Consider the following 57,317-nt stretch of genomic DNA (forward strand, 5'->3'; position numbering starts at 1 on the left):
TTCCTCCTCGGTGAGTGCCAGCGCCAGCGCACCATCGAGGAAGGACACATGGTTGAGCGCAATGATCGGTGCGCGACCGGCCTTCTTCAGATTGTCGAGGCCTTCGACTTCCAGCCGCAGGAAGGCGCGGAAGAGGATGGAGACGAAATCGCGGAATGCGTTGGTCGGCAGCGTGCGCAGCATAACCCAGGCCGCAACGGCATTGGCAAGGGCAAGGCCAGCAAAGAGCACCGGTGTCGACATGCCAAATGCCTGCAGGATCGCGACAAGGCCGCCGCCAACGGTGATGAAGGCTGCAGACAGCACGTTCGACGCACCGATGACGCGCGAACGCTGGTCCTCTTGCGCCCAGGCCTGAAGCGCTGCGAGCGTCGGTACGGCGAGGAATGCCCCGGCAATCGCCATGCCGGCAAGATCGATGGCGATCCGTACCGTGTAGGGACCGGCGAAGAAGGCAGGGAGCGTCTCCGTCGGGGCGACCGCACCGGCATGCCCCACGCACCAGGCGAGATCGAGGCCGAAGAGCGCCATGATCAGCGTGCCGGCTGGTGCCGGCAGCAGCACGATACGGCCCGCAGACATCCAGGCCGCGATTGCGGAGCCGACACCGATGGCCACGGCAAAGACAGCGAGATAGGCGGTAATTGCGGTTTCGTCGCCGCCGAGATGGTTCTTCACCATCGGCGGCAGCAGCGACAGCACGATAGCGCCTGCCAGCCAGAACCAGGCGGCCATCAGCGCCGTGCGCCAAAGCCGCCTGTCGCCGCGCAGCGAAGCAACGAGCCGGCCGGTGGAGCGCAAGACGTTGCGATCGACGACAAGGTCCGGCGCCTTGGCGCCAAGACGCGGAATGTAGCGGCTCGAAAGCCAGCAGGCGAGCGCCAGGCCGAGCATCATGGGACCAAACAGCCAGGGATTGACGCCGTCGGCTGCGGCAATCCCTGCGATGACAGTGCCGCTGAGAATGGCGATGAACGTCGCACCCTCGATCCAGGCGTTGGCGCGCGGTAGTTCCTTGCGCTCCAGGTGGTCGGGAAGGATACCGTATTTGACCGGCCCGAAGAGCGCGGAGATGGCGCCGAACAGGAAGAGCGCAACCAGCAGCACCGCGATGGAGGAGAATGCGATCCCGACAACCGCAACGCCTGCGGCAGCAAGCTCCCAGCGCTTCAGTCGCTCGGCAACGATCGCCTTGTCGAACTTGTCGGCGAGTTCACCGCCGAGTGCGGAAAAGACTAGGAACGGCGCCATGAAGACGGCGCCGGCCAGCGTGACCAGCGATCCCGCATCATCGGCCGCCACGGTTGCGAGGATGAGGAAGACGAGCGTATTCTTAAGAAAATTGTCGTTGAACGCGGATAGAAACTGCGTCCAGAAGAGCGGCGCAAAGCGCCGGGATGTCATGAGATTGGTTTTCACGGAACGTCTCCCTTTTTTGAGCGTTCTAGATGAAAATAGTTACGCACTCGTCCACAGGTTGTTCGCCATGGCGACAAGGCTGATGAGCGGTTAGACTTCGTCGGCCTTAATGCCGAGCAGCAATTTCTCGGTCTTGGCATCATCGATCCTGCGGATGAGCTTTTCTGCCTCCAGATTGTCGCGCAGCGTCTTGGTGACGTTCACGGTTGTCTGCAACAGCATCAGGATGCCCATGGCCAGGTACCCTTTACCCCAGAGGTCGATCGGCATCATGTAAAGGCCAATCACCACCATGAAAGCGGCCACCCCGAAGCTAACATAAGAGAAGGAGGTCCAGGCCGGGGAGTGTTTCATCAGGCTGTCGTTCATCGTCGTTGTCCTTTGAGAAACAGAGGTTCTAAAGCGTAAGGTTCATCTTGGCGCGCAAGCGCTCGAGCACGTCGTCGGCGCTTGTCACGAGAGGGCGTCCGCAACCGGCCGCAGCCAGTTTCTGCGCAAGTGCTGCCGGATCCGGCCGCTCTTCCAGCTCGATCAGCGCCTCGGCGGTCAATTCGGCCTCGCGCTGAAGCGTTTCGAGCCGCGTGAGCGTTGCCTCGGCGTCGCTGAGTGTCGCGAGATCATTGCCGGGCACCTCTTTGGAAAGGCGCTGCGTCCGGTCACGTGCGGCGGCCAGGCGTTCGCCGCGGCGCAGCGCCTCCAGGCGCGTTTCGCTCTGCCGCACCGCTTGCCTCAGCCGATCTATTCCGTCTGCAAATTCCGCCTGAACCTGGCGCGCATTCTGCAGTTCGGTTTCCAGCCGCGCGATCGAGGCTGCGGCTTCCGCGGCCAGATCCTCTCGCCCCTTTTCAAGGGCTGCAATGGCGCGGATTTCGAGCTCCTCGATGTGAGCGGAAAGCCTCTCGGCGTTTTCCTTTTCCAGGCGATTTTGCGCTATGGCCAAAGCGACGGCCCGTCGCGCGCTTTCGACACCGCGGGCAGCGTCGCGTATCTGCTGAGCAAGAATGGGCAGCGCATGCCGATCGGCGAAGGCCTCCTCCGCCATATGAGCGCGACCGCGCAAGAGCGTTACGATTTGTTTGAACATCTCCTCACCTCCATGTATGAACAATGTTCAATAATGTTCTCTCACAAAAATGAACGTTGTTCAATATTGAAAATGAACATCGTTCAACAAAATGAGGTGGCCAGTGGCCGGAAAGCGTGAAGCGAAGAAGGAAGATCTGAGATCGAGGCTTATTGCCGCCGGCACGGAGCTGATCCGGGAGCAAGGATTAAAGAACCTGCGCGCCCGCGATATAGCCGAGCGTGCAGGTGCAGCACTCGGCGGGCTCTACACCGTCTTCGATGATCTCGACGGACTGATCCTGCATATCAACTCGGGTACATTGAAGCGCCTGGAAGCCGCCCTCAACGCTGCGGTCCAACCGGCGGCAGATGTTCAGGAGGCCTTCCTGAGCCTGTCGCTCGCCTATCTCCGTTTTGCGCTCGCAGAGCGAAATCTATGGTCGGCGCTATTTGAACACAGAATGCCCGAGGGTGCCCCGGTCCCCGAGTGGCATCTTGCCGAACACGGCTTTCTGATCGGTCTCATCGCAGCACCGCTTGCGCAGCAGTTTCCGGAGGCTGCTCAGGAGGACGTGGCAGTTCGTGCCCGCACGTTCTTCGCGGCCGTTCATGGGGTAATCTCTCTCAGCCTGGAAGGACGGTTCATCGGAATAACGCCCGAAGTGCTCGAGCGCGAGATTACAGCACTCGCCGGACTTCTTGCCAGGCGACCGAACTGACGCGCTCATTGCCGGATTGCGGGTTTCAGCGCGAGAGATCGCGAACTGGGGCTTAGGTGGTCGTCAAAGGACAACAGGAAAGCGGAAGAGGCTAACCAGGCGATATTGAAGTGGCCCGGCAGATCGGTGAAGGTCCATTTCGTAGCGGGTAGCCCGCACCTGGTGCGGGCTACCCATTTGTCGCTGTCCAACTGGTTGCGTCCGAGCCCGGCTATTGCTGTGCCGGAGCGGTGTCTTGGAGTTTTGCCTGAACCTTCTTGGCGACTGCCGGATCGCTCTGTGCAGCTGTAAGGATTGCCGAATACTCTTCGATCGAAATGGCCGGTGAGGCTTGGACGGCCTCGACCATTTTCTTGCTGGCTTCGGTCTCCAGGTCCTTCTTCGCCGTTGCATCCGACGTTGCTTCTATCTTGGCGGAATATTCCTGCCTGACCTTGTCGACCTGAAGATAGGCAACCGCGAAGGCCTCGATTTTCTGGTCGCTGATCGCAGCGTCGGGACCCTTGCTGCCAGTTTGGCCCTGCGTCGGCTGGGTCGTTTCGGCCTGAGCGATCTCAAGGGCGGATGCGGGACTGACGACCATGAAGCTAAAGACTGCCGCCGCGAGCGACGCGACGGGTTTGTAACCGGTGATCATATTCATTCCTCTCTGATGCGCATGACGTGATCAGGAGCGATACTGACTTTCAATCGCCCCTAAGGTCGGCCGGATACCGAATGCGCCGCGACGATGGAACGCTGGAATGGGCTCGATGCGGCCGTATCGGGGCCATTTGCTGACCATTCCACGGCAGCTTTACGGCTCACCCGACGGGTCCGGTCCTATCAAGAACGGCACTCTCTCCCGGTCCTGGGCCGACTACTTTTTCCCTACCCATCACGCCGACGCACGATCCAGAGTGACGTCGAGGAGTACGTTCGCGCCGGCGGTGACATCGCCGGGTGACGCGTATTCGCGCGGATTGTGACTAATCCCGTCGCGGCAGGGCACGAAGATCATCGTGGTCGGGACCCGGCGCGCCAGATTGAACGCGTCGTGGCCGGCGCCGGAAACGATGTCGCGATGGGAGAGTTGGCGCTCTCTTGCGCTTGCTCTGACGGCCGCGATCAAGTCGCGATCGAAAACGATCACCGGTGAGTGCCAGGTCAGACGCCCCTGAACATCGATCGCGCCATGGCGCTGGCGAAGTGTCTCCAGCCCGTCCATCAGCCGTTGGTGCATCCTGTCGAGCACGGCTTCGTCGGGATGCCGCAGATCGACCGTCATGTCTGCATGCCCGGGAACGACGTTGATCGTACCGGGGGACAGATCGATCCGGCCGATCGTGCAGCGCGCATTCTCGTCGACCCCGCCGATCGCCTGCACGAGCTCGATCACATGCATGAGCACCGGTACCGGGTCTTTGCGCAGCGCCATCGGCACCGGGCCGGCATGGGTTTCCTCGCCGCGAACCGATATCTCGTACCAGCGGATACCCTGGCCGCCGGTGACGACGCCGATGGTCTTTGCCTCCGCTTCCAGGATCGGGCCCTGCTCGATATGAAGCTCGATGTAACAATCCGCCTCAGGTAGGCCGGGTACAACCTCGCAATCGTAGCCATGCCGGGCGATCTCGTCGGCCACCGCGATCCCGGCGCCATCACGCGCCGACAGGGCCTTTTCCAGGTCCAGCACGCCGCAGGCAACGCCCGAACCCATCATCGCCGGCTGGAAGCGGCAGCCTTCCTCATTGGTCCAGACACAGAGATCGATCGGCCTGACGGTTTCCGCCGCCGCATCGTCCAGCGCCTCCAAAACTTCAAGCCCGGCAAGCACCCCAAGCACGCCGTCGAAGCGTCCGCCGGTCGGCTGGGTGTCGAGATGACTGCCGATCAGGACCGGTAACGCTTCGGGATTGAGACCGGGACGGCGAATGAAGAGATTGCCGATCCGGTCTTTGCGGATGCCGTATCCACGCGCCCCACACCAGCCAAGAAACAGGGCGCGGCCGGCTTCATCCGCATCCAAGAGCGCCTGCCGGCACGAGCCCCCTTCCGCCGTTGCGCCGACTTCGGCCATCGCCATCAATCGAGCCCACAAACGATCCCCGTCGATCCTGCTTCTCATCTTGTCCTCCGCACGCATGTATTCGTCGCTCACCAAGGTCCGTGGCTATTGGAGGGAGCGCCAGTCACCCATGAGGGGGACTGTGCCCAGTTCTCCCCCGCTCGCTACAACGCATGCCAAGGTCAACCGTGGAGGCAGGTCATGGACACGACACCGGACAGACGATGGCACCGCATTGCGGACGCACTGCGCCCCGAGACGCGACTTTTGATCGACGGGCAGTTTCGCGCCGCCGCAGGCGATGAAACGCTGGCGTCGATCAACCCCGCAACCGGCGCTCTCGTCGCCAATGTCGCCTGCGGCAACGCCGCCGACATCGAGGCAGCCTGCGATATCGCGGCCAAGCGGTTTCGACAGGGTGTCTGGTCGCGCATGCCGCTCCGGCGTCGGACAGACATCCTCATCCGGCTTTCCGAACTGATCGCCGAGAACCGTGACATCCTGGCGGTGCTCGACACGATGGAGATGGGCAAGCCGATCGCCGAAATGTGTGCGATCGACGTGCCCGGCGCGGTGCTGACCATGCGCTACATGGCCGAGAGCATCGACAAGATCGCAGGCTCCGCACCGGTCACCAATCCGGACGCGCTGCACTACATCCTGCGCCAACCGCTCGGCGTCGTCGGCTGCATCACGCCGTGGAACTATCCGCTGATGATGGCCGTCTGGAAGATCGCCCCGGCGCTTGCCGCCGGCAACTGCGTGGTCTTGAAGCCGGCCGAAGACACATCCTTGAGCGCGCTCCTGCTCGGTCGCCTGTTTCTGGAGGCGGGTGGCCCAGGCGGCGTTCTCAACGTCGTGCCGGGACGCGGCGCAGTCGCCGGCCAGGCACTGGCGCGCTCCATGCAGGTGGAAAAGATCGCCTTCACCGGTTCGACGGCGATCGGCCGGCAGATGTATCGTTACGCCGCGGATACGAACCTCAAGGCGGTTTCGGCCGAGCTCGGCGGCAAGTCGCCGCAAATCGTGCTTGCCGATGTCGAGGACCTGTCGACTGTTGCCGCGAAGGTCGCCGACGGCCTGTTCGGCAATCAGGGAGAAGTCTGCTCGGCCGGCTCCCGCATCCTGGTGGAGCGCGGCATTCACGACGAATTCTGTGAGCTCCTCGCAGCACATGCTTCCCGGAAGTATCGGCCAGGCGATCCTCTCGACCCGACGACAACGATGGGGCCGCTCGTCAACAAGGCCCATCAGGGCCGCGTGCTCGACTACATCGACGGCGCGCGCAAGGAAGGCGCGATGCCGGTCATTGGTGGTGACCCCAGCGATTGCTGCCCGGACGCTACATGTTTCGTCGCGCCGACCCTCTTTGCCGGCGTCGACAGCCGCATGACGATAGCGCGGGAAGAAATCTTCGGGCCGGTCGGCGCGATCATTGCCCACAACGGAGCAGAGGACGCCGTCAGGATCGCCAACGACAGCCCCTATGGCCTGGCTGCCGGCGTCTGGACGTCCAGCCTCGGCAAGGCCCATCGCATCGCCCGCGACCTCGAATGCGGCATGGTCTGGATCAACGGTTACATGAACGGCGACATGAGCCAGCCCTGGGGCGGTTGGAAACTCTCCGGCCACGGCCGCGACAAATGTCTGCAGGCGCTCCTCGACAACACCCAGTCCAAATCCGTCTGGGTGACGCTCGACTGAGCGCCGGCGACAGCCGACGGCACACGACACGTGGCTGTCGGCACCAAACGCCCTCAGCATCGATTACCGGAGAGTTCATCTGCATTGATGTGAGGGGCGTGATATTTAGAACATTCGACAGGAAAGGTACGAACCCCATGGCCCCAAACACCAGGAGAACGCTGCAGTCGCTGACCGGCCTGCTTCTCGCAGCTTCGGCACTTTGCAGCGGCGCTGTCGGCGCCGCCGCCGAGACGCTCGTCATCACCGACGCCAAGGTCCGCACCATGAACCCCGCCGCCCCATTGGCCGAGGCAGTGGCAATCGACGACGACGGGGTGATCCTTGCCGTCGGCGACGAGGCGCGTGTGCTTGAGAAAGCCGGAGCGGACGCCCACGTCGTCAAGCTCGGCGGCCGGATGCTCCTGCCCGGCTTCCAGGATGCCCACGTGCATTTGATCGAGGCCGGGGTCAACGCCAGCCTCTGCGAGTTTGAAGCCTTCGCCTCTCTTGAGGAGACCAAGGACACCGTTCGCGATTGCATCAAGCAGAGCGACAACGAATGGGTTGTCGGCTCGGGCGTCAGCATGACCAACCTGCTCGACGAAACCGACGACCCCGTCGGCGTGCTGGACGAGATTTCGATGGACAGGCCGATCCTGATCCTTGACGACATCGGCCACGGCGCCTGGGCAAACAGCGTTGCGCTTGAGGCTGCCGGTTACGACAAGATCAACGGCAACCCGCCGGGCGGTATCATCCTGCGTGACCAGAAGACTGGCGCTCCGAACGGGATCGTGCTTGAAAACGCCCAGCAGAAGCTGCGCAACCTCGCCTTTCCGGATACGCCTGAGAACGTCAAGTTTGCCTATGAAAGCATGCTCCCGACGCTGAAGACGATGGCCGAGAACGGCATCACCACCGTCAGCGACGCCGGCGGTTTCTGGCCTCAGGGGCACCTGAAGGCCTGGGAGATGGCAGAGAAGAACGACACGCTGACGCTGAGAGCCGCCAACGCGCTCTACGTCTATCCCGACCTGCCGTTCGACGCGCAGGTGGAAAAGCTAGCCAGCTACTACAGCAACGATCCGAACCGACTTTTGAAATTCAATCAGGTGAAGATCTATGTGGACGGCATACTCGAGCAGCGCACCGGCGCCCTGCTTGCACCCTATAACAAGGGACCGGGTATCGATCACGGCTTCGACAGTGGCTTCCTCTATTTCGACGAAGAGACGCTCGACCGCTACTCCAAGGTGCTTTCTGAAAAGGGCTTCAAGCTGCACTATCACGTGACCGGCGACCGCGGTGCGCGCCTGGCGCTCGACGCCATCGCGCAGTCCGACCCGGAGCCAGGCCCGCATCGGCTCACGCATATCTACCTGCTGGACAAAGCCGATTACGGCCGCTTCAAGGATGAGGGCGTCGTTGCCGATTTCCAGCTCGCGCCGAGCTCGCTCAGCCAGGAATATGACGCCTTCATCCGTAAGTTCATCGGCGATCGAGCCGACCATATGATGCCGGCCGGAAGCATCGAGAAGACGGGCGCCACGGTTGTCATGAGCAGCGATTTCGATGCCGACGAGCTTTCGCCGCTCGTAAAGATCCAGACCGCCCTTCAGCGCAAGAAGGACGGCGCACCGGATGTCGAAACGGCGGTCAAATGGATGACGATCAACCCGGCGAAGCTGCTCAACCAGGACGACAAGACAGGCACGATCGAGCCCGGAAAGTTTGCGGACCTCGTCGTTATCGACAAGAATATCTTCGAGATCCCAGTCAAGGAAATCGGCAAGGCCGCCGTCGAAGCGACGCTTTTGCAGGGTGAGCCTGTCTATGACGCGGAAGGCCTCTTCTCCGGCAACTGATCGCGAAAAACGCCGTGCGTTCAAGTGAGCGCACGGCGCTATGACCATAATTGCTGGGCCCCGCCTTGCGCGAGTCCTGCGTGAACGCGGCGTCCTTACCCGCCGGCACCTCCGAGCAGGAGCGAGAACAGTTCGCCCTGCGAGGAGATCTTGAGCTTGGAATAGATGCGCTTGCGGTGAACCTTCACCGTCTCCGGGCTGTTGCCCAGAATACGCGCAATGCTCTTGGTCGAATGCCCCTTCAGCATGAGCCGGATGATCTCTCCCTCGCGCGTGCTCACCTTCAACTGCGACAGTGTGGCAAAGACCATATCGGCCGCGGGCTCGCTTGCAGCCGATCCTGACACCGGTTGCGGCCAGTGCTTGCGGCAAAGCTCCGAGACGACCGGCAACAGGCCGTCAAGATGGGCGCGGGCCTGCGGCCCGGGACGGCAGTCCTCCGTCCGCTGGCCGAGCGAAAGCGCGATCGCGGTGCCTTCGGTGCTTGCGACCAGCATGACGATTTCGTCGTAGAGCCCGGTTTCGGCATAGAACATGCGGTAGTATTCGCTCTCGCGAAAATCGTCCGGGGCACAGTCGTCGAGGCTCACCACCCGGTCGCCGGGATCGCTTCGATAGACGCCGTAGAACGGATCCAGCAGATAGGCGAAGCTGAGATAGGGGCCGACGGTGCGGCGGGTCGCCTCGGGATCGAGATCGCTATAGAGCTGCAGCGGCGGCTGGTCGGCGGAAAAGACCGAAACGAACAGGCTGTCGAACCCATAGACGTCGAGGCAGAGTTGCCTGAGCGCATCGGGAAAGGCCGGGCTGCCGATTGCAGCCACGGCCTCGCCTATCAGTGTCATCTGTTCGAACGGAAATCCCGCCATTCCCCGCCTTGTCGTCAAGTTCCCTTCGACGATCAAAGCGGTTCCTGCTGAGTAATGCAATGGATGCCGCCGCCACCGATGGCAATGGCATCAATGCGAACCTCGCGCACGCGCCTGTCCGGAAACAACGAACGGAACATCTGCCTTACGACCGTATCGGATTCGATCCCGTAACACGGCATGATCACCCCGCCGTTGACGAGGTAGGAATTGACGTAGGAGCGGCAGAATTTCGGGTGATCCGACGGCGCATCGACGGCTTCCGGAATGGTAACGATGCGGATCGGCCGCCCCTTGGCGTCTGTCTGGCCCTGCATCGCTTCCAGGTTCAGGCGGATGTAGTGGTTCCACTCTTCCTCCTCCTCGCTACCCCCTTCACCAGGACTTTCCATCAAGACCACGCCCGGCGCGACGAAGACGGCAATGCCATCCACATGACCATCGGTCTCGTCCTCGATCGGATTGCCAGGCAGCCAGATCACCTTTTCACCGCCGAGCATGTCGAGAAGCTCACGCTCGATGTCGTCGCGGCTCCAGCCGGGATTGCGATTGCGGTTCGGGAAGCAGGTTTCGGTGGTGATGATCGTCCCCTCGCCGTCGACGCTGACACCGCCACCTTCGGCGATCAGGTTCGACACGAAACCGGCAACGCCAGCCTTCTCCAGCACGACCCCGGAAAAGGCGGCATCGCCCTTGAACGGATGATACTTGCCGCCCCAGGCGTTGAAAGTGAAGCGCGCTCCGGCGCGCCGGCCGTCCTTAGCCGTCAGGAAGCAGGGACCGGCATCGCGCGCCCAGCTGTCATCGATGTCTGCCTCGACGAGATCGATCGACGGGTCGAGGATGGCGCGCGCCTCGGCCATATCCTCCGGCCGCGCAGCCATCGTCACCGGCTCGAATTCGCGGATCGCGTGGGCGACCGCCGCATAGTCGCGGCGGGTCGCGACGATATCGTCCCAGACCTCATGGCGGCACGGCCACATCATCCAAGTGCGGCGATGCGGCTCCCATTCGGCCGGCATGCGAAACCCGGCTTCGCGAGGTGTCTGGTTCTTCATGATTTCATACCCTTCCTAACCGGTCCCGATGCCTGCGACAGCGGCAGCGCCAGGATTCGGCTTTTACATCGTTGATTGTTTGCGAAAATAAAGTCAGCCGATCGTCGTCTGGCCATCGAGCGTGCGGATTGCGCCGTAGAGATCCGGCCGGCGGTCGCGGTAGATGCCCCAGCTGCGCCGGAAGGAGCGGACCGCATCAAGATCGAAGCGCGCCGTCAGATAGGTCTCGTCGGTGCGGCTCGCCTCGGCAACGATCGCCCCGGTCTGGTCGGCAATGAAGGACGTACCGTAAAACAGCGCCTCGTTGCCGCCGGCCGCCTCGCTTCCGACCCGGTTGGAGGCGATCACCGGGATCATGTTGGCGGCGGCATGGCCCTGCATCGTGCGACGCCAGTGGCCGGAACTGTCGATCTCGACGTTCTGTTCGCTGCCGATCGCCGTCGGGAAGAACAGAAGTTCCGCCCCTTGCAAGGCGAGCGCACGGGCGGTCTCGGGAAACCACTGGTCCCAGCAGATGCCGCAGCCGATCCGTGCGTATTTCGTATCGACAGCCCGAAAGCCGGTATCGCCGGGGCTGAAATAGAACTTCTCCTCATAGCCCGGCGCCTGCGGGATATGGGACTTGCGGTAGTTCCAGAGGATCTCGCCATCGGCATCGATGATCGCGAGCGAGTTGTACTGCGCCGGTCCCGCCTTCTCATAGTAGGAGATCGGCAGAACCACGCCGAGCTCCTTCGCAATTGTCCGGAAATGCCTGACCGCACGGTCCTCGCCGAGGCTAGCCGCCAGATCGAGGTGGTGGATCGTCTGCTCCAGGCAGAAATAGGGTGTCTGGAACAGCTCCTGCAAAAGGATGATCTGAGCACCATCCTCATGGGCAAGCCGCACCAGTTCCTCGGCCTTTTCGATATTCTCGTCGATGTTCCAGCTGCAGGCCATCTGCGTCGCTGCGACCGTGACTTCGCTCATGTCGAATGCTCCTCAAGCGGCGCCGCGGCGAGATGCCATGAAAGCGGCGATCGATTCTGAAAGCGCGGAAACGATCGCGTCGCATTCGGCTTCGGTGACGATCAAAGGTGGCGACACGATGAGCCGATTGCCGACCGGACGAACGATGACGCCGCGGGAAACGCAGCCCTGGAAGATCGTTTCGCTCGCTTTTTCGTGGGCAGGCAGCGGCGCCTTCGTCGCCTTGTCGGCCACAAGATCGATGCCGAGCATCAGCCCGGCGCCGCGCACGTCCCCAACGATGTCGTGGGCAAGCAGCGCCTTTGCCTGACGCTGCAGGTAGGCGCCGGTCTTTGCCGCGTGCGGCAGCAGGCGCTCCCGCTCCATGATGTCAATATTGGCGAGCGCTGCGGCACAGGCGACCGGGTGGCCGAAGTAGGTGAGCCCCATCGAAAAGACGCCGCCTTCGCACTGCGGACGGCTGATGACGTCGTAGATTTCGTCGGAAATCAGCGTCGCGCCGAGCGGGATGTAACCTGAGGTGATGCCCTTGGCCGAAACCAGGATGTCCGGCTGCGTCTGATAGATGGCGTCGGACGCGAACCATTCCCCGAGACGGCCGAAGCCGGTCACCACCTCGTCGGCGATGTAGAGGATATCGTTGCGGCGGCAGACCGCCTGCATGCGGCCGTGGTAGCCCTTCGGCGCCACCAGAACGCCCCCCGCCCCCATGATCGGCTCGGCGATGAAGGCTGCGACGTTCTGCGGTCCGAGCTGCTCGATCCGCATCTCGAATTCCCGCACCAGGAGGTCGCAATAGGCCTCCTCGGACATGCCTTCCGGGCGGGCGTAGCAGTCGGCAGCTGAGATGTGGTGGATGAAATCCTCACCGACCTGAGCAAAGCCGTATTTGGTGCCGTGAATGCCGGTCAGCGCGGCCGCCACGTAGGTTGCACCATGATAGCCGTTGTTGCGCGAGATGATCTTGCGCTTGCCGGGCTTGCCGCGCATTGCGAAGTAGTAATGCACGATGCGGATCGCCGCGTCGTTCGCCGTCGAGCCGCCGCAGGTGTAGTAGACATGGTTGAGGCTGCCGGGCGAAAGCTCCGCGAGCCGCGCGCCAAGCTCGGCTGCGGGCACGTTGCCCGATGCCCCGAAGGGATTGTAGTAGTCCATGTCGAGCACCTGGGCGGCAATTGCATCGGCCATCTCGCGCCGGCCGTGGCCGATGTTGACGCACCAAAGGCCGGCAATCCCGTCGAGCAGCCGTCGCCCGGTGTTGTCAACGACATAGGCGCCCTCGGCCTTCTCGATGATCTGGCTGCCTGTCGCAGCAAAGGTCGAAAAATCGGTATAGGGATGCAGGACGTGATCCCGGTCCTTCTCGAAGGCCGAGCGGTTGTTCGGCCGATCGGAGCCGACGGCTGCAACGGATTGAACGATGGTCATTTTCTTCTCCAGAATGGCATGAGGCGTGGTCTGCGGGATCGGCGTCACCGCAGAAGCTTGGTCCAGACACGGTCGTAAAGTTTGGTGACGGCGGGCGTGCAGGCGGTCAGGAATTCCGGCGCCGGCGCGCTTTCGGGCGGGCTGAGTTCAGGGGCACCGGCAAGTGCCTTGTCGACGAAGGCTTCGGCGCCTTTGATGCCGTTGGCGTAGCGGGCATAGTTGGTGATCATCGCCGCGTTTTCGGGATCCATAATGAAATTGATCCAGAGCTTGGCGTTCTCGATGTCCGGTGCGCCCTTCGGCACAGCGACATTATCCATCCAGCCGGTGTAGCCTTCCTTCGGGTAGATGTATTCGATCGACGGTCGTTCGTCGCGGGCACGCATGGCGTAGCCGTTCCAGCTCATGGAAACGGCCGCTTCGCCGGAAACCAGCAATTCCTTGGTCTCGGAGTTGTAGCTCTTGACGAATTGCTTCTGCGTCGACAGCAGGTCGAGTACCGCCTTCAGGTCCTCGGGGTTGTCGTTGCAGCGCGGCTTGCCGAGGTAGCGCAACGCCATGTTGATGACGTCGTTGACGTCACGCAGCATGTTGATCTTGCCCTTTGCCGCGTCATCCGGTTCGAACAGGATCTTCAGCGAGGTGTCATCGCCCTTGACGATATCGCGGTCGACAGCAAGACCGGTCGAGCCCCAGGCCCAGGGTGCCGAATAGAGGCGTCCCTTGTCCCAGAAGACGTCCCGCCACATCTCGTCGACATGCTGGTAGTTCGGCATCGCCGCGACATTGATCGGCTCGAGCAGCTTCTCGCCGATCAGGATCGTCATGGTATCGTGGCCGGGTACGATGATGTCGTAGCCGCCGGCCCCCGATTTCAGCTTGGCAAGCATGGTCTCCATGGAATCGTAGGTGTCGATATGGACCTTGACCCCGTAGGTTTTCTCGAATTTCTCGACCATCTCGGGCGGCGTGTATTCGCCCCAGGTGTAGATGAAGAGGTCGCCCGCCGCGAAGGCCTGGGCTGGCAGGGTCGAGGTAAGCAGGGCAGTAAAGACGGCGGCCTTTTTCATTAGATGTTCCCTTCATTGTTTTGATTTTCGTTGATTTTCGCGAAGTCAGTGCTTGCGGCCCGCCTGCCCCAGCAATCCCGAAATCAAGACCAGCACGGTCGAGGCGACGAGCATCAGCGTTGAGATGGCGTTGACCTCGGGCGTCATGCCGAGCCTGAGCATGCCGTAGATGTGCAGCGGCAGGGTGGTGGCGCCGGGACCGGCAACAAGGGCGGTGATGATGAAATCATCGAGCGAGATGATGAAGGCGAGCAGCCAGCCGGAGACGAGGCCGGGCAGCAGCAGAGGCAGCGTGATGCGCAGGAAGGCCTTGGCCGGCGAAGCATAGAGATCGGCCGCCGCCGACGGCAGCGTCGCGTCCATGCTTTCGAGCCGTGCCTTGATCGGCAGATAGGAGAAAGGGATGCAGAAGACGATGTGGGCAATCAGGATGGTGGCAAAGCCGAGGCTGATGCCGACGGACACGAAGAAGACGAGCGAGGCGACAGCGGTGACGATTTCCGGCACCATCAATGGGAAGGTGAGAACGACATAGGCGCCCTCTCCGCCGCCCTTCTTGCGGTTGACCGTGGCAATGGCGGCACCGAGCGCAAAGACCGTGGCGACGGTCGCGGCGATGATGGCGATCACCACCGAATTGATGGCGGCTGTCTGGATGTTCTGATTGGCAAAGACCGTTTGATACCAACGGAAGGAGAAACCTGCCCAACGGGTGACGGACCGGCCGTCGTTGAAGGAGTAGATCGCCAGAACGACGATCGGCGCATAGAGGAAGACGACGCAGCCGACGGAGAGAAGACCGAAACCGGGAAAGACACGAAGGTCGCGCAAGCGGGCGGTGGACATGGCGGACCTCCCCTTAGTTCTGCTGTTGCTGCTGGGCGGCGCGCCGCGCCAGCCAGAGAAGGACGATGAGGGTGATGGTGAGCAGGATCATCGACAGCGCGGCACCAAACGGCCAGTTGCGCGCCGCCTGGAATTGCGTACCGATCAGGTTACCGATCATCAGCGTCTTGCCGCCGCCGAGAATATCCGGGGCCAGATAGGAGCCGACCGAGGGAATGAAGACGAGCAGGCTGCCGGCGATCAGCCCCGGTCGCATGACCGGCAGCACGATGCGGAAGAACGCAACCCTGCGGCTCGCATAGAGATCGTAGGCCGCCTCCAGCAGGCGGAAATCGAACCGTTCGAAGGCCGAATAGAGCGGCAGCACCATGAAGGGCAGGAACGAGTAGATCAGCCCGAGCGAGATGGCAAAGCCGTTGTAGCTCAGTGCCAGGGGCTGGCCGATGAACCCAACGTCGATCAAAGCGCTGTTGATTGGGCCATCGTCACGCAACACGAAAAGCAAAGCGATGGTGCGGATCAGGAGGTTTACCCAGTAAGGAATGGTGATCAGGAACAGCCAGATGTTCTTCACCCGGTTGGAGCGGGTGGCGATGTAGTAGGCGGTGGGCACGCTGATCACGAGGCAGAGAAGCGTCGCGACGGTCGCCTGCATGAGCGAGCGGGCGACGATGATCAGATAGTCGGGTGTAAAGGTCAGGCTGTCGTCGAGGAAATCCCGCTCGAACAGGATCTGCTCGTAGGCGGCGGCGGTAAAGGACCACTCGACGCCGCCATAAGCGCCCGGCACGAGAAGCGAATAGGTGAGCATGATCGCAATCGGCGCGACCATGAACACCAGGATGATGCCGAGCGATGGCCACAGAAGGCTGGCATGGGCAAGCCCCGGCGGGATGCGCGAGGAAAGAGCAAGAGGCCGGGCGCTCATGACAGGAGCACCTTGATGGAGCCGGGCTCAAAACCGAGGCTGACGACATCGCCCGGCGCGAAATCCTGGCGGCCGCGCAGACCACCGCGGGGAGACCGCGCCGTCAGCGCGTGCCCGCCGGCGCGCAGGTGATATTCAACCGCATTGCCGAGATAAGTGCGATCGGCAACCGTTGCCGACGCTTGTCCGCCGCATTGGCCGACGCCCAGAACCAGCCGCTCGGGGCGGATCGAGAGCCAGACCTCTTGCCCGTCCTCGACATGCTCAGCGATCGGCGCATGCACCTGGCCAAAACCCTCGATGTCGAGAGCTGCCTCACTGCCAGCGGTCCCTGTAACCTTCGCCTCGATCAGGTTCGACTCGCCGATGAAATCGGCAACGAAGCGGCTTTGTGGCTGTTCATAAATCTCCTCAGGCGTGCCGACCTGCTGCAGGAGACCGTTGCTGATGACGGCGACCCGGTCGCTCATCGCAAGGGCCTCTTCCTGGTCATGGGTGACGAAAATGAAGGTAATGCCGGTTTCGCGCTGGAGGGATTTCAGTTCCAACCGCATCTTCTGCCGGAGCTTCAGGTCGAGCGCCGACAGCGGCTCGTCGAGCAGCAGGAGCTTGGGCTGCGGTGCGAGCGCGCGGGCAAGTGCGACGCGCTGGCGCTGCCCGCCCGACATCGTGTCCGGGCGGCGATCGGCATATTCGCGCATGTGAACAAGATCGAGCATGCGCTCGACGGTGCGATCGACTTCGGCCCTCGGCTTGCCGAGCATTTCAAGGCCGAAGGCAATGTTGCGGCGAACGGTCATATGCGGGAACAGCGCATATTGCTGGAACACGGTGTTGACCGGCCGCGCTTCCGGCGGGAGGCGGCTGACGTCTTCTCCGAAGATGCGGCAGGAGCCTGACGTCAGCATTTCGAAACCGCCGAGGATGCGCAGCAAGGTGGTCTTGCCGCAGCCGGAGGGGCCAAGCAGGGTGAAGAACTCGTTGGCGCGGATGGAAAGACTGACGTCCTTCAGTGCCTCATGGGCCTGCGGCGTGCCGGCATTATAGGTCTTGCGCAGGCTTCGAACCTCGGCGGCGACGCTGTTTGGAAGCTGCACCGGATCGCAACCAGCCATCGGCACGATGTTGCTTTCGGCCCGCGGCCTTGGATCGGGGTGTTTGATGGCGCGCTGCATGGTTCTCCTCCACTTGAGCCGAGGGGAGCGACATACCGCTCGGCATGGAGAAACTATGCGTGGCGCAGACGTGGGGCGTTAGTCCCCCAGAGGGGGTACCACCGATGCCCGCGTCTCCAGATGCCTGGAAACGCGAAAAAGGCGGCCACAAGCCGCCTTTTAGAAAACCGCGTCAATGAGCACTGTCGCTTAAGTCTACGATCGCATTTCACCCCATGAACGACGGTCGCGTTCCTTTCAGCTTCCCGCTTGCGAGTTGCGGAAAAGGATGACCAAGGCGGTTGCGACGATCATGATCACCGAGATGGCGGCCACGGCCGGATCGAGATCCAGACGCAGGTTGTCCCATATGCGCTTGGGCAGTGTGATGACGTTGACGCCGCTGACGAACAGGGTGACGGAACTCTCCTCCCAGGACATGACGAGGCTGACGAACCAGGCGGCGAACAGCCCGAAGCGAATGTTCGGCAGGATCACCCGGAAAATCGACTGCAGCTGGCTTGCCCCGAGGTTTCGGGCGGCAAGCTCGAGGTTCCGGTCCAGCCGACTGAGCGCGCCGAGGATGGCGATGACAGCAAACGGTACAATCATCACCACATGCGAGAGCACCAGTCCGGGGATCGTGTCGAGCAGGCCTATCTGCGCCAGCAGGAAATAAAGCGCGACCGCGGAGGTGACGGGCGGGACGATGATCGGCAACAGAACGAGGCCGATCAGGAAGCGTCCGCTCGCCGGCCGGCGCAGCCAGACACCGATGCCGAAGGCTGCAGCAAGCGCCGTTGCGATGACGCTCGAAAGAAGAGCGACGAGCGTGCTCGTGCCGATGCTCGAAAGCCAGGTATCGGTATCGAAAATCGCCAGGTAGTGCCTGAACGAATACTCCCCGTCCGGCATCGACAGGAAGCGCTTGGCCGTGAAGGAAAACGGGATGACGGCGGCAAGAGGCAGGAGCAGGAAGAGCCCGGCCACACCGGCAAGAAAGCCGCCAAGACGTGATGTGCCAAACATAATCCACCTACCGCGACATGAGTTGTTCGATGCGCATGACGCGCTGCGACAGCCAGAGGATGGCAAAGACGACGACGAGCAGCACGACGCCGAGAGCGGCACCGAGCCCCCAGTTGGCCGTCTGGAACATCTGTACGAACACCGATTCCGCCGTCATCACCACCCGACCGCCGCCGAGGATCATCGGGGTGACGAAGAAACCGAGCGAGAAGATGAAGGTCATCGCCAGTGCCGAAAACACACCCGGCAGAGACATTGGCAGATAGATCCGCCAGAACACGCCAAGCGGCCGGCAACCGAGGCCGAGCGCGGCCAGAAGCACGCGCCTGTCGATCTTGCGCATGACGGAGGCCATCGGCAGGATCGCGAACGGCACCATGAAGTGCACCATGCCAGTTATCACCGACCAGACGTTTCGGCCGGTCGAAAGTCCACTCAGACCGAAGGCCGCCGCGACGTCGCTGGCAAGCCCGTTGTTGCGCAGGATGACCACCCAGCCGAAGGCGCGCACCAGCACCGAGATCCAGAACGGAATGAAGATGCAGATCTCGATTAGCCGGCTGCGGCGCGCACTGCCCATCACCCAGTAGTAGGCGAGCAGATAGGCGATCGGAATAGTGATCGCGGTGCTCAAGAGGCACACCCAGAAGGTTCTCAGAAAGATCGCCTGGAAGTCCGCACCGGAGAAGATACGAAGATAGTTGCCGACGCCGAGCTCAGGCCGTGTGACGCTCCAGAGCGTCACGCCGGCAAAGGGCAGCACATAGGCAAGCAAGAGGATCACCGGCAATGCCCAGAGCATTAAAAGCGATCCGCTCGCGCCGGGAGGCCTAAGCAACAGGAAACGCCTCTCGATCATGACGCGGTCATCGCCAGGTATTTTTCGAGCGCCGCATCGCCGCGGGCCGAATACCAGTCCATGTCCATCAGCACCTGTTGTGCCATGTTCTCAGCCGAGCTGCAGTCCAGCCGCTTGAGCTCCGCCGGCACGAGATCATGGGCAAGCGGATTGGAAGGGCCGCAGCCAAGTGCTTTCAGCAACTCGACCTGGCGCGCCGGATCCTGGCAGTAGCGGATGAAATCCATCGCCCGGGCGGACCCCGCCGGATTGCCCTTGATCACAGCCCAGCCCGACGGCGCAAGGATACCTTCGGCATAGGTCCAGCTGACATCGCCGCCTGTGTCTTTCTCCACCAGGTTGGCGCGGGTGTGCCATATCAGCGCCATCGACGCCTCGCCGTCGCGCATCAGCTGCTGGCTCTCGGCACCGGAATCCCAGAAGCTGACGATATGCGGCTTGATCTCATTGAGCTTGCGGATGGCGCGTTCTTCGTCGAGCGGATAGAGCTTGTCCATCGGCACGCCGTCGGCAAGGAGTGCTGCCTCCATGCAGCCCGACATCCACTTGTAGAGCGAGCGCTTGCCCGGATATTTTTCGACGTTCCAGAAATCCGCCCAGGACTTCGGTGGGTTGTCGCCGAATTTCTTGGCATCATAGGCGATGACATAGCTCAGGAAATAGTTGGCGACGCTGTATTCATAGGCAAAGCCCGATTGCACCTTCTCGCGATCGACCACCTTGTAGTCGATCGGCTCGATCATGCCTGCTTGGCCGAGCGATTTCGTCGCGCCCGGGTCGGCATCGCAGACGTCCCAAGAGACCGCGCCGCTTTCGAACTGCGCCTTCATCGCGCCCTTGGTCGGCCCAGAGCCGTCGATCTTCACCGCGATGCCCTGTTGTTCGGCATAGTTGCCTGTCAGCGCTGTCTCGAAAGCGCCGACGGCGTCCCCGCCCCAATTGGTGACGACCAGTTGCCCGTCGGCCGCCCTCGCCGATCGGCTGCCAAGATGCGGTGCGACGCCCAGCAAAACGAGGCCGGTCAGAAACGTCCGCCGGTCAATGCGACCCGAAAGATGACCGTCCTTCAGGAGTTCAAGGCATTCCGCTTTCAGATCGTTACTCATTGCATTTCCCCTTGTTGTTGTTTGGTTCGCATGCATTTGAAGCGTGTCAGCCGGCGAGCACCCGCCCGTCCATATGGCCCCAGTGCACCCAGAGCTGCTCGCCGCGCGCCGGGGGCACGCCGAGCGCGTCTCGCGTCGCCGTTACCGTCAGGCCCGTTCCCTCCGGCGCGCTGCCTTTGACGATGGTCGTACCACCCTGGAAGACGACGCCATTGACGGTCATCGGCAGCAGATTGTGGTCGGTCTTTGGTCGCTGGCGGCAAAGCGTCAGCTTCTCCGGTCGAATGGCGAGCACGGCCGGTGCGCCCGCCAACTGTTCGGCATCGGGGAGCGCCGCCCGTACACCGAATTCCCCGACATGCGCATGAAACTCGCCGGAAACGGCGCGCTGCCGCGAGACCGGCAACGTGTTCATCGTGCCGAGAAACTCGGCGACAAACCGGGTGTTGGGTTCATCGTAGAGCACGTTCGGCCGGTCGAGCTGGACGATGCGGCCGCGATCAAAGATCGCGATCCGATCCGACATCGCCATCGCTTCCATCTGGTCGTGCGTGACGAAAAGAAAGGTCGTTCCCGTCTTGCGATGGATATCGACCAGTTCGTCCTGCAATTGTTCGCGCAGGTTCTTGTCGAGTGCCGAGAGCGGTTCGTCCAAAAGCAGAAGCTCCGGCTCGAACACCAGCGCACGCGCAAGCGCCACGCGCTGCTGCTGACCGCCCGACAGCGCCGAGGGGCGTTTGTGCTCATGTCCCCTGAGGCCGACAAGGTCGACCATCCGCGCCACCCGCTGCTCGACCTCGGCGCGCATAACCTTCCGTACGCGCAGCGAAAAGGCGATGTTCTCCGCAACGGTCAAATGCGGGAACAATGCGTAGCCCTGAAACACCATGCCGAAATTGCGCCTGTCGGCAGGCGTGTCACCGATGTCCTCGCCATTCTTCAAAACAGCGCCTGACGACAACGGCTCGAAGCCGGCGATCGCGTTCAAAAGTGTCGACTTGCCCGATCCGGACGGGCCGAGAAAGGTGAGGAACTCCCCCTTCTCAATGTCGAGCGACACGTTTCTCAGAGCCTCGAAGCTATCGAAGGACTTGCAGGCTTCGCGAATGGAAATATGGGCTGGCATGGCTGCCTCCGATCAATCGACGCTGTCGCGGATTAGCGGACTCGTCGAGCAATGGATACCGCCGCCGTTAAGTTGCACCTTGTCGTAATCGATCTCGAGCACGGTGACATTGCTGCGGGAAAGCGCCTCGCGCGTGCGATCGGAAAGCCCGCGCGGCATGATCACGCGACCGGGCGCGATCGCCAGACCGTTGACGATCCAAGGATTGTCATCCTCGTTCATCTCGATCGTGCGGATGCCGAGCTGGCGGAGTTTCTCGAGGAAGACGAAGGAGAGACCGCGCGGCCAGATCAGCGCGAGATCGACGTCAATCATCAGGAAATGGCCGTCGATATGGATGTCGTAGCCGCAGAGGTCGACGACCAGAAGTTCGACACCCTGGTAGCGAAGCACCTCGGCGATCTGGCTGATGCCGTCGTCGTTGATGCGGATGCCACGGCCGATGACGGCGGTGCGGCTGTTGAGCCAGGCAAAGCTTCCGCCTTCGGCCATGGCCGTTCCGTGCAGGGTGCGAAGCACCGGCATTCCCTGTTTTGCCAGCGTCCGGGTCACGGCGAGTTCCTCGCCATGACGCATGCGCGGTGCCAGCCGGGGGATGATCGCGCCACCCTTGACGGCGATGCACGAGTCTCGGGTGTAGACCGACTTGAACCGACCGCGATCAACGCCCTCGACATAAACGACTTCGACGCCTTCGGCCCGCAGCAAATCGGTCAGGCCGTCATGCTGGGCCTGCAGTTCCTCAAGCGTCGGGATGCTGTCGCTCTGCCAGTACCAGCCTGTCTCGAGGTCGCCATAGGTGCCGATTTCCTCGATGCGCTTGGTGCGGTCGATGACGGAAAACTCCTCGCCGGGGCGATGCATCAGGACGGTGCGGAGCTGCCCGACGTCGTTGTTGCACCCCCAGTTTCGACCCCAGAGATTTTCCAGCCGCTCGGGCGCCTCGAAAGCGGGCTCGGCGACAGAGCCGAAATACTTGATCGTCGCGGAGTAGAGATCCTTTTTCTTCGGCGGCACGGCGTTCATGTGTAGTTCCCTTGGTGTTGGCCGGCTGTCATATCAGCCCGCCGTTTCGTTAAAGCAGATGCTAACGGATCGTTTTCCTCCCTCATAACGAATTGATTTCCGCCTTCAATTGAGGTTTTCTCAAGCATTGACGAGATCGGGGAGCGAGATCCGTGACAAGACTGCCGCCACTCAATGCCTTGCGCGCCTTCGAGGCGAGCGCCCGAAACAAAAGCCTGACCAAGGCCGCGAATGAGCTGCACGTTACGCCGGGAGCGGTCAGCAAACAGTTCCGGCAGCTGGAGGAGCATTTCGGCTTTGCGCTTGCGGTCAAATCACGTGACAGCTTCGTCCTGACGCCTGAGGGCCAGGAGCTCTTCTCCAAGCTCGCCCAATCCTTCGAGACCCTCAACGATGCGGTGCTCGGCCTTCAGCGCAATCCGATCGCCGGGCGGCTTGCCGTAAGGTGCATGCCGGCCTTTGCAACGCGATGGCTGGTGCCACGGCTCGGCAAGTTCTACGACCGCCACGAACGCGTCGAATTGCAAATCCTCTCGATGCCGGAATGGGGCGAACCGTTCCCTGACGGCCAGGCCGATCTTGCCATCATGTTCGGGGATCCGGCTGTCGCAAAGGGCGAAGCGACACCGCTCAAGCAGATGGAGTTTTTTCCGGTCTGCAGCCCGATCCTGATCAACCGCGATGGCGACATCAAGCGCACCAAGGACCTGACCCGGCATGTGCTCCTCGACGGCGTCGGTTCCACCCATTGGAACGACTGGTTCAAGCATCACGGCCAGGAAATTCCCGCAACGGTTCGCCGGCTGAGTTTCGAAGACTTCAACCAGAATCTGGCCGCGGCGCGCTGCGGGATTGGCATCGCGATGGGCGACAACATCACCGCAGCCGAAGAGCTAGCCCAAGGGGCGCTCGTGCGGCCGCTCAAGGGTTTCATCAAATCGGCAACAAAGGGCTACTACATCGTCACGCAGAAGAACCGGGACAGCTCGCCGCTCGCCAAAGTGTTTATCGAGTGGGTGGTCAACGAGGCGCAGGCGACGGTTGAATTCGCCTGAAAGCTGACGGCGGCACCGGCATCAGTCGCCGCCCGACGCTGCCTGATCCATGCGCATCTGGCGCAGCATGTTCCGCCCGGCGATCAGCATCTCGAACAGGAAGGCCAACAGCGACCCGATGAGCGAGACGATCGCGCCGCCGAAAAACCAGAAAAGGTTCTCCTCGCGAAACCCGAAGGCAAGCGCGCCGGCGAGCAGATTGAGAATGGCGCAGCCCGTGCAGATCGCCGCGAAAGTCCCCAGCGCAACGGCAATCTCCAGCGCCAGCGTCCGCCGGCGCAGATAGTCAAGCTGCATCCGCCGCGCGTCGTTCTGCTCGTATTTCTCCCCGATCTCGTTGACGCGATCGGACACCCTGCCAAGCCGGGAGGCATAGACACTGACGAAGCCGGCAGTGCCGGCGAGAAGAAAGACGGGCGCCAGCGAGGTTTGGACGATCGAAGCGAGATCGATGACGGTCGACGGCGTCTCCATGCTTGCCTTCATTTTGCGTCGCTCGCTTCCGGCGAGACCGGGAGGAGCACTCTAGTCAGTTTTGACGGATATAATAGCGATACAAACACCGAGATTTGGCGCAGATAGATGCGCTTCATACCCTTATCAAGGGAATACGGGAGCGACCCAGCCCGACGTTCACACGCCCAACAGCAACGTCCGCACCAGGGGATGCTTGGCGTGGGCAAGGCCGTCGACGACGTTGAAGTGGTGCCGGTCCGGCTCCGCGACAGCAGCCGTCGTTGCACCCAATCCGGTCCAGATATTGGCAAGAAGCGCGTTCTGACGCAGGAACTCCGCACGCTCGCCGCCTCCGACCCAGCAGGTGATGCGGGCGTCTGGCATCGGCCGCAGCAGTGCCGGGCTCTGTGAAAGTGCCTCGGCCTCGTCGATCGCGAGCTTCTCGTTCATGGCCGTCGACATGATCGGGCGCAGGTCATGCACGCCGGAGATCGAGACGACGTTGCGGATCCGGCCCTGGACATCAGGCGAAAGCGGCGCGGTCGTCGTGATCATTCGGCTGACGAGGTGGCCGCCGGCCGAATGGCCGGTCAGCATCAAGGGACCCTCGACGCGTTTCGATGCCTCGCTGATAGCGGCGGCGACCTCTTCGACGATCCCGGCAATGCGAATCTTTGGGCAGAGGGTGTAGGACGGCATCGCGACGGCATAGCCGCGCTCCACTGCTCCGGCCGCCAGGTGCGACCAGAAGCTCTTGTCGAGCTGTAGCCAGTACCCGCCGTGGACGAAGACCACCAGGCCCTTGGGCGAACCGTCGGGAAGAAAGAGATCCATGCGGTTCCTCGGCCGATCGCCATAGGCAAGGTCGAGTTTGGCGCGTCCGGCGCTCAAGAGGGCGTTGCGGAACGCCTCGGCCGGTTTGACCCAGGCTTCCGGCCAGCGATCGCCGCGCGCGATGTTCGAGCCGTTCGCATAGGCGTCGTCCCAGTCGGAAATGCGGTGTTCCAGCATCGATTTCATCCTCCCTTTGATGTCTCCTCACAGATAGCAATCGCCTGCCCCACCGGGAAAGGCAATGCCGGCAATCGAAAAAAACTTTAGGCTTGAAATAATTTTGGACTGGTGCGATGCTGCCCCATGTTCAGCCGAGAAGTGGAGGTCTCGCTGTGCCTATCGCCATAACTGGAGTCGCGCCGGCGACGGCCCGTGTCACTTTGAATAGTGCCGCGACGCTTGCCGCTTGTCCGCAGACCAGGGCTTTGAACCACCGCAAGACTTTCCGCCGGCTTTGAACAATGCCTGGGCAACAGGCACGAACGAAATTAGGGAACAGCCGCCACATGCTTGGACCGACTTCGCACGTCGATACGTTCACCCGTGACCATCTTCCGCCACAGGAAGAATGGCCGGAGTTTCTTCTCGAAGGTTTTGACTACCCGGATCACCTCAACGCCGCCGTCGAATTGACGGACGCCATGGTTGCCAAGGGTTTCGGCGATCATACCGCGTTGATCGGCAATGGCCGCCGCCGGACTTACAAGGAACTGTCCGACTGGACCAACCGTCTCGCCCACGCGCTGGTTGAGAATTACGGTGTGAAGCCCGGGCACCGCGTGCTCATCCGCTCCGCCAACAATCCGGCCATGGTCGCCTGCTGGCTGGCAGCCACCAAGGCCGGCGCCGTCGTCGTCAACACCATGCCGATGCTCCGGGCCGGGGAACTCGCCAAGATCGTCGACAAGGCCGAAGTCAGCCTGGCACTTTGCGACACGCGACTGATGGAAGAAATGATCGTCTGCGCCAAGGACAGCCGCTTCCTGAAGCAGGTCGTGAGTTTCGACGGGACCGCGAACCACGACGCCGAACTCGACCGCATTGCGCTCGACAAATCAGTGGTCTTCGAGGCGGTGCATACCGGTCGCGACGATGTGGCGTTGCTCGGTTTCACCTCTGGCACGACGGGGATTCCGAAGGCGACCATGCACTTTCACCGCGATCTCCTGGCGATCGCCGACGGCTATGCCCGCGAAGTGCTCGGGGTCACGCCCGACGATATCTTCGTCGGCTCGCCGCCGCTCGCATTCACCTTTGGCCTTGGCGGCCTTGCGATCTTCCCCTTGCGCTTTGGAGCCGCAGCGACACTGCTCGAGCATGCGACGCCGGCCAACATGGTGGAGATCATCGAGAAGTACAAAGCGACGATCTCGTTTACCGCCCCCACCGCCTATCGGGCAATGATGAAGGCGATGGATAACGGCGCCGATCTTTCATCACTGCGCGTCGCGATCTCGGCGGGCGAGACCCTGCCCGGTCCGGTCTTCGAGGAATGGACGGCCAAGACCGGCAAGCCGATCCTCGACGGGATCGGCGCGACCGAGATGCTGCATATCTTCATTTCCAACCGCTTCGAGGACCGCAAGCCCGCCTCGACCGGAAAGCCGGTCGGCGGCTACGAAGCGCGGATCGTCAATGACGACATGCAGGAAGTCCCCCGCGGCACGATCGGCAGGCTTGCGGTGCGTGGCCCGACCGGCTGCCGCTACATGGCCGACAGCCGACAGCGCGACTATGTGCGCGACGGCTGGAACCTGACCGGCGACGCCTTCTATCAGGACGAGGACGGCTTCTTCCATTTCGCCGCCCGTTCGGACGACATGATCATCACCGCCGGCTACAACATCGCCGGCCCCGAGGTCGAAGCCGCCCTGATTTCCCACCCGGAGGTCGCAGAATGCGCCGTCGTCGGTGCGCCCGATCAGGAACGCGGCCAGATTGTCGAAGCCTATGTCGTTCTGATATCTGGCGTGTCGGCAGACGACGCAACGATCAAGCGTCTGCAGGATCATGTGAAGGCGACGATCGCGCCTTACAAATATCCGCGATCGGTAAAGTTCCTGGACAACCTGCCGAAAACAGCCACGGGCAAGATCCAGCGGTTCCGATTGCGGTCGGAGAACTGAAAACATGAGCAAATCATACGACCCTTCGAAAGAAGGCGCCCAGATGTCGTTCGAGGGACGCATGTCCTATAGCGACTACCTGATGCTGGAAAAGGTACTGGATGCGCAGGAGCCGCTTTCCAAAGCCCATGACGAGATGCTGTTCATAATCCAGCATCAGACGTCCGAGCTCTGGATGAAGCTCGCGCTGCACGAGATCAACGCGGCGGTCCGCTCGATCCGCGACGACCGGCTGGAGCCCGCATTCAAGATGCTGACGCGCGTCGCCCGCATCTTCGAGCAGCTGAACAGCGCCTGGGATGTGCTGCGAACGATGACCCCCAGCGAATACACCACGTTCCGTGAATCGCTCGGCCAATCCTCCGGCTTCCAGTCCTGGCAGTACCGGGCGATCGAGTTCCTCGCCGGCAACCGCAATGTCGCGATGCTCGGGCCGCATGCGCACCGCCCCGACATCATGGAAAAGCTGGAAGCGATCCTGGCAGCGCCGTCGCTCTACGACGAGGCGATCCGGCTTCTTTCGCGCAACGGTTTCGATGTCGGCGCGGAGGCGGACAAGAGCGATTTCCGCGAGACGCGCACGGAAAGCGAAAAGGTCTTCGCCGCCTGGCAGATCGTCTACCGCGATCCCGAGCGCTATTGGATGCTCTACGAGCTCGCCGAGAAACTGGTCGATTTCGAGGACTACTTCCGTCGCTGGCGCTTCAACCACGTCACGACCGTCGAGCGCATCATCGGCATGAAACGCGGAACCGGGGGCACATCCGGCGCGTCCTATCTGAAAAAGATGCTCGAAGTGGAACTTTTCCCCGAGCTCTGGCACGTGCGCACGGGTCTCTGATAGAACACAACCCAAAAGGGAACCAACAAAGAGGAGAACAGCATGAACCGCATTCTGGCAGCAGGCCTTCTTGGCCTTTCACTTGCAACGTCAAGCCTTGCCCATGCCGAGCCGGTGAAGATCGGCGTCATCACCACACTGTCGGGCGGCGGCGCCGGCCTCGGCATCGATATGCGCGACGCCTTCACGCTGGCGATCAAGCAGTCGGGCAACAAGGACGTCGAGCTGGTGATCGAGGACGATGCCCAGAAGCCGGAACTTGCGGTGCAGATCGCCGAGAAGATGATCCAGGGCGACAAGGTCGACCTGATGACGGGGATCATCTGGTCGAACCTTGCGATGGCCGTCGTGCCGAACACGGTGGCACAGGACGTGATCTATCTGTCGCCGAACGCCGGTCCCTCGGCACTTGCCGGTGCGAACTGCAATGCGAACTATTTCAACGTCGCCTACCAGAACGACAATTTCCATGAGGCGATGGGGCAATACGCCAACAAGGACTATAAGAACGCCTTCATCCTCGCCCCCAACTACCCCGCCGGCAAGGACGCGCTGACCGGCTTCAAGCGCTATTACAAGGGCGCGCTTGCCGGCGAGATCTACACGCAGGTCGGGCAGACGGACTACGCTGCCGAAATCGCCCAGATCCGCGCCTCGGGTGCCGACACCGTCTACTTCTTCCTGCCCGGCGGCATGGGCATCGCCTTCATGAAGCAATATGCCCAGTCGGGCGTGAACATCCCCGTCATGGGCCCGGGCTTCTCCTTTAGCCAGGACGTCCTGCCGGCGATCGGCGACGCGGCGCTTGGCGTCAAGAACTCGGCGACCTGGTCGAAGGACCTCGACAACGAGGCCAACAAGAAGTTCGTCGAAGCCTTCAAGGCCGAGTACAAGCGCCTGCCCTCGATCTACGCGGCGCAGAGCTGGGATACCGCAAACCTGATCCTCGCCGCGCTGTCCAAGGCAAGCGTCAAAGACAAGGACGCCTTCCGCGCAGCACTTAAGGCAGCAGACTTCCAGTCGGTGCGCGGCAAATTCGTCTTCAACAACAACAACCACCCGATCCAGAACATCTACGTCCGCGAGGTGGTGAAGGAAGCCGACGGCGTGCTCACCAACAAGATTATCGCCACCGCCTTCGAAGACCACAAGGACGCCTACGCCGAGAAGTGCAGCATGTAGTGCCCTACACCTGTCGTTTGCCCGGGTGCGCGGCCTTGATGCCGCCATCCGGTCGATGATCCATGTCCTCCTGACATCAAGCTTGGACCGGTCTCTTGTTCACCGCACTTCTGATCGAACAACTGCTCAACGGGCTCCAGCTCGGTGTGATGCTGTTTCTGATGGCCGCCGGCCTGACCCTGATTTTCGGGGTCATGGGCCTCATCAACCTGGCGCACGGCTCACTGTATATGATCGGCGCGTTTGCCTGCGCCACGGTCGCAGCCGCCACCGGCTCCTTCTGGATCGGCCTCATCGCCAGCCTTGCAGCTGCAGCTGGTGTCGGCGCGATCATCGAGGTCGCCGTCATCCGCAGGCTCTACGACCGCGATCATCTCGATCAGGTCCTTGCGACCTTCGCGCTGATCCTGATCCTGTCGGAAGGCGCCCGCTGGCTCTTCGGCTCCTTCCCGCTCTATCTCGACATTCCCCCCTTGCTCCAGGGTGCCGTACCGCTGCCGGGCGGCGGCCAGTACCAGCTCTACCGCCTGGCGATCATCGGCGTCGGCATTGCCGTTGCGATCGGCCTCTATCTGTTGATCTCCAGAACCCGGCTCGGCATGCGCATCCGGGCGGGCGAGTCCGATCGAGAGATGATCGGAGCGCTCGGTGTCGACATCGGCACGCTCTATACGGTCGTCTTCGCACTCGGTGCAGCGCTTGCCGGGCTTGCCGGCGCGTTGGTGGGCGCATTGCAATCGGTGCAGGTCGGCATGGGCGAACCGGTCCTCATCCTCGCCTTCGTCGTCATCGTCATTGGCGGTATCGGCTCGATCAAGGGGGCACTGGTCGGCGCTGTCATCGTCGGTGTCGTCGACACGATGGGCCGTTTCCTGCTCCCATCGCTTCTGGCACTCACCATGCCCGCATCGCAGGCGACCACGATCGGGGCGGCGCTCGCCTCGATGCTGATCTACGTCGTCATGGCCCTTATCCTCGCCTTCAGGCCGAGTGGCCTGTTTTCGGCACAGTCGTGAGGCCAAGATGACCCGCGAAACCACAATCAACCTGCTGCTCGCCCTGCTGCTTCTCGGTGCGCCGATACTGGCTGCAAGCTTGGGCGAACCCTTCTATGTGACGCTCGCAACCCGCATCGCCGTGCTGGCGCTTGCCGCCGTCGGCCTCAATATGGCGCTCGGGCTTGGTGGGCTGCTCTCTTTCGGGCATGCGGCCTTTTTCGGCCTCGGCGGTTATGTCGCCGGCATCCTCGCCACGCACGCCTTCAATGCCGAGCCGCTCTTTGCCGGCATTCCGGCGACGACATCCATGCCGCTGATCTGGGTCGTCGCCGTCGCGGTCGCCGGGCTCATCGCGTTGCCGATCGGTGCGATCAGCCTGCGCACCTCAGGCGTCTATTTCATCATGATCACGCTCGCCTTCGCGCAGATGATCTACTACTTCGCGATCTCCTGGCCGGCCTATGGCGGCGAGGACGGCCTGTCGCTGTCGATGCGCAACGCCTTTCCCGGCGTCAACACGGCCAAGCCCTTGCCCTATTTCCTGATCTGCTACGCGGCACTGATGGCGGCGCTGCTTCTGTTTCGCGTGGTCGAGGGTTCACGCTTCGGCAGCGCCCTGCAGGCGGCGAGACAGAACGGTACCCGGCTTGCCGCAGTCGGCATCGCACCTTTCAACATCCGCCTCGTCGCCTTCGCCGTCTCGGCGATGATCACCGGGTTTGCCGGCGCGCTCTATGCCGACCTCAATCGCTTCGTCGGTCCCTCTATGCTCTCCTGGCACATGTCGGGTGAACTGATCGTGCTGATCATCCTCGGCGGCAAAGGCCGACTGTTCGGCCCGGTTGCCGGCGCGATGATCTTCGTCTTCTTCGAATATGTGCTCGGCGGCATCACCGAGCGCTGGCAGTTCTTCCTCGGCCTCATCCTGCTCGGCATCGTGCTGTTTGCCCGCGGCGGTCTGCTGGGTCTCCTCTCCGGAAAGCCGCGCCATGTCTGAGCCCGTTCTCGAAATCCGCGACCTCAGAAAATCCTTCGGCGCCCTCAAGGCGACGGATGGCGTCAGCCTCGAGCTTCACCCGGGGCAGATCCATGCGCTGATCGGCCCGAACGGCGCCGGCAAGAGCACGCTGATCCACCAGATTGCCGGATCGCTCAAGGCCGACAGCGGCACGATCCGTTTTCTCGGCCAGGATATCGGCGGCCTCGATATGGCCGCCCGCGCAAGGCTCGGCCTTGCCCGTAGCTTCCAGATCTCCTCGCTGGCGCAGGAATTCTCGGCCCTTCGCAACGTCATGCTGGCGGTGCAGGCGCGCCACGGCAGCAGCTTCCACTTCTTTCGCCAGGTCAGCAACGACAAGCAACTGACCGAACCGGCGATGGCGATGCTGGAGCGCGTCGATCTTGCTGCGCGTGCCCACGTGCCGGCGGCCGAACTCTCGCACGGCGAACGCCGGCAACTCGAAATCGCCATCGCCCTGGCGCTGTCGCCGAAAGCCTTTCTGTTCGACGAGCCCATGGCCGGCATGGGACCGGAGGGCTCCAAGCGGCTGACTTCGTTCCTTGATGGGTTGCGTCACGAAGCGCCGATGCTCTTGGTGGAGCACGACATGGATGCGGTCTTTACGCTGGCGGATCGCATCTCCGTGCTGGTCTACGGTCGCATCATCGCGTCAGGCACGGTCGATGAAATCCGCAGCGATCCGGATGTGCGCCGGGCCTATCTGGGAGAAGCCGCGTGAGCCTGCTCGAACTCAAAGGTCTCGAAACCTTCTACGGCGCATCCCAAGCGCTCTTCGGCGTCAACCTCGATGTGCGCGAGGGCGAGGTCGTCGCGCTCATGGGCCGCAACGGCATGGGCAAGACGACGACGATCAACTCGATCCTCGGGCTCGTGCGCCCGCGTTCAGGCGCCATCTCCTTTGCCGGCAAGACCATCTCCGGCCTGCGCACGCACAGGATTGCAAGGCTCGGTCTCGGTCTCGTTCCTGAAGGACGGCGCTGCTTTCCCAATCTCACCGTCATGGAGAACCTCGTCGCCACGGCTCGCGGCAACGAATGGACCTTCGAGAAAGTGACCGCGCTCTTCCCTCGCCTCGGCGAGCGGCGCGATCAGTATGCCAACACGCTTTCGGGCGGGGAGCAGCAGATGCTTGCGATCGGCCGGGCCTTGATGACCAATCCCAGCCTGCTCATTCTCGACGAGGCAACGGAAGGGCTGGCGCCGGTCATTCGCCAGGATATCTGGTCGGCGATCCGCACTCTGAAGGCGGCAGGGCAGTCGATCCTCGTCGTCGACAAGACGCTTTCGGAACTCCTGCCCGTTGCCGACCGCTGCTTCGTCCTGGAAAAGGGCGCGACCGTGTTCGAGGGAGCGCCGCTTGCGCTGACGCCAGAACTCCAGGATCGCTATCTCGGCGTTTGATCGGTCGCTCAGGCCGAGGGAATGCCACCGCCGAGCACTGTGGAATAGGCAGCCGCGTCGATGTTTCCGCCCGAGACCACGCAGACGATGTTTCCCTTGAGATCCGGTCGCGCGATTGCGGCGGCAAGCGAGGCAGCACCCGCGCCTTCGGCAACGATCTTCGCCTTCTTGAAGAGAATCCGCATCGCTTCGGTCACCTGCCCCGGGCTGACCGCAATCGCCCCATCGATCAGGTCACCGACCACCGGCCAGATCTGTGGCACCAGCGACGGTGCGCCGATGCTCTTGATAAAGGAGGGGCGGGTTTCGATCGTCACGATTTGGCCAGCGGCCAGGGCCGCCGAAACAGGGGCGGCGCTGTCATCTTCAACCGCAAAGACACGGCAGCGGTCGGAAGCGGCCTTGATAGCGCTGGCCACCCCGGTGGTCATGCTGCCGCCGCCATACGGGGTAAGCACGACGTCGACATCGGGCAGATCCTCGATGATCTCCACACCGATGGAGCCGTTCCCGGCCAGCACCGCCTGATCGGTCACCGGATTGATCAGCAGTTCCGGCGCATCCGGATGATCGGCGCCAGTGATGTAGTCCCACCAGGTCTCGGCACTGACGAACCGTACTTCTCCGCCGAGCGCACGCACACCGTCGATCTTGGTCTGTGGTGCGCCGCGATACATGTAGGCAACCATCGGCACACCGATGAGGCGTGCCGCCCAGGCCATGCCATAGGCCATATTGCCGGAACTGGTGACTGCGACGCCGCTTTCGAGTTCGGCCGGATCGCGCGACAACACAGCGTTCAAGGCGGGACGGAGCTTGAACGCGCCAATTGGCGACAGCGTCTCCAGTTTCAGGAATATCTGACGGTCCGGAAACCCAAGATCGAGCCTGACGAGCGGTGTGCGCGCGAAATGCGGCGCGATGCGTTTACGGGCATCGGCGATTTCCTCCGGGGTCGGGCGGTGTGGCGCGATCATTGCTTAAATCCCCCGTTAGCCGTCCTCTCGCCTCCAGGCACAATGGCTCTGAACGAATCCGCTGCGGGGCGGCAGCCTCGGTATGTGTCTGAACAAGAGGCAACGGGCGAAATACCGCCCGCTGCTCTTCGGTGCCATCAATCAGGTTACGGCCGCACGGACCGCGAAGCGCGCATCCTGCCATGCACCGGTCTTGAGGATGTCCTCCAGGATTTCGACGGCCTGCCAGACGTCGGCGTAGCTCACATAGAGCGGCGTGAAGCCGAAGCGCATCGTCGTCGGCGCGCGGAAATCACCGATAACGCCACGGGCAATCAGCGCCTGCATGATTTCGTAAGCGTGCGGGTGTTTGAACGACACCTGGCTTCCGCGCTTGGTTCCGTCGCGCGGGCTTTCGAGCGCCAGACCGTGGGCACCGCATTTCGCCTCAACGAGCGCGATGAAGAGATCCGTGAGCTGGATGCTCTTTTCGCGCAGCGCTTTCATGTCGACCTCGTCCCAGACGTCGAGCGCGCCCTTTAGCGCCCGCAGCGACAGGATCGGCTGTGTTCCGCAGAGGAAACGGCGGATGCCCTCGCCGGCAGCATAGTGCTTCTCGAAGGCGAAGGGACGGGCGTGTCCCCACCAGCCGGTGAGCGGCTGGCGGATATCGCCGTGGTGACGGGTGGCTGCATAGATGAAGGCGGGGGCTCCGGGGCCACCGTTCAGGTACTTGTAGGTGCAGCCGACCGCGAAATCGACATTGGCGCCGTCAAGATCGACTGGCAACGCGCCGGCCGTATGGCAGAGGTCCCAGATGACCAGTGCGCCATGTTCGTGCGCCTTGCGGGTCAGGGCCGCCATATCGCGCAGCTCGCCGGACTTGTAGTTGACGTGGTTGACCAGAACGACGGCGACGCTGCCATCGATCAGATCCTCGATCTCGGGCGCATCGACCCCTTCGAGCCTGAGCGAGGCGCCCGGACGCGTCGAGACCACGCCTTCGGCCATGTAGAGATCGGTCGGGAAACTGCCGCCTTCGCTGACGATCACCGACCGATCGGACCGCAAGGCCATGGCCGCATGGAGGGCCTTGTAGATGTTGATCGACGTGGTGTCGCAGACGACGGTCTGGCCGGCGGCCGCCCCGATCAGCCGCCCGACCCGGTCGCCGAGCGTCAGCGGCATCTCGAACCAGCCGGCCGTATTCCAGCTGCGGATGAGGTCCTGCCCCCATTCTTCGGTCGCGGCCTTGCGAAGCTCGTCGAAGGCGGCGGTCGAGGCAACGCCGAGCGAGTTGCCGTCGAGATAGATGAGACCCGGCGGCAGGATGAAACGCTCGCGCATCGGGCTGAGCACATCGGCCACATCCATGGCCTTTATCGCGGCAAGATCAGGAACTGCATTCATGAAGGTGGTCCTCATTTATTCGCGAACGGTTTCGCGGGCGGGCGCAGGGCCGCGGCTTCGCTTGAGGCTCGGAAGAGCCAGCATGGCCAGAACGAAGAGGCCGGTCGCAAGTTTCAGGTCCGGCGGTGGCATGCCGGCGGCCAGGCAGAAGGAGACGAGCTGGTAGTAGACGATCGCACCTACGAACGGCGCAGCGAGCTGGCGCGCCACGCTCTGCTTGCCGACGATCGCCTCGCCGATCATCAGCGCCGCAAGGCCGTTGATCAGGATGCCGAGGCCCATGTTGACGTCAGCAAAGCCCTGTGACTGCACCATCAGCGCGCCGCCTGCCGCCGAAAACGCACCCGCAAGCCCAACGCCACCGATCGTCGCCATCCAGACATTGATCCCTTGAGCTTCAGCCATATCGGGATTGGCGCCGACGGCGCGAACGGCCGTGCCTTTCTCCGTGCGGAAGAAGTGGTAGAGCAGGACGAAGACGATGAGTGCGATCAGGCCCGCGACGACGATCTTGCTTGCGGGGAAACCCGGCTGCAGCCCCGGCGCCCAGTCGAACACCGTTGGCGCACCGAAGACCGAGAGGTTCGAGCGACCCATGATCCTGAGGTTGATCGAATAAAGCATCGTCATCATCAGGATGCCGGCGAGCAGCGTGTGGATCCGGAACCGCAGATGGATGAAGGCCGTGCAGCAGCCGGCAACGAATCCGGCGAGAAGTGCGATGGCGATCGCGGCGAGCGGCGACATGCCCGCCGCCATCAGCACGCCGCAGACGCAGCCGCCGAGCGGAAACGCACCCTCGCTGGTCAGATCCGGGAAGCTCAGCATGCGGAACGGGATCATGATCCCGAGCACGACGAAGGCGAGGATCAGGCTCTGCGCGAGCGTGACGGGAACGAGCGAGACGAAGCTCGCGAAGGTATTTTGAAGAATATCCATGATCGTCAGCTCGCCAGGAACATGCGGTCGGTTTTGACGGAGAAGTGGCCGATCAGATCCGGCACGGTCGTCTGCGCCTTTTCCTTGCCGTCGATTTCGAGACGGACGCGCCCGGCGTCGAGCATGATGACCTTGTGACCGAAATCCACCGCGTGCTGCATGTTGTGCGTCACCATCAGCGTTGTCAGCTTCAGGGCTTCGACCGCGCGGATCGTCGCCTGCATGACGATATCGGCGGTGCGCGGATCAAGCGCTGCGGTGTGTTCGTCGAGCAGCAGCAGTTCCGGCTCGCCGCCGACCGCCATGATCAAGGACAGCGATTGCCGCTGGCCGCCGGAAAGCAGCTCCACCCGTGTGTCGAGGCGGTTTTCAAGGCCGAGCCCGAGCAGCGACAAGCGTTCCCTGTAGGTGGCGAGCCGCGTCGCGTTTAGGCCGCGCCGCAGGGTGCGTTTGTTGCTGCGCAATTCGGCAAGCAGCATGTTTTCGGCCACCGTCATCGAGGCAGCGGTGCCGCGCATCGGGTCCTGGAACACGCGGGCAAGCCGCATCGCGCGCTTGTGTACGGGCGTTGCGGTCACGTCGTCGCCATTGATGACGATCTGGCCGCTATCGAGCACCAATGCACCCGAAATGGCGTTGAGCATGCTGCTCTTGCCGGCGCCGTTGGAACCGATGACGACGCCAAATTCGCCCGTGGCAAGGCTGAGATTGAGGCCGTCGAGCGCGACTTTTTCGTCCGCCTGCCCCTTGTAGAAAACTTTGCGGGCCGATCTGATTTCCAGCATTGGCTCCCCTTTAACTTATGAGATGACGGCGCTCGGGGCGCCGTCACTGAAGAGACAAGACGGAGATCAATCGACCACGCAGTTGCATTCGGTCGCGAGCGCTGCCGGCACTTCGATGCCGAAGGCAGCGGCAGCCTTCTTCGAGATCAGCGGCGCGTGATCCTCATAGGCCGGGCGCGACGGCGCGATCGTCTTCGGGTCTGCACCTTTGAGGATCTGAGCAGCGATCTTGCCGGCATTGACGCCGACCTGCTCATAGTTGACCGCAAAGCTTGCCGGTACGACGCCGTCACGCACTGCACCGTCGTCGGAGTTTACGATCGGGATCTGCGCCTGGCGCGCGGCTGCCGACACAGCACCGATCGCCGGCTGCAGCAGGTTCGATGCGGGCGTATAGATCACGTCGGCCTTGCCGGCGAAGGAGGCGATGCGCTGCTGGATGTCGTTGACATTGTCGACGCCGACCTCCACGACCTCGAAGCCTGCGTCAGGCGCTGCTTCCTTGATCTTGTCGAGCAGGGCCTGGTCGTTCGCCTCACCCGGATTATAGGGCACGCCAAAGCGCTTCGCGTTCGGCAGCAGCTTGTGGGTGAAGGCCATGACGGCGGCCACGTCCTGAAGGTCGGTCGCACCGGTCATGCCGTCGTCACCGGCCTCCCAAGACGGAACGAGCTTGGCGGCCACCGGATCGGTAACGGCGGAGAAGACGACCGGAATGCCGGAGCCGGCGAGCGCCTTCTTGGCGATCTGCGAGACGGGCGTGGTGATCGTGTAGACCAGTTTCGGCTGTTCGGCCTGCAGCTTGGCGATCATCTGCGGCACCAGCGAGGCGTCGAAATTGGTGTGGCTCTCGGTGTAGACGACGTCCTTGCCTTCGACGAAGCCGTTTTCGGCCAGCGCCTTCTTGAAGCCGGCGATCGATGCGTTCAATTGCGGATGCTCGCCAAAATTGGCGATGCCGATGCGGATCGGATCAGCGGCCGCTGCTCCCAGTCCCCATGCCATTGCACCGGCGACAACCAATCCCGAAAGCCACGTGCTCTTAAGCCTGCTCATACATCCCTCCCAGAATTTGACGAGCGTTACCGCCCTCCTCGGCGGCTTGCGCGGATCATGGAACCGCTCCGGCCTCTTGTCAAATTAATATATATATTTTCACATGAGGCGCAGAACTATATATATTTGTATCGACCCGGTGTGGGCGCTAAGGGAACCTGATGCAAGACCACGAACAGTCGACCAAAACGGAATCGGCATACCGGTTGCTGCGCCGCGACATTCTTTCGACGCGGCTGAAGCCGGGCGCGCCGATGAAGCTGAGCACGCTGCGCGAAAGCTACGGGATCGGCTGGACGCCGCTACGCGAGGCTCTGTCGCGGTTGGAGGCGGAAGGGCTGGTGACCGCCATCAGTAATCGCGGCTTTGCTGTTGCTCCGGTGTCACGCGAGGAACTCGACGACCTCACCCGCGCCCGCCTTGCCGTCGAAATGCCGCTGCTCATCGAGTCGATCGAGAACGGCGACAGCGCCTGGGAATCCGCCGTCGTCACGGCACACTACCGGCTGTCGCGCTGCAAGGTTTCCGTCGAGCGTTTCTCCGAGAGCGAAGTCGACGAGTGGGACGAGAAGCATGCCGGGTTTCATACGGCTTTGATCAGCGCTGCGAGGTCGCGCTGGCTCACGCGCTTTCAGGCGACGATCTCCGACCAGCTTCGCCGTCACCACCGCTTCCTAAGTCTGGCGCCGACGATTAGGGCCGCCGCCGGTATGAGCGCAGGCTACGAGGAGGCCGTTTCGGCGCTTGAGGACGCGATGGCGATCGAGCACCATACCGAGCTGATGGAGGCAGCACTCGATCGCGATATCGAGCGTGCCCGCACCCTGATGGCCGAGCACATCGGCTTTACCGTCAACGTCTATGTCCAGTCCGAGGATGGCGGTCGCGCGTCGCCGCTGCTCGCCCAGTCGGTACCTGGGCTTGCGTCCAAATGACGGCCCGTGACAACCTGTCCAAGACCTGCTTACCTCTCTAAAAGCAGAAAAACGAAAGAGCCGCTGATTTGCGGCCAAGGGTTGGAAGCGGACGTTGGGAATGATGGGTGAAGACAAGTTCGACACCTCGCCGGAATGGGTCGATGGCGAGACCAAGGCGCTCGAGGCTCCGGGCGATCACCGTGCAGAGCTCAGGCTATGGCTGCGTCTCTTGACCTGTTCGACACTTGTCGAAAGCGAAATCCGTCGGCGGTTGCGGGAAGAATTCGATTCGACCTTGCCGCGTTTCGACCTGATGGCCCAGCTCGAGCGTGCGCCTGACGGCATGGTGCTTGGCGAAGTCTCCAAGCGCATGATGGTCTCCCCCGGCAACATCACGGTGCTGGTGGAACGGCTGACCGAGAGCGGCCACATCAGCCGCACGACGCTTCCGACCGATCGGCGTGTCCAGATCATCGCGCTTACCCCCTTCGGCCGCGCCGAATTCGAGAAGATGGCAGCAAGCCATGCCGACTGGATCTCGGATCTGTTTGCCGGCCTTCCGGCCAAGGAAGGCGGCGTGCTGATGGATGAGCTTGCCACACTCAAGCGGTCGATCATCGCCTCGCTCGCGCGAAATTCCTGAGTTCACGGCGCTTCTGCCTACAACTGCCTTACTTTCTGCCGCACCGGCCTCGAAGCGATGCGACGCCGCTCGGCGGCGCTGCGAGCGCCCGGCGTCGGCTTCCCATCTGCCCAAAACAATTTTAAGCTTGAAATTTCTCCTGAACGAGTCCACCCTGCTTGCAACAGTCCAGCATGGCCACTTGTGCCAGCTCGACGGTGACGCGCAGCCGGAACTCGGGAGGAGAACGACATGCGGATCGTCTGTATCGGTGGCGGGCCTGCCGGCCTTTATTTTGCGCTGCTGATGAAGCGGCAGCATCCGGAGCATCACGTCACCGTCGTCGAACGGAACCGCCCCTTCGACACATTCGGCTGGGGCGTCGTCTTTTCGGACGCGACCATGCAGTCGATGCGGCAATGGGACCCGGAGACCGCCGAGGCGATCGAGGTTTCCTTCAACCATTGGGACGACATCGAGCTGGTCTTCAAGGGCCGCAAGATCCGCACGACCGGCCACGGCTTCGTTGGCATCGGCCGCAAGAAGATGCTCAACATCCTCCAGGAACGCTGCCTCGAACTCGGCGTCGAACTGCTGTTCGAGCAGGACGTGGAAAGCGACGAGCAGTTCGCCGACGCCGATCTGATCATCGCCTCCGACGGCGTCAACTCAAGGATCCGCAACAAATACGCCGACATCTTCAAGCCGGACATGGTGATCCGGCCGAACCGCTATGTCTGGCTCGGCACGGACAAGAAGTTCGACGCCTTCACCTTCGACTTCCAGCGCACCGAGCATGGCTGGTTCCAGGCGCATATCTACCGCTTCGACGAGAACACCTCGACCTTCATCGTTGAGACCACCGACGACGTCTTCCGCGCCCATGGCCTCGACCAGATGGACCAGGACCAGTCGATCGCGTTCTGCGAAAAGCTCTTTGAAGGCACGCTCGACGGCCACAAGCTGATGACCAATGCGCGGCACTTGCGCGGCTCCGCCTGGCTGAACTTCGGCCGGCTGATCTGCGAAAAGTGGAGCCATTTCAACGGCCACAGCCATGTCGTGTTGATGGGCGACAGTGCCCACACGGCCCATTTCGCCATCGGCTCGGGCACCAAGCTTGCGATCGATGACGCGATCGAACTCACCCGCCAGTTCGATATTCTGGGCCACGACAAGGCAACCATTCCCGCCGTGCTGTCGGCTTACGAAGAGGTGCGCCGCGTCGATGTCGCCCGCATCCAGAATGCGGCCCGCAATGCGATGGAATGGTTCGAAGTGGTCGGCACGCGCTATGCCGACACGCTGGAGCCCGAACAGTTCATGTATTCGATGCTGACCCGCTCGCAGCGCATCAGCCACGAGAACCTTCGCCTGCGCGACAAGGACTGGCTCGAAGGCTTCGAGCGCTGGTTTGCCGAACGCGCCGGTGTGGCGCCGGCGGCGAACGGGGCGGTTCCGCCGCCGATGTTTACGCCGTTCAAGCTCCGCGGCCTGACGCTGAAGAACCGCATCGTGGTTTCGCCGATGGCGATGTATTCGGCAGCCGACGGCGTGCCGAACGATTTTCATCTCGTTCATCTCGGCGCGCGCGCCATGGGCGGTGCGGCGCTCGTCTTCCCGGAAATGACCTGTGTGTCGGCCGATGCCCGCATCACGCCCGGATGTCTGGGGCTCTGGAGCGACGAGCAGGCCCAGGCCTTCAAGCGCATCGTCGACTTCGTACACCAGCAGACCCCCGCCAAGATCGGCATCCAGCTCGGCCATGCCGGCCGCAAGGGCGCGACAAAGGTCGCCTGGGAGGGGATCGATCAGCCCTTGGCCGAAGGCGGCTGGCCACTCATTTCCGCGTCCGCCCTGCCCTACCTCAAGCATTCGGACATGCCGCGCGAAATGACGCGGGAGGATATGGACCGGGTCGTCACCGATTTCGTGCGGGCCACCGAACGGGCCCGTGACCTCGGTTTCGATATCCTCGAACTGCACGTCGCGCACGGCTACCTGCTGTCGAGCTTCCTGTCGCCGCTTACCAATCTGCGCACCGACGACTATGGCGGCGATCACGCCGCCCGCGCCCGCTTCCCGCTCGAAGTGTTCCACGCAGTGCGTAAAGTCTGGCCCGAGGACCGGCCGATGTCGGTTCGCCTCTCGACCCATGACTGGCACGAGGGCGGCAACACGCCCGAGGACGCGGCAATTTTCGCCCGCCTGTTCAAGGAGGCGGGCGCCGACATGATCGACTGCTCGTCCGGCCAGGTGGTGAAAGAAGAAAAACCGGTCTATGGTCGCCTGTTCCAGACGCCATTTTCCGATAAGATCCGCAACGAGATCCAGGTTCCGACCATTGCGGTCGGGGCGATTTCCGAGGCCGACCACGCCAATTCGATCATCGCAGCCGGTCGAGCCGATCTCTGCGCGATTGCCCGCCCGCATCTGGCCGATCCGTCCTTCGTGATGCACGAGGCGGCAAAGATTGGCTATGACGGCGAGCCCTGGCCGAAACAGTACCATTCGGCTCGGGCCCAGTACGTGAACAACCTGGCGCGCGCCGCAACGACGGCAGGCAAGCCATGACAAGGCACGCCCTCGTCACAGGCGCCGGCAGCGGTATCGGCAAGGCGATTGCCCTTAGGCTCGCCGCCGACGGCCACATCGTCAGCCTCGCCGGTCGGCGCGCAGCACCGCTTGAAGCGGTACGGGGCGACATCCTTGCTGCCGGCGGACAGGCCTTTGTCCGTGACGGCTTCGATGTGACCAACCCGCAGGCCGTCGAGCAAGGTATCACGGCTGCGATCGCTGAAGCCGGAGAGATTGCCGTTCTCGTCAACTGCGCCGGCGAAGCGCCCTCGGCGCCGTTCGAAAAGACCGACTTCGCGCTTTGGCAGCGGGTGCTTTCCATCAACCTCACCGGCGTCTATCTGGTGACGCAGGCAGCGCTTGCCTCCGTGCGGCGGGCCGGCAACGGCCGGATCGTCAACGTTGCGAGCACCGCGGGCCTGACCGGCTATGCTTATGTTTCGGCCTATTGCGCGTCGAAGCACGGCGTCATCGGCCTGACGAGGGCACTGGCGCTTGAGCTTGCGCGCACCGACGTCACCGTCAATGCCGTCTGCCCCGGCTTCACCGACACGCCGCTGATCGACGGCGCGCTCGATACGATCAGCGAAAAGACCGGCCGTTCGCGCGAGGAAGCGCGCGCCAGCCTTGCTCGCTCCAACCCGCAGGGACGCCTGGTGACGCCGGAAGAAGTCGCCCACACGGCCTCGTGGCTCGTGTCGGAAAAGGCGACGGCAATCACTGGTCAGGCGATCGCTGTCGCCGGCGGCGAAGTTCTCGGAGGATAGAGATGACAAACCCGATGCAGGCCAAGAAGCGCGCCTTCAAAGACCACAAGGCCAAGCACTTCCTGTTCGAAACGGATGCCGACGGACGCGTCGCCACGATCACCCTCAACCGCCCGGAAAAGAAGAACCCGCTGACCTTCGAAAGTTACGAGGAACTTTGCGATCTTTTCCGCTCGCTTGCCCGCGCCAGCGACGTGCGCGCGGTCGTGCTGGCCGGCGCCGGTGACAACTTTTCATCCGGTGGCGACGTGTTCGAGATCATCGAGCCGCTGACGCGTATGCCGATGCCCGATCTGCTGGATTTTACCCGCATGACCGGCGAACTGGTCCGCCAGATCCGCGCCTGCCCGCAGCCGGTCATAGCAGCCGTCGACGGCATCTGCGCCGGCGCCGGTGCCATTTTGGCCATGGCCTCGGACTTCCGTGTGGCAACGCCCGAGGCGAAGACGGCCTTTCTCTTTACCCGCGTCGGGCTGGCCGGCGCCGACATGGGCGCCTGCGGCATTCTTCCCCGCATCATCGGCCAGGGCCGCGCCGCCGAACTGCTCTTCACCGGCCGCGTCATGACCGCGACGGAAGGCCACGCCTGGGGCTTCTACAATGCTCTGCACGAGCGTCCATCGCTGCTTGCCGAAGCCCAGAAATTCGCACGCAGTATCGCCGACGGCCCCTGGTTTGCCCATGCGATGACCAAGAAGATGCTCGACCAGGAATGGGCGATGGGTATCGACCAACTGATCGAATCGGAAGCCCAGGCGCAAGCGATCTGCATGGCGACCGGCGACTTCCGCCGCGCCTTCGAGGCCTTTGCCGCCAAGGCGAAGCCTGAATTCAAGGGGAACTGAGCATGAGTCCCCATGGCACGACCTTGCGCCCACCTTCCCGCGATCATCTCGACTGGCCGTTCTACGATGACAGTCACCGTGCGCTCGCTGCGGAACTCGACGCCTTCGTGGCTCGTGGCGGCCTCGGCGAGATCGATCACGCTGATGTCGATGCCGCCTGCAAGCAGCTGGTCGCGGCACTCGGTACTGCAGGCGTGCTTCGCCATTGCGTGCCAAAGGCGTTCGGCGGTGTTAGCGACGAGATCGACAGCCGGTCGCTCTGCCTCATCCGCGAAACGCTCGCCTACACAGACGGGCTTGCCGACTTTGCCTTCGCCATGCAGGGCCTCGGGACGGGTGCGATCAGCCTGTCCGGCTCAGAGGCGTTGAAACACGCCGTCCTGTCCAAAGTCGCCCGCGGCGAATGGATCTCCGCCTTTGCGCTTTCCGAACCCGAGGCCGGCTCGGATGTCGCGGCGATGGCGTGCGCTGCGCACCGGGATGGCGATCATTTCGTACTCGACGGCGAAAAGACCTGGATCTCGAACGGCGGCATCGCCGACGTCTATACCGTCTTTGCCCGCACAGGCGAGGCGCCGGGTACGCGCGGCATTTCCGCCTTCGTGGTCTTCGCCGATACACCGGGCTTTACCATCCCCGAGCGCATCGAGACGATTGCGCCGCATCCGCTCGCTCGCCTTCGTTTCGACAATTGCCGCATCCCGGCGTCGCAACTTCTGGGCGCGTCTGGCGAAGGCTTCAAGATCGCCATGCGCACCCTCGACATTTTCCGCCCGTCCGTGGCAGCCGCCGCGATCGGATTTGCCCGGCGCGCGCTTGACGAGGCGGTGGCCCACGCGAAGAGGCGCAGGATGTTCGGCGCGACCCTTGGCGATCTGCCGACGGCGCAAAGCACGCTTGGCGAGATGGCGACCGCTATCGACGCGGCAGCCCTTCTGACCGGCCGCACGGCGTGGCAACGCGACGTGCAGAAACGACCAACGACGCGCGAAGCGGCGATGGCCAAGATGACCGCGACCGAGAACGCGCAATGGGTCATCGACCAGGCGCTGCAGCTCTTTGGCGGCCGCGGCGTGCGCGTCGGCGAGATCACCGAGCGGCTCTATCGCGAGATCCGCGCGCTCAGAATCTACGAGGGCGCGACCGAGGTTCAAAAGCTCATCATCGGCCGCGAGCTGATGAAGGGCACGGGACGATAACAAGGGGTGTCGAACATGCATGGTTCGAAGGCGTCATTCGACTGGCAGGACCCGTTCAACCTGGATCAGCAGTTGAGCGAAGAAGAACGCATGGTGCGCCAGACCGCTGCGCGCTATGCCGAAGACCGTCTGGCTCCGCGCGTCCAGGAGGCATTCCGCCACGAGAAAACCGATCCGTCGATCTTTGCCGAGATGGGCGAACTCGGCCTGCTCGGTCCGATGGTGTCGGAGGAATACGGGGGCGCCGGCCTCAACTACGTTTCCTACGGCCTGATCGCCCGTGAGGTCGAACGCATCGACAGCGGCTACCGCTCGATGATGAGCGTGCAGTCTTCGCTCGTCATCGTGCCGATCTATACCTTCGGCAGTGAAGCGCAGAAGCGCAAATACCTGCCAGGACTGATTGCCGGCACCAAGATCGGCTGCTTTGGCCTGACCGAGCCAGACCACGGTTCTGATCCCGGATCGATGATCACCAAGGCCGCCAAGGTCGATGGCGGCTATCTGCTGTCCGGTTCAAAGACATGGATCTCCAATGCGCCGATCGCCGACGTGTTCGTCGTCTGGGCAAAGACATCAGATGGCGCCATCCGCGGCTTCATCCTCGAAAAGGGGTGGAAGGGTCTCAGCGCGCCGGCGATCCACGGCAAGGTGGGCTTAAGGGCATCGATCACCGGCCAGATCGTCATGGACGAGGTCTTCGTGCCGGACGAAAACATGCTGCCCGAGGTGACAGGACTGAAAGGCCCCTTCACCTGCCTCAACTCCGCGCGCTTCGGCATCGCCTGGGGCGCCCTCGGTGCAGCCGAGTCCTGCTATGACACGGCGCGGCAATACGTGATCGACCGCAAGCAGTTCGGCCGGCCGCTTGCCGCCAACCAGCTCATCCAGAAGAAGCTCGCGGACATGGCAACCGAAATCGCCCTTGGCCTGCAGGGCTGCCTGCGCCTCGGGCGCATGAAGGATGAAGGCAATCCGCCGGTCGAACTGACCTCGATCCTCAAGCGCAACTCCTGCGGCAAAGCGTTGGAAATCGCCAGAACTGCGCGCGACATGCTCGGCGGCAACGGCATTTCGGACGAATTTCCGGTGGCCCGCCACCTCGTCAATCTGGAAGTGGTCAACACCTATGAGGGTACCCACGACATCCATGCGCTGATCCTCGGCCGTGCCATCACCGGCATTGCCGCCTTTGCGAACTGAGGTCGGCATCGATGTTCAGGACCACGAGACCACTGCGGTTCGGAGACTGCGACCCCTCGGGGATCGCCTACTTCCCGTCCTATCTCAATATTCTTGTCGGGGTGACGGAGGACTTCTTCGCCTCGCTCGGCTTTCCCTGGAAAGCCATGAACGACGAGCGGCGGATCGGCGTGCCGACGGTGCGCCTCGATCTCACCTTCTCTCGACCGGGCTTCCAGGGCGACGATCTGGATTTCGCGCTGGCGGTGCGCGGCATTGGCCGCTCGTCGCTCGACATGGAGCACACGGTCTCGGCGAGAGGCACCGTGCTCTGGACAGCAAAACAGCGGGTCGTTGCCACCTCGCTCGACAATCACGCTTCTTGTGCCTGGCCGGACGATATCCGCGCCGCGCTGACACAACATCTGGAGACGACCGATGCACACCATCCTGCAACCTGAAGGCTGGGCTAAGCCCATCGGCTATGCCAACGGCGTCTCGGCCAAAGGCCGCACCGTCTTCATCGGCGGCCAAATCGGCTGGAACGCGCAGTCCGAGTTCGAGACCGACGATTTCGTCGAGCAGGTGCGCCAGACGCTGAAGAACGTGGTCGCAGTGCTTGCGGCCGGCGGCGCCGAGCCGCAGCACATCACCACCATGACCTGGTACTTCACTGACAAGCAGGAATATGTCGGCAATCTGCGCGGCATCGGTCAGGCCTATCGCGACATCATCGGCCGGCATTTCCCGGCCATGGCTGCGATGCAGGTCGTCTCGCTCGTCGAAGACCGCGCCAAGATCGAGATCCAGGCAACGGCCGTCGTCCCCGATTGAGGTTTGGCAGCATGGCCGAGATCCGATTTTCCGAAAGCGTTTCCGCCCGACTTGAAGGTGGCGTTCTCCTCGTTACCATCGACAACGCGCCCGTCAACGCGCTCTCCGCGCATGTCCGTTCCGGCCTGATGGCGTCGCTTGACCATGTTGCCGAACGGTCGACGATTGCGGGTCTCGTCATCACCGGCGCCGGCAATACCTTCATCGGCGGCGCGGATATCAGGGAGTTTGGCAAGCCGCCGGTCGACCCGCTGCTTCCCGAAGTGATCGAGCGCATCGAGACCTTCGACAAGCCGGTTGCCGCAGCCGTCAACGGCGCCGCCCTTGGCGGCGGCTGCGAGGTGGCGCTTGCCTGCCACGGCCGGATTGCCGGCGAGAAGGTGTCGTTCGGCCTGCCCGAGGTAAAGCTCGGGCTCGTCCCGGGTGCTGGCGGTACGCAGCGCTTGCCACGCCTGATCGGCACGGTCATGGCGATCGATCTCATCGGAACCGGTCGTGCCGTGAAGGCCGCCGAAGCTGTGGCGCTTGGGCTTGCCGACAGCATTGCCGCCGATCCTGTCGCTGTCGCTCTGGCTTTCGTTCAAGAGCAAGCTGGCAAGCCGCTCCGTCGGACCGGCATGATCGCCGTCCCGCCTGCGCACGCCAAAGCCGTCGGCGCGGTGGAAGCGAAGGTTCTGGCAAAGGCCCGCGGCCAGGCTGCCCCCGCCGAGGCAATCCGCCTCGTTAAGGCAGCCGGTGAACTCGACCTGAAGCAAGGACTGGCTGAGGAACGCGCGACTTTCCGGCGTCTGCGGGATTCGGTCGAGTCAGCGGCCCTCAGGCATGTGTTTTTTGCGGAGCGCGCCGCCGGCAAGGTCGAAGGGCTCGACAAGGTTTCGCCTCGGCCGATCGCGATCGTCGGTGTCGTCGGCACCGGGCTGATGGGGTCCGGCATCGCGGTCTCCGCCTTGACCTCCGGCTACCGCGTGGTCGCCTTGGAGCAGACGGAAGAAGCCGCAACCGGCGGACGGGCACGCATTGCCGAGACGCTCGGCAAGACCGTGCGGGCTGGACGATTGACTGCTGATGAACGCGACGAATGCCTTGCACGGCTGCAGACCACCGCAGAAGCCGTTGAGCTCGCGAAAGCTGACCTCGTCATCGAAGCGGTGTTCGACGACCTCCAGGTCAAGACGGAGTTGTTTCAGAAGTTTGACGGCATCGTCGCACCGGGCGCCATCCTCGCGACCAACACCAGTTATCTCGACCCCGATGCGATCGCGGCGGCGACGGTCGATCCATCACGGGTGGTGGGCCTGCATTTCTTTTCGCCCGCCAACGTGATGCGGCTCGTCGAAGTCGTTGATTGCGCCAAGACCGCGCCGGACGTCCTGGCGACGGCGCTTGCCTTCGTCAAACGCCTCGGCAAGCTGCCGGTCGTAACCGGGGTCACCGAAGGCTTCATCGGCAACCGCATTTTCTCGGCCTATCGCCGCGAGGCGGAGTTCATGCTGGAAGATGGGGCACTCCCGCAGGAGATCGACGCCGCGCTCGAGGCCTATGGCTTTCCGATGGGCATCTTCGCCGTCAACGACATGGCCGGACTGGAGATTGCCTGGGCACGACGCAAGCGACAGGCGGCAACACGCGATCCTGCCGCACGCTATGTCGAAATCGCCGACAGGCTCTGCGAGGCCGGCCGTCTCGGCCGCAAGAGTGGCCGCGGCTGGTACGCCTATCCCGATGGTGAGCGCACCGTTGATCCCGACGTCACGGCGGTGATCGAGGCCGCGCGCGCAGCCAAGCGCATCACGCCGCGCGCCTTTAAATCCGATGAGATCATGAACCGGCTTCTGAACGCCATGTGCGACGAAGGCAAGGCGCTGCTCGCCGAAGGCATCGCGGCACGTCCCGGCGACATCGATCTCGTGATGATCAACGGCTACGGATTTCCCGCGCACAAGGGAGGGCCGATGTTTGCAGCCGGGCAAAGCAAAGGATAAATCTCATGGCTGAAGCCTACATCGTCGGCGGCGTGCGCACCCCCATCGGCCGCTACGGCGGGGCACTCTCGAGCGCCCGCCCGGACGATCTTGCGGCCCATGTGATCCGCGAGGCGCTGGCGCGTGTTTCGTCCATTCCGGCCGAAGCGATCGACGAGGTCGTACTTGGCTGCGCCAACCAGGCGGGTGAGGACAATCGCAACGTCGCCCGCATGGCCGCCTTGCTCGCCGGGCTACCGGAGACGGTCGCCGGAACGACGATCAACCGGCTGTGCGGTTCCGGGCTCGATGCAGTCGGTTATGCCGCTCGCGCGATCCGGCTGGGGGAGGCCGAAATCGTGGTCGCCGGCGGCGTCGAAAGCATGTCGCGTGCGCCCTTCGTCATGCCGAAGGCCGAAGGCCCGTTCCAGCGCAGCACCGAGTTCCACGACACGACGATCGGCTGGCGCTTCATCAACACGGCCATGAAAGACCGATACGGCATCGACTCGATGCCGGAGACCGCCGAAAACGTCGCCGCCGAATTTTCCATCTCCCGCAAAGATCAGGACGCCTTTGCACTGCGAAGCCAGGCGCGCGCGGCAGTTGCGCAAAAGAGCGGGCGTCTCGCCCGCGAGATCGCCGCCTACGCGATCAAGGGACGCAAGGGCGAGACGACCCACGTCGAACACGACGAACATCCGCGCGAGACGACGCTCGAAAAGCTTGCGAGCCTGCCGACGCCCTTCCGCGCCAATGGCACGGTAACCGCGGGCAACGCATCGGGCGTCAACGACGGCGCGGCCGCGCTCATTCTCGCCTCAGCCGGCGCGGTCGAGCGCTACGGACTTCAGCCCTTGGCCCGCGTCGACGGCATGGCAACGGCCGGTGTTGCCCCACGCATTATGGGCATCGGACCGGTCTTTTCCACGCACAAGCTCCTGGAACGTTTTGGTCTCGGCATCGGCGACATCGATGTCGTCGAGTTGAACGAGGCCTTTGCAGCGCAGGCGCTCGCCTGCATGCGGCAACTGGGGCTTGCCGACGATGCGCCCCGTGTCAATCCGAACGGCGGCGCCATCGCGCTCGGCCATCCGCTCGGCATGTCCGGTGCACGCCTGGCGTTGACCGCCGCGTTGGAGCTCGAAGCGCAGGGTGCCAAGCGTGCGATCGCCACCATGTGCATCGGCGTCGGACAGGGCATCTCGATGCTGTTGACACGGCCGTAGCGGCTGCACGCTTCGTGCCGTCAGCCGAAGGCCGCTCAAGACAATGAGAAAGCTGGGCTTGCTACTCAGCTCATGGGACTGAGACCGAGCCGCAAGCGGCTCGGTCTTCAAGCTTATTTTCCACCCCAGGCGGCGGGATAGTCCGGCAGCTTCTCGCAGCCGCACATGGCGTGATGCAGCGGGGGCATCTTGGCGTCGACATATTGATCGAGCGTTTCTGCCGTGATCGCCGGCTGCGGCATTACCCATTCCGGACCCGGCACTGCCTCGCCCTGCAGCACCTTCACTGCCGCGATGATTGGCGTGCGCCATTGGTAGGTCGGATAGGTCGGGGCTATCGCCTTAAAGCCTTCCGACTTCCACTTGACCAGGAAGTCCTGCTGGTCCTCGCCGGTGATGATCGGGGGCGGCAGGCCCGCATCCTCGAAGGCTTCGAGGGCTGCAACTGCTGTGGCACCAGCGTCCATCCAGATCGCGTCGATTTTGCCGCGTTGCAGGTAGTCTTCGACGATCGACTTGGTCTTGGCATTGTCGCCCTCGGTGAATTCCTCGCCGATGACGTTCAGCCCTGTCTCCTTGAAAATGCGCTTGGCCGCGGACGCGCGGGTCTCGAGCACATCGACACCCGGTACGATGCGCAGCATCAGGACGTCGGCGCCCGCGGGTGCCGTGGCCGCCACGAACTCGCCTGCCTGGATACCGAAGCCGTAACCACCCACCGGATGGATGAAGGTGACCGGGCATTTGGTGTTGACGCCGCGGTCAAAGACGATCACCGGAAGCTTCGCACAAGCCTTCTCGACTGCAGGCGTCAAGGCTGCCGTCGTATTCGGCGAGACAATCAGGGCCGAACATTTGCCGCCGTTGATGAGGTCGTCGATGTCAGCGATCTGCTTGTCGTCGGACCCTTCGGCATCGACGTGAATGAGCTCCTTGATTTCCGGATGGAGCTTTACTTCGGCCTGCATGTTCGTCCAGCCGGTTACCCGCCAGGCATTGTTCACGCCGGCGTTCGAAAAGCAGATCGTGTAGGGACCTGGCTTCTTGTACTTTGCGGTGTCGGCCATCTGGTCGCCGTAGTACTGCTCCCAAGGCTCCCCTTCCGGACCATTGGCCTTGGCCGTCAGCAGCGTCCGCTGTCTGTCGAACTCGGCAGTGTCGTCGAAGTTCAGCTGTTGGCTATGCGCCGTGCCGGCGACGAGCGCAGCCGAAAGTGCGGCGGTCAGCAATTTTTTCATGTCTCACTCCCATTGATCATGATTTTTCAGTTCCTCCCGATGGCCTGGAGCGGAATGCGGAAGGCGCCCGCAACCCGCTCTGACCCTCGAAATCAGGTCCCGCCGGCGCGGTTGCGCCGGTAGGTTGCAAGCACGACTGCGGCGATCAGGATCAAGCCCTGGACGACATCGCGCGTCGGCTTCGGCAATCCGATGAAGTTGAGCAGCGTGAAGATGGCGGTCAGCGTCAGCGCGCCTGCAATCGAGGCGGGCACGGAGCCGCGGCCGCCGAGAAGCTGCGCTCCGCCGATCACGCAGGCGGTGATCGCCTGCAGCTCGTAGCCGACGCCGACATCGGTTGATACGCCCGCAAATCCACCGAGCAGGATGCCGGCCGTCACCGCGCTCAGCGACGAGGCGACAAAGGCGATGATGCGCACCCTCTCGATCGGCACACCCGACATTTGCGCCGCGCGCGGATTGTCGCCGAGCGCATGCAGCATGCGCCCGAGATTGGTGCGATGCATGAGCCAGAACAAGATGAAGCCGACGACCAACAGCACCAGCAATGCCACCGGCAGGAACTGGATCAATGGAATGCCCTGAAGGCTGGCGCGCCCGAAGAAGCGGAACGTCTCCGGCAGGTAGCCGCGCGGTGAACCGCTCGACCACATGAAGGCAGCACCATTGAGCGTGATCATCATGCCAAGCGTGGCGATCAATGACGGCACCCGGAGGTAGGAAACGACCAGGCCGTTCACCACGCCGACGGCGAGCCCCACCGCATACATGACCGCAATCACCCACCAGGTCGCATCGGCACTGTTGTCGAGCAGCATCGACGAGCCGACGACCGTCAGCGTGATGAGCGAGCCAGCCGAAAGGTCAAAGCCGCCGGAGACGATGACGTAGATTTGGCCGGCCGCAAGGATTGCAAGAGGAGCGGCTCGCTTCAGGAAATTCATGTAGCCGGTGGGCTCGATGAAGTTCGGGTTCGAAAACGTGATGGCAACGAGAAGGGCTGCCAGCACGAAGAAGACGGGATTGATCTTCGGCAGCCGCCCAATGCTTGCCACGCCGCGCGTCTTTGCGGAGCCGACGGTTTCCTGGATCATGCCACTATCCTCTTTGAACGGACTGCGTAAAAGGCGACGGCGGCGACGATGATGATGCCGCGCATTACCTGCTTGGCGAAGGCGTCAATGCCGGCGAGATTGAAGATGGAATCGATCAGCGAGAAAATGATCACGCCGGCAACAGTGCCCCAGATCCCACCCTTGCCGCCGGAGAGGATTGTGCCGCCGATGACGACGACGGCGATCGATTCCAGATCATAGGCGCCCTCCGTGCCGATCCAGGGCGAACCGGATTTCAGGCGGCTGGCCAAATAGAGGCCGGCGAGCGCCGCGCAAAGGCTGCAGATGATATGGCTCGCCATGACGACCCGCGTCGTGTTGATGCCGGCCGCGCGCGCCGTGTCGCGGTTGCCTCCAACCGAGTAGATGTTGGAGCCAAAGCGCGTGAAGCGCAGGACGATCCATGCGCCAAGGACCAGCAGCGCCAGAACGACCAGGCTGACCGGCAGCCCGAGCACCTCGCCATAGGCGAAATACTGGAACGCATCCGGTACCGAGCCGCCGAACCGGCCATGAAAGGAGGCAAGACAGCCCTGAATGATCAGCGCCATGCCGAGCGTCGCGATAAGCGGGTTGACATCGAGGCGGGTGATCAGGAGCCCGTTGAGCGTTCCGACCACCGTCCCCATGACAAGCACCGCAGCAACGGCCGGCACCATCATCGCCGGGTCGCCGTTCATGATCGCAGAGGACACCACGGCCGAGGCCGAGATGAGATGGGCCACCGACAGGTCGATCGAGCCGACGAGGATGGTGAAAGTCTGTCCAACGGCGGTGATGCCGAGCGCGATGGATCGGTTAAGGATGGAGACGGTCGCCTCCGGTGTCAGGAAGCGTGTCAGGCCGAGGCTGAGCGCAATCGCCGCATAGATCAGGACGGCCAGACCGAGCAGAAGCGCCGGCGCGTAGTGTTCCATGCGCCAGGCGGGACGCCGAGTGAGAGTTGCCTTGTTCATGCTGCCACCGCCTCCTCGCCAGTTGCCGCCAACATCACATCGGCTTCAGAGGCCCCGCGCGAAAACGCCGCGACGAGTTCGCCGTTCCGCATCACAAGGACGCGGTCGGATGCGCCGAGAACCTCCGGGAGATCGGACGAAACCATCATGATGGCCGTGCCCTTGCGCGCGAGATCGCGCATCAGGTGGTAGATCCCGGCCTTGGCATTGACGTCGATGCCGCGTGTCGGCTCGATGAAGATCAACAGCCGAGGCGCCAGCGCCAGCCAGCGCGCAACGATGGCTTTCTGCTGGTTGCCGCCCGACAGCGCCTTGATGTCCTGGGCAAAGCTGCCGGCGCGCACGTCGAGTTCGCGCAGCAGCTTTTCCATCGCTTCCGCCGAAACAAAAGGCGTCGCATTGGCATTGCCGGAAAGGCCGGAGAGTGCGCGAGACGTAAGCATGCCGTTGTCGACGACCGATTGCATCAACACCAGCGCTTCGGCCTTGCGATCGCCCGGCAGCAACCCGACCCCAGCGCGGATCGCCTCGCGCGGACTGGTGAACCGCGCCGGCTTGCCGGAAAGGGTGATCTCACCCTTGGTGAAGGGAGAAAGGCCGAATATCGCCTGCGCGAGCGCGACGCGCCCTGCCCCTTGCAAGCCCGAAAAACCGACGATCTCGCCTGCGCGCAGTTCGAAGGACACATTTTTCAGCCGTTCGTTGCCGGCGTTGCGGACTGAGAGCACGACGTCGCCGATCTCCTGCGGTGCTGCCGGTTCCGCATAGAAATCGCCAAGGTCGCGGCCCACCATGGCTCGTACGATCGCCTCGGGCTCAGGCACATGGTCGAAGCGAACCGCCACCTCGCCATCCTTGAGCACGGTAACACGATTGGCCAGCCGCGTGATTTCGGGCATGCGGTGGGTGATGTAGACGATAGCCACACCGCTTTTCTTCAAGGTGTCGACGAGACCGTAGAGCACCTCGCATTCGGCCTCGTTCAGCGCTGCCGTCGGCTCGTCCATCACGATCACCTTTGCCTCTAGCGACACCGCCTTGGCGATCTCCACCAGTTGCTGGCTGGCGACGTCGAGGTCAGCGACAACGGTGCTCGGCTCGATCCGGTGCGCCGAGCCGAAGAGCGCAAGCACGCGCCGCGCTTCGTCGTTCATCGCCCTGTGGTCGATTAGACCGCGCCGCGTCGGCTCGCGGCCGAGGAAGATGTTCTGTGCGACGGTTCGCTCGGGCAGCAGGGAGAATTCCTGATAGATGACGGCAATGCCCGCGCGGATCGCCGCAAGCGGATGCGTGAAATGCCGTTCCTCACCGTTTACGACAACCGCACCTGCGTCCGGCCGATAGATGCCGGAGAGGATCTTCATCAGCGTCGACTTGCCGGCACCGTTTTCTCCCGCCAGCGCATGCACCTCACCGCAATGCGCGGAGAAGCTGACGTTTTTCAACGCTTTGACACCGGGGAAACTCTTGGTGATGCCGCGCATCTCGATAGCGGGGTGTTTCGTGTTCATGCAGCAGCCCATGTCTTGCGGATGAATGTCGCGCTCTCGGAAAAGAGCGTATCGAAGTCGGGAAACAGCGGCCGCCAGACGCGGGTCGCCGTCGCGATCGCCGGCAGCCCGGCGCCGAATGCCTCAAGCGTCAGCCAACCGTCATAGCCGATCTCCTTCAACACCGTGAACATCGCGCCAAAGTCGATATGCCCCCGCCCGGGGATGCCACGATCGTTCTCGGAGACATGGAAGACCCCGATATCCTGGCCAATCAGGCGGATCGCCGCCTCCGGCCGACGCTCCTCCACATTGGCATGGAACGTGTCGTACATGATCTTGAAGGCAGGATGCGCCACGCGATCCACATAGGCACGCGCCTGCTCCATCGTGTTGAGAAAATAAGTCTCGAAGCGATTGAGCGGCTCGAGGCTCAAATGCATGCCGTTGGCCGCCGCCCGCTCTGCGAGCGCATGATGGGCGTCTGCCCCATACTTCAACTCGTCTTCGCTGGCGCCCCTGCCGGTAAAGAAGCCGATCGGGGCATGAAACGGCCCACCCATGCTTTCAGCACCCAGCGCTATTGCGCAATCCAACGCCCAGTCGAGATGGGAAAGCCCGCGCGCCCGCACTTCGGCATCGCAACTGACGGGGTTTGCCTCAGGCGTCGGGACGATCGATGTGGTGGACCGGCCAAGGCAAAGTCCGTCCAGTTCGCGGCCCAGGCGTTCGTAGTGACTGACCTTGCCCGACAGAACCGGCACTTCGACGCCATCATAGCCGAGATCGCGCAACCGGCCGATATTGTCGAGATGCCTCTCCTCGACGAAATCGGTCAGGCAAAGGAGATTGATACCAAGCTTCATGACGCGCTCACTTCAGCGAAATGCCGAGATCGCGACACGTCGCGCGGATCCAGGCCAGTGACGTTTCGATCATCGGGCCGGCGGCGCCTTCGCATTCGAGGCTGAGTACGCCGTCGTAGCCGTGGTCGCGAAGCATGGCGAGACAGGTCTTGATATTCTCGGCATTGACGCCATCGCCGAGCGCACAATGGCTGACCGCGATCCCGGTCTGTCCGCCACGGGCAGCCGCTGCCAGCGACGGTGACACGTCCTTAAGATGGACATGAGACACCCTGTCGATGAACCGCGACAGAAACTGCGGCGGTTCCTGGCCGGCGATGAAGGTGTTGCCGGTGTCCATGTTCATGCGCAGCCACTTGCTGTCTGCGAAGGCGAGCATGCGCTCCATGAATTCCGGACGCGTCGTGAAATGACCATGAGGCTCGATGTTGACGACGATCTCGTGCGCTTCGGCGACTTCGACGATCTTTTCGTAGCTGCGCTTCATCAGCGCCATCGAGCCTTCTTCGGTAAGTCCGGGCGGCATGTGGAGCCCGTCGGTCGTGTCGACGCAGGGACTGCCGGCCTGCGCGGCCCAGGCAATCGACTTCAGCACATAGGGCACACCTCTGAGCGGTCCGTCCTCGCCAGACAGCGGATAGGCCGCATCGACCTGGGAAAAGCGCACGCCGTAACGCTCCATCTTGCGACGCAACAGGACCGGGTCCTCGTAGAGCGCGACATGCGGTTGATAGCCCAGTCCGTGGATCCAGCTCACGCCGTCGATCAGACCACACTCGATGAAGTGCAAATCGTTGTCGCTTGCCCATTCCAGGCATTTTTCAAACGACCAGTAGGCCGAGTTGAACGCGTCCGTGTGGAAGCCTATCCGCACCGGCAAAATCCTCCCAATTTCCCCCATGCCATTGAGTTTCAATGGCAAATCATCAGCGTCTCCAAAATGGAGCTTGATGATGTCCAAGCATTGCGCAATAAATCGCTGCCTGCGTTCGAAATAGACGACTGGTAAATTTTAAACATCAGCGGGGGAGCGGAATGACGAAGAGCAGCAACGAACGGGCCGTCAATCGGCCCGCTGTCTTCCGCGAGCCGGGCGCCCTGCTCTATGCCGGCAATTGCCAGGACCTGATGAAGGCCTCGCTTGCCGGCCAGGTGTCGCTCAACGCCTGGACGCGACGCGGCTATCCCGGCATCGACCTCGGCGCGGCGCTGCCGCAGGTCTGTTCCGTCGGCGGATGGGATGCGACGACCCCGCAGGACTGGGGCCTGCGCGAACATTGCAACGAGGGGGTCAAGATCGCCTATCTGGCGCGCGGCTCATTGACGATCACCATGGATGGCCGCAGGACGACGATCAATGAAGGCCAGATGTTCGTCGTGCGGCCCTGGCAGTTGCACGCGCTCGGCGATCCCAATGTCGGTGCCAGCCACATAATCTGGGTGCTCATGGATATGGGCGTGCGCCGACCACACGAAACCTGGCTGTGGCCCGACTGGATCGGCTGGCCCGAGCGCGACCGAAAGCGCCTGAGCGAACTTCTGTCGAAGAACGAACAGATTTCCTACAACGCCTCCCGCGAAGTTACCCGCACCTTCCTCGACATCCACGAGGTGGTGGCAGGCGGCGATATCGACGGTGGAGAGGCGCACCTGCGCCTCTTGATTTCGATGATGCTGCTGCAATTCCGCCAGATGCTGGAAAGCCAGGCACCGGTTCTCGATCTTGCTCTTGCAAGCTCGAAGCGCACGGTCGAGATCTTCCTGAAGCGGCTGCGTCATGCGCTCGACGAGGACTGGACGCTCGAGAACATGGCGGCGGAGTGCAATCTTTCCCGCACGCAATTTTCGCAGCATTGCCAGGTGCTGACCAACATGACGCCTGTCCGCTACCTCCAGACGCTCCGACTCAACGCCGCACGGCTGCTGCTTGAAAGCGGCGCGCAATCGGTCACCAACATCGCCTTTGATTGCGGCTTCTCATCGAGCCAATACTTTGCCACCTGTTACAAGAAGCGCTTCGGGTTTTCGCCAATGGAAACGCCGCGTCAGTCGCTATCGATCGCCAACTGAAAGTGGGCCGCCGCGACCGGATCAAAGCCGAATGGACAAGAAAGCTCTCCTGACGCCACGAAAGGTCGCTTCGCAGCAACGCTCGCGAGCGATGATCGAGGCCTTGGTCGAAGCGACTGC

Annotated in this window: 55 protein-coding genes (2 of these 55 running past the window's edge); 24 read left to right on the forward strand and 31 right to left on the reverse strand. The window is 62.7% G+C overall.

What is annotated here, in order from left to right:
• From IB277_RS27065 to IB277_RS27075, 3 genes are all read right to left on the reverse strand, one after another.
• A protein-coding gene (locus IB277_RS27065) for an acyl-[ACP]--phospholipid O-acyltransferase (RefSeq protein ID WP_192372058.1) crosses the window boundary here: on the reverse strand, positions 1–1,419 show its start. It extends 1,980 nt beyond the left edge of the window; only the first 1,419 of its 3,399 coding nucleotides appear in the window; it begins with the start codon at positions 1,417–1,419; its stop codon lies off the left edge, out of view.
• 90 nt (positions 1,420–1,509) lie between these two features.
• Positions 1,510–1,788: a YiaA/YiaB family inner membrane protein gene (locus tag IB277_RS27070; RefSeq protein ID WP_113294103.1), complete on the reverse strand. Its 279-nt coding sequence runs from the start codon at positions 1,786–1,788 to the stop codon at positions 1,510–1,512.
• Between the two features lie 28 nt (positions 1,789–1,816).
• Positions 1,817–2,503: a PspA/IM30 family protein gene (locus tag IB277_RS27075; protein WP_192372059.1), complete on the reverse strand. Its 687-nt coding sequence runs from the start codon at positions 2,501–2,503 to the stop codon at positions 1,817–1,819.
• Positions 2,504–2,606: 103 nt separating this feature from the next.
• Between IB277_RS27075 and IB277_RS27080 the strand changes: the two genes are divergently transcribed.
• Positions 2,607–3,203: a TetR/AcrR family transcriptional regulator gene (locus IB277_RS27080; protein WP_034796298.1), complete on the forward strand. Its 597-nt coding sequence runs from the start codon at positions 2,607–2,609 to the stop codon at positions 3,201–3,203.
• Between the two features lie 211 nt (positions 3,204–3,414).
• Here IB277_RS27080 and IB277_RS27085 read toward each other — a convergent pair whose 3' ends face one another.
• Positions 3,415–3,840 carry a DUF4168 domain-containing protein gene (locus IB277_RS27085; protein ID WP_113294125.1) on the reverse strand — a complete coding sequence of 142 codons (426 nt, stop codon included), beginning with the start codon at positions 3,838–3,840 and terminating at the stop codon, positions 3,415–3,417.
• 240 nt (positions 3,841–4,080) lie between these two features.
• Positions 4,081–5,310 (reverse strand): Zn-dependent hydrolase, encoded by a 1,230-nt coding sequence (locus tag IB277_RS27090; protein WP_113294101.1) that lies wholly within the window; start codon positions 5,308–5,310, stop codon positions 4,081–4,083.
• A gap of 141 nt (positions 5,311–5,451) precedes the next feature.
• Here IB277_RS27090 and IB277_RS27095 point away from each other — a divergent pair, with 141 nt between their 5' ends.
• Both IB277_RS27095 and IB277_RS27100 read left to right on the forward strand, forming a co-directional pair.
• Positions 5,452–6,954, forward strand: coding sequence for an aldehyde dehydrogenase family protein (locus tag IB277_RS27095; protein WP_113294100.1), 1,503 nt, complete (start codon positions 5,452–5,454; stop codon positions 6,952–6,954).
• A gap of 137 nt (positions 6,955–7,091) precedes the next feature.
• Positions 7,092–8,801: an amidohydrolase gene (locus IB277_RS27100; RefSeq protein WP_192372060.1), complete on the forward strand. Its 1,710-nt coding sequence runs from the start codon at positions 7,092–7,094 to the stop codon at positions 8,799–8,801.
• A 95-nt stretch (positions 8,802–8,896) separates the two neighbouring features.
• Here the strand turns inward: IB277_RS27100 and IB277_RS27105 are convergent, their stop codons facing one another.
• The 13 genes from IB277_RS27105 to IB277_RS27165 form a co-directional block, all read right to left on the reverse strand.
• The gene (locus tag IB277_RS27105) at positions 8,897–9,646 is read right to left on the reverse strand and encodes a helix-turn-helix transcriptional regulator (protein WP_162744784.1); all 750 of its coding nucleotides are present in this window, start codon (positions 9,644–9,646) and stop codon (positions 8,897–8,899) included.
• 56 nt (positions 9,647–9,702) lie between these two features.
• A complete protein-coding gene (locus IB277_RS27110; protein ID WP_210339672.1) occupies positions 9,703–10,728 on the reverse strand; it encodes an agmatine/peptidylarginine deiminase in 1,026 nt (341 codons plus the stop codon).
• A 93-nt stretch (positions 10,729–10,821) separates the two neighbouring features.
• Complete coding sequence (aguB, locus tag IB277_RS27115; protein ID WP_060580756.1) at positions 10,822–11,697, reverse strand: N-carbamoylputrescine amidase; 876 nt, start codon at positions 11,695–11,697, stop codon at positions 10,822–10,824.
• Between the two features lie 12 nt (positions 11,698–11,709).
• The gene (locus tag IB277_RS27120; RefSeq protein WP_113294098.1) at positions 11,710–13,125 is read right to left on the reverse strand and encodes an aminotransferase; all 1,416 of its coding nucleotides are present in this window, start codon (positions 13,123–13,125) and stop codon (positions 11,710–11,712) included.
• A gap of 44 nt (positions 13,126–13,169) precedes the next feature.
• Positions 13,170–14,195 carry an extracellular solute-binding protein gene (locus IB277_RS27125; RefSeq protein WP_192372061.1) on the reverse strand — a complete coding sequence of 342 codons (1,026 nt, stop codon included), beginning with the start codon at positions 14,193–14,195 and terminating at the stop codon, positions 13,170–13,172.
• A 45-nt stretch (positions 14,196–14,240) separates the two neighbouring features.
• Positions 14,241–15,041, reverse strand: a complete 801-nt coding sequence (locus IB277_RS27130) for an ABC transporter permease (RefSeq protein ID WP_060580759.1) — start codon at positions 15,039–15,041, stop codon at positions 14,241–14,243.
• Positions 15,042–15,054: 13 nt separating this feature from the next.
• Positions 15,055–15,969, reverse strand: a complete 915-nt coding sequence (locus IB277_RS27135) for an ABC transporter permease (RefSeq protein WP_192372062.1) — start codon at positions 15,967–15,969, stop codon at positions 15,055–15,057.
• Complete coding sequence (locus tag IB277_RS27140; RefSeq protein WP_371813685.1) at positions 15,966–17,144, reverse strand: ABC transporter ATP-binding protein; 1,179 nt, start codon at positions 17,142–17,144, stop codon at positions 15,966–15,968. Before IB277_RS27140 ends, IB277_RS27135 begins: the two co-directional genes overlap by 4 nt.
• A 237-nt stretch (positions 17,145–17,381) precedes the next feature.
• Positions 17,382–18,152: an ABC transporter permease gene (locus tag IB277_RS27145; protein ID WP_192372063.1), complete on the reverse strand. Its 771-nt coding sequence runs from the start codon at positions 18,150–18,152 to the stop codon at positions 17,382–17,384.
• Between the two features lie 7 nt (positions 18,153–18,159).
• A complete protein-coding gene (locus IB277_RS27150) occupies positions 18,160–18,954 on the reverse strand; it encodes an ABC transporter permease (protein ID WP_246812832.1) in 795 nt (264 codons plus the stop codon).
• A 53-nt stretch (positions 18,955–19,007) separates the two neighbouring features.
• A complete protein-coding gene (locus IB277_RS27155; RefSeq protein ID WP_113294093.1) occupies positions 19,008–20,117 on the reverse strand; it encodes an ABC transporter substrate-binding protein in 1,110 nt (369 codons plus the stop codon).
• A 46-nt stretch (positions 20,118–20,163) separates the two neighbouring features.
• Complete coding sequence (locus tag IB277_RS27160) at positions 20,164–21,243, reverse strand: ABC transporter ATP-binding protein (RefSeq protein WP_113294092.1); 1,080 nt, start codon at positions 21,241–21,243, stop codon at positions 20,164–20,166.
• A gap of 12 nt (positions 21,244–21,255) precedes the next feature.
• On the reverse strand, positions 21,256–22,269 hold the full coding sequence (locus tag IB277_RS27165) for a dimethylarginine dimethylaminohydrolase family protein (RefSeq protein WP_192340438.1): 1,014 nt from the start codon (positions 22,267–22,269) through the stop codon (positions 21,256–21,258).
• A gap of 152 nt (positions 22,270–22,421) precedes the next feature.
• Here IB277_RS27165 and IB277_RS27170 point away from each other — a divergent pair, with 152 nt between their 5' ends.
• Entirely contained in the window at positions 22,422–23,324 is a 903-nt protein-coding gene (locus tag IB277_RS27170; protein WP_060580766.1) for a LysR substrate-binding domain-containing protein, read from the forward strand.
• 21 nt (positions 23,325–23,345) lie between these two features.
• On the opposite strand, the gene IB277_RS27175 is transcribed toward IB277_RS27170, so the two are convergent.
• Positions 23,346–23,798, reverse strand: coding sequence for a DUF2721 domain-containing protein (locus IB277_RS27175; RefSeq protein ID WP_034796355.1), 453 nt, complete (start codon positions 23,796–23,798; stop codon positions 23,346–23,348).
• Between the two features lie 159 nt (positions 23,799–23,957).
• Positions 23,958–24,791, reverse strand: a complete 834-nt coding sequence (locus tag IB277_RS27180) for an alpha/beta hydrolase (RefSeq protein WP_113294122.1) — start codon at positions 24,789–24,791, stop codon at positions 23,958–23,960.
• A gap of 329 nt (positions 24,792–25,120) precedes the next feature.
• Here IB277_RS27180 and IB277_RS27185 point away from each other — a divergent pair, with 329 nt between their 5' ends.
• The 7 genes from IB277_RS27185 to IB277_RS27215 all read left to right on the forward strand — a co-directional run bounded on the left by IB277_RS27185 (position 25,121) and on the right by IB277_RS27215 (position 32,183).
• Positions 25,121–26,740, forward strand: a complete 1,620-nt coding sequence (locus IB277_RS27185; RefSeq protein WP_034796293.1) for a benzoate-CoA ligase family protein — start codon at positions 25,121–25,123, stop codon at positions 26,738–26,740.
• A gap of 4 nt (positions 26,741–26,744) precedes the next feature.
• The gene (gene kynA, locus IB277_RS27190) at positions 26,745–27,581 is read left to right on the forward strand and encodes a tryptophan 2,3-dioxygenase (RefSeq protein WP_060580767.1); all 837 of its coding nucleotides are present in this window, start codon (positions 26,745–26,747) and stop codon (positions 27,579–27,581) included.
• Positions 27,582–27,623: 42 nt separating this feature from the next.
• Complete coding sequence (locus tag IB277_RS27195; RefSeq protein ID WP_060518003.1) at positions 27,624–28,763, forward strand: ABC transporter substrate-binding protein; 1,140 nt, start codon at positions 27,624–27,626, stop codon at positions 28,761–28,763.
• A 95-nt stretch (positions 28,764–28,858) separates the two neighbouring features.
• On the forward strand, positions 28,859–29,779 hold the full coding sequence (locus IB277_RS27200; RefSeq protein WP_034796285.1) for a branched-chain amino acid ABC transporter permease: 921 nt from the start codon (positions 28,859–28,861) through the stop codon (positions 29,777–29,779).
• A gap of 7 nt (positions 29,780–29,786) precedes the next feature.
• Positions 29,787–30,758: a branched-chain amino acid ABC transporter permease gene (locus IB277_RS27205; protein ID WP_060580768.1), complete on the forward strand. Its 972-nt coding sequence runs from the start codon at positions 29,787–29,789 to the stop codon at positions 30,756–30,758.
• Positions 30,751–31,500, forward strand: coding sequence for an ABC transporter ATP-binding protein (locus IB277_RS27210; RefSeq protein WP_192372064.1), 750 nt, complete (start codon positions 30,751–30,753; stop codon positions 31,498–31,500). Before IB277_RS27205 ends, IB277_RS27210 begins: the two co-directional genes overlap by 8 nt.
• Complete coding sequence (locus IB277_RS27215) at positions 31,497–32,183, forward strand: ABC transporter ATP-binding protein (RefSeq protein WP_113294086.1); 687 nt, start codon at positions 31,497–31,499, stop codon at positions 32,181–32,183. Before IB277_RS27210 ends, IB277_RS27215 begins: the two co-directional genes overlap by 4 nt.
• Positions 32,184–32,191: 8 nt before the next feature.
• Here the strand turns inward: IB277_RS27215 and IB277_RS27220 are convergent, their stop codons facing one another.
• The 5 genes from IB277_RS27220 to IB277_RS27240 form a co-directional block, all read right to left on the reverse strand.
• Positions 32,192–33,160 carry a threonine/serine dehydratase gene (locus tag IB277_RS27220; RefSeq protein WP_060518011.1) on the reverse strand — a complete coding sequence of 323 codons (969 nt, stop codon included), beginning with the start codon at positions 33,158–33,160 and terminating at the stop codon, positions 32,192–32,194.
• Positions 33,161–33,301: 141 nt separating this feature from the next.
• Entirely contained in the window at positions 33,302–34,549 is a 1,248-nt protein-coding gene (gene kynU / locus IB277_RS27225) for a kynureninase (RefSeq protein WP_192372065.1), read from the reverse strand.
• Positions 34,550–34,564: 15 nt separating this feature from the next.
• On the reverse strand, positions 34,565–35,488 hold the full coding sequence (locus IB277_RS27230) for an ABC transporter permease (RefSeq protein ID WP_034796270.1): 924 nt from the start codon (positions 35,486–35,488) through the stop codon (positions 34,565–34,567).
• A 5-nt stretch (positions 35,489–35,493) separates the two neighbouring features.
• Positions 35,494–36,273, reverse strand: a complete 780-nt coding sequence (locus IB277_RS27235) for an ABC transporter ATP-binding protein (protein ID WP_034796269.1) — start codon at positions 36,271–36,273, stop codon at positions 35,494–35,496.
• 66 nt (positions 36,274–36,339) lie between these two features.
• Complete coding sequence (locus tag IB277_RS27240; RefSeq protein WP_034796266.1) at positions 36,340–37,329, reverse strand: ABC transporter substrate-binding protein; 990 nt, start codon at positions 37,327–37,329, stop codon at positions 36,340–36,342.
• 161 nt (positions 37,330–37,490) lie between these two features.
• On the opposite strand from IB277_RS27240, the gene IB277_RS27245 reads away from it, so the two are divergent.
• The 11 genes from IB277_RS27245 (at position 37,491) to pcaF (ending at position 49,462) form a co-directional block, all read left to right on the forward strand.
• Positions 37,491–38,264, forward strand: coding sequence for a GntR family transcriptional regulator (locus tag IB277_RS27245; RefSeq protein ID WP_060580771.1), 774 nt, complete (start codon positions 37,491–37,493; stop codon positions 38,262–38,264).
• Between the two features lie 100 nt (positions 38,265–38,364).
• The gene (locus IB277_RS27250; RefSeq protein ID WP_226020898.1) at positions 38,365–38,889 is read left to right on the forward strand and encodes a MarR family winged helix-turn-helix transcriptional regulator; all 525 of its coding nucleotides are present in this window, start codon (positions 38,365–38,367) and stop codon (positions 38,887–38,889) included.
• Between the two features lie 231 nt (positions 38,890–39,120).
• Positions 39,121–41,442 (forward strand): bifunctional salicylyl-CoA 5-hydroxylase/oxidoreductase, encoded by a 2,322-nt coding sequence (locus IB277_RS27255; protein ID WP_060580772.1) that lies wholly within the window; start codon positions 39,121–39,123, stop codon positions 41,440–41,442.
• A complete protein-coding gene (locus tag IB277_RS27260; protein WP_192372066.1) occupies positions 41,439–42,212 on the forward strand; it encodes an SDR family NAD(P)-dependent oxidoreductase in 774 nt (257 codons plus the stop codon). Before IB277_RS27255 ends, IB277_RS27260 begins: the two co-directional genes overlap by 4 nt.
• 2 nt (positions 42,213–42,214) lie before the next feature.
• The gene (locus IB277_RS27265) at positions 42,215–43,057 is read left to right on the forward strand and encodes an enoyl-CoA hydratase family protein (protein WP_060530172.1); all 843 of its coding nucleotides are present in this window, start codon (positions 42,215–42,217) and stop codon (positions 43,055–43,057) included.
• Between the two features lie 2 nt (positions 43,058–43,059).
• Complete coding sequence (locus tag IB277_RS27270; RefSeq protein ID WP_113294085.1) at positions 43,060–44,256, forward strand: acyl-CoA dehydrogenase family protein; 1,197 nt, start codon at positions 43,060–43,062, stop codon at positions 44,254–44,256.
• 15 nt (positions 44,257–44,271) lie between these two features.
• Positions 44,272–45,459 carry an acyl-CoA dehydrogenase gene (locus IB277_RS27275; RefSeq protein WP_060530174.1) on the forward strand — a complete coding sequence of 396 codons (1,188 nt, stop codon included), beginning with the start codon at positions 44,272–44,274 and terminating at the stop codon, positions 45,457–45,459.
• 11 nt (positions 45,460–45,470) lie between these two features.
• Positions 45,471–45,899 (forward strand): thioesterase family protein, encoded by a 429-nt coding sequence (locus IB277_RS27280; protein WP_060518023.1) that lies wholly within the window; start codon positions 45,471–45,473, stop codon positions 45,897–45,899.
• Positions 45,877–46,272 (forward strand): RidA family protein, encoded by a 396-nt coding sequence (locus IB277_RS27285; RefSeq protein ID WP_034796252.1) that lies wholly within the window; start codon positions 45,877–45,879, stop codon positions 46,270–46,272. The genes IB277_RS27280 and IB277_RS27285 overlap by 23 nt, the downstream gene beginning before the upstream one ends.
• A gap of 11 nt (positions 46,273–46,283) precedes the next feature.
• Positions 46,284–48,254 carry a 3-hydroxyacyl-CoA dehydrogenase NAD-binding domain-containing protein gene (locus IB277_RS27290; RefSeq protein ID WP_192372067.1) on the forward strand — a complete coding sequence of 657 codons (1,971 nt, stop codon included), beginning with the start codon at positions 46,284–46,286 and terminating at the stop codon, positions 48,252–48,254.
• Between the two features lie 5 nt (positions 48,255–48,259).
• Positions 48,260–49,462 (forward strand): 3-oxoadipyl-CoA thiolase, encoded by a 1,203-nt coding sequence (pcaF, locus tag IB277_RS27295; RefSeq protein WP_192372068.1) that lies wholly within the window; start codon positions 48,260–48,262, stop codon positions 49,460–49,462.
• Positions 49,463–49,575: 113 nt separating this feature from the next.
• Here pcaF and IB277_RS27300 read toward each other — a convergent pair whose 3' ends face one another.
• The 6 genes from IB277_RS27300 to IB277_RS27325 all read right to left on the reverse strand — a co-directional run bounded on the left by IB277_RS27300 (position 49,576) and on the right by IB277_RS27325 (position 56,001).
• Entirely contained in the window at positions 49,576–50,700 is a 1,125-nt protein-coding gene (locus tag IB277_RS27300) for a substrate-binding domain-containing protein (RefSeq protein WP_060643863.1), read from the reverse strand.
• Between the two features lie 92 nt (positions 50,701–50,792).
• A complete protein-coding gene (locus IB277_RS27305) occupies positions 50,793–51,794 on the reverse strand; it encodes an ABC transporter permease (protein WP_113080513.1) in 1,002 nt (333 codons plus the stop codon).
• A complete protein-coding gene (locus IB277_RS27310; RefSeq protein WP_082566303.1) occupies positions 51,791–52,771 on the reverse strand; it encodes an ABC transporter permease in 981 nt (326 codons plus the stop codon). The genes IB277_RS27305 and IB277_RS27310 overlap by 4 nt, the downstream gene beginning before the upstream one ends.
• Entirely contained in the window at positions 52,768–54,282 is a 1,515-nt protein-coding gene (locus IB277_RS27315) for a sugar ABC transporter ATP-binding protein (protein ID WP_192372069.1), read from the reverse strand. Before IB277_RS27315 ends, IB277_RS27310 begins: the two co-directional genes overlap by 4 nt.
• Positions 54,279–55,127, reverse strand: coding sequence for a sugar phosphate isomerase/epimerase (locus IB277_RS27320; protein WP_192372070.1), 849 nt, complete (start codon positions 55,125–55,127; stop codon positions 54,279–54,281). Before IB277_RS27320 ends, IB277_RS27315 begins: the two co-directional genes overlap by 4 nt.
• A gap of 7 nt (positions 55,128–55,134) precedes the next feature.
• Positions 55,135–56,001 (reverse strand): sugar phosphate isomerase/epimerase, encoded by an 867-nt coding sequence (locus IB277_RS27325; RefSeq protein ID WP_162250972.1) that lies wholly within the window; start codon positions 55,999–56,001, stop codon positions 55,135–55,137.
• A 161-nt stretch (positions 56,002–56,162) separates the two neighbouring features.
• Here IB277_RS27325 and IB277_RS27330 point away from each other — a divergent pair, with 161 nt between their 5' ends.
• Positions 56,163–57,197 (forward strand): AraC family transcriptional regulator, encoded by a 1,035-nt coding sequence (locus IB277_RS27330; RefSeq protein WP_060518040.1) that lies wholly within the window; start codon positions 56,163–56,165, stop codon positions 57,195–57,197.
• A gap of 31 nt (positions 57,198–57,228) precedes the next feature.
• On the forward strand, positions 57,229–57,317 hold the start of the coding sequence (locus tag IB277_RS27335) for a TetR/AcrR family transcriptional regulator (RefSeq protein WP_060580784.1). It continues 535 nt past the right edge of the window; 89 of the gene's 624 nt are visible here — the first part of the coding sequence; the start codon lies at positions 57,229–57,231; the stop codon falls past the right edge of the window.

It is taken from the genome of Ensifer sp. ENS07 (assembly GCF_014852185.1).
GTDB classification, from domain to species: Bacteria; Pseudomonadota; Alphaproteobacteria; order Rhizobiales; family Rhizobiaceae; genus Ensifer; species Ensifer adhaerens.

Coding starts and splice junctions, on each gene's coding strand:
- IB277_RS27300 (WP_060643863.1), bottom strand. CDS start 50,700: ATGAAAAAATTGCTGACCGCCGCACTTTCGGCTGCGCTCGTCGCCGGC.
- IB277_RS27285 (WP_034796252.1), top strand. CDS start 45,877: ATGCACACCATCCTGCAACCTGAAGGCTGGGCTAAGCCCATCGGCTAT.
- IB277_RS27305 (WP_113080513.1), bottom strand. CDS start 51,794: ATGATCCAGGAAACCGTCGGCTCCGCAAAGACGCGCGGCGTGGCAAGC.
- IB277_RS27290 (WP_192372067.1), top strand. CDS start 46,284: ATGGCCGAGATCCGATTTTCCGAAAGCGTTTCCGCCCGACTTGAAGGT.
- IB277_RS27275 (WP_060530174.1), top strand. CDS start 44,272: ATGCATGGTTCGAAGGCGTCATTCGACTGGCAGGACCCGTTCAACCTG.
- IB277_RS27255 (WP_060580772.1), top strand. CDS start 39,121: ATGCGGATCGTCTGTATCGGTGGCGGGCCTGCCGGCCTTTATTTTGCG.
- pcaF (WP_192372068.1), top strand. CDS start 48,260: ATGGCTGAAGCCTACATCGTCGGCGGCGTGCGCACCCCCATCGGCCGC.
- IB277_RS27140 (WP_371813685.1), bottom strand. CDS start 17,144: ATGCAGCGCGCCATCAAACACCCCGATCCAAGGCCGCGGGCCGAAAGC.
- IB277_RS27310 (WP_082566303.1), bottom strand. CDS start 52,771: ATGAACAAGGCAACTCTCACTCGGCGTCCCGCCTGGCGCATGGAACAC.
- IB277_RS27235 (WP_034796269.1), bottom strand. CDS start 36,273: ATGCTGGAAATCAGATCGGCCCGCAAAGTTTTCTACAAGGGGCAGGCG.
- IB277_RS27180 (WP_113294122.1), bottom strand. CDS start 24,791: ATGCTGGAACACCGCATTTCCGACTGGGACGACGCCTATGCGAACGGC.
- IB277_RS27330 (WP_060518040.1), top strand. CDS start 56,163: ATGACGAAGAGCAGCAACGAACGGGCCGTCAATCGGCCCGCTGTCTTC.
- IB277_RS27185 (WP_034796293.1), top strand. CDS start 25,121: ATGCTTGGACCGACTTCGCACGTCGATACGTTCACCCGTGACCATCTT.
- IB277_RS27120 (WP_113294098.1), bottom strand. CDS start 13,125: ATGACCATCGTTCAATCCGTTGCAGCCGTCGGCTCCGATCGGCCGAAC.
- IB277_RS27265 (WP_060530172.1), top strand. CDS start 42,215: ATGACAAACCCGATGCAGGCCAAGAAGCGCGCCTTCAAAGACCACAAG.
- IB277_RS27155 (WP_113294093.1), bottom strand. CDS start 20,117: ATGAGTAACGATCTGAAAGCGGAATGCCTTGAACTCCTGAAGGACGGT.
- IB277_RS27175 (WP_034796355.1), bottom strand. CDS start 23,798: ATGGAGACGCCGTCGACCGTCATCGATCTCGCTTCGATCGTCCAAACC.
- kynU (WP_192372065.1), bottom strand. CDS start 34,549: ATGAATGCAGTTCCTGATCTTGCCGCGATAAAGGCCATGGATGTGGCC.
- IB277_RS27075 (WP_192372059.1), bottom strand. CDS start 2,503: ATGTTCAAACAAATCGTAACGCTCTTGCGCGGTCGCGCTCATATGGCG.
- IB277_RS27100 (WP_192372060.1), top strand. CDS start 7,092: ATGGCCCCAAACACCAGGAGAACGCTGCAGTCGCTGACCGGCCTGCTT.
- IB277_RS27135 (WP_192372062.1), bottom strand. CDS start 15,969: ATGAGCGCCCGGCCTCTTGCTCTTTCCTCGCGCATCCCGCCGGGGCTT.
- IB277_RS27240 (WP_034796266.1), bottom strand. CDS start 37,329: ATGAGCAGGCTTAAGAGCACGTGGCTTTCGGGATTGGTTGTCGCCGGT.
- IB277_RS27165 (WP_192340438.1), bottom strand. CDS start 22,269: ATGAACGCCGTGCCGCCGAAGAAAAAGGATCTCTACTCCGCGACGATC.
- IB277_RS27110 (WP_210339672.1), bottom strand. CDS start 10,728: ATGAAGAACCAGACACCTCGCGAAGCCGGGTTTCGCATGCCGGCCGAA.
- IB277_RS27145 (WP_192372063.1), bottom strand. CDS start 18,152: ATGTTTGGCACATCACGTCTTGGCGGCTTTCTTGCCGGTGTGGCCGGG.
- IB277_RS27125 (WP_192372061.1), bottom strand. CDS start 14,195: ATGAAAAAGGCCGCCGTCTTTACTGCCCTGCTTACCTCGACCCTGCCA.
- IB277_RS27280 (WP_060518023.1), top strand. CDS start 45,471: ATGTTCAGGACCACGAGACCACTGCGGTTCGGAGACTGCGACCCCTCG.
- kynA (WP_060580767.1), top strand. CDS start 26,745: ATGAGCAAATCATACGACCCTTCGAAAGAAGGCGCCCAGATGTCGTTC.
- IB277_RS27320 (WP_192372070.1), bottom strand. CDS start 55,127: ATGAAGCTTGGTATCAATCTCCTTTGCCTGACCGATTTCGTCGAGGAG.
- IB277_RS27160 (WP_113294092.1), bottom strand. CDS start 21,243: ATGCCAGCCCATATTTCCATTCGCGAAGCCTGCAAGTCCTTCGATAGC.
- IB277_RS27085 (WP_113294125.1), bottom strand. CDS start 3,840: ATGATCACCGGTTACAAACCCGTCGCGTCGCTCGCGGCGGCAGTCTTT.
- IB277_RS27095 (WP_113294100.1), top strand. CDS start 5,452: ATGGACACGACACCGGACAGACGATGGCACCGCATTGCGGACGCACTG.
- IB277_RS27090 (WP_113294101.1), bottom strand. CDS start 5,310: ATGAGAAGCAGGATCGACGGGGATCGTTTGTGGGCTCGATTGATGGCG.
- IB277_RS27205 (WP_060580768.1), top strand. CDS start 29,787: ATGACCCGCGAAACCACAATCAACCTGCTGCTCGCCCTGCTGCTTCTC.
- IB277_RS27220 (WP_060518011.1), bottom strand. CDS start 33,160: ATGATCGCGCCACACCGCCCGACCCCGGAGGAAATCGCCGATGCCCGT.
- IB277_RS27245 (WP_060580771.1), top strand. CDS start 37,491: ATGCAAGACCACGAACAGTCGACCAAAACGGAATCGGCATACCGGTTG.
- IB277_RS27195 (WP_060518003.1), top strand. CDS start 27,624: ATGAACCGCATTCTGGCAGCAGGCCTTCTTGGCCTTTCACTTGCAACG.
- IB277_RS27260 (WP_192372066.1), top strand. CDS start 41,439: ATGACAAGGCACGCCCTCGTCACAGGCGCCGGCAGCGGTATCGGCAAG.
- IB277_RS27070 (WP_113294103.1), bottom strand. CDS start 1,788: ATGAACGACAGCCTGATGAAACACTCCCCGGCCTGGACCTCCTTCTCT.
- IB277_RS27315 (WP_192372069.1), bottom strand. CDS start 54,282: ATGAACACGAAACACCCCGCTATCGAGATGCGCGGCATCACCAAGAGT.
- IB277_RS27210 (WP_192372064.1), top strand. CDS start 30,751: ATGTCTGAGCCCGTTCTCGAAATCCGCGACCTCAGAAAATCCTTCGGC.
- IB277_RS27270 (WP_113294085.1), top strand. CDS start 43,060: ATGAGTCCCCATGGCACGACCTTGCGCCCACCTTCCCGCGATCATCTC.
- IB277_RS27150 (WP_246812832.1), bottom strand. CDS start 18,954: ATGCTCTGGGCATTGCCGGTGATCCTCTTGCTTGCCTATGTGCTGCCC.
- aguB (WP_060580756.1), bottom strand. CDS start 11,697: ATGAGCGAAGTCACGGTCGCAGCGACGCAGATGGCCTGCAGCTGGAAC.
- IB277_RS27250 (WP_226020898.1), top strand. CDS start 38,365: ATGATGGGTGAAGACAAGTTCGACACCTCGCCGGAATGGGTCGATGGC.
- IB277_RS27105 (WP_162744784.1), bottom strand. CDS start 9,646: ATGACACTGATAGGCGAGGCCGTGGCTGCAATCGGCAGCCCGGCCTTT.
- IB277_RS27230 (WP_034796270.1), bottom strand. CDS start 35,488: ATGGATATTCTTCAAAATACCTTCGCGAGCTTCGTCTCGCTCGTTCCC.
- IB277_RS27130 (WP_060580759.1), bottom strand. CDS start 15,041: ATGTCCACCGCCCGCTTGCGCGACCTTCGTGTCTTTCCCGGTTTCGGT.